The sequence below is a fragment of the Rhizobium sp. BK538 genome, assembly GCF_014197575.1.
Taxonomy (GTDB): Bacteria; Pseudomonadota; Alphaproteobacteria; order Rhizobiales; family Rhizobiaceae; genus Rhizobium.
This window is the reverse complement of the sequence record NZ_JACIFT010000002.1, coordinates 280145-336272: the sequence shown is the minus strand read 5'-3', so window position 1 is coordinate 336272 and position 56128 is coordinate 280145. Positions and strand designations below refer to the sequence as shown.

Genomic DNA, 56128 nt, shown 5'->3' with positions numbered 1-56128 from the left:
TCGAGGACGCCGGCATTATCGAGCGCCACGACTTCCGAGACGGCCGCTCGCGCTACGAGACGGTGCCCGAAGAGCATCACGACCACCTCATCGACCTCAAGTCGGGTGTCGTCATCGAGTTTCACTCGCCCGAGATCGAGGCATTGCAGGAACGCATCGCCCGCGAACACGGCTTCAAGCTGGTCGACCATCGGCTGGAACTTTATGGCATCCCGCTCAAGCCGGACGAGCGCTGAGGCCATGATCGCAGGCGCGGAGTCTTCGTCTTGATCGCCTGGCTGCGCGTCGCCCTTGCCGGCATCGTCATCCTCTTCGCCAGCATCCTGCTCATGCCCTGGCAGCTTTTGGCGCTCCGCTTCGACTGGAAGCTGCGGCGCCGGCTGCCCCGCATCTGGCATAGGATCGTCTGTTTCTGCCTCGGCATCCGCATCCGCGTGCATGGCAAGATGGAAACGCACAGGCCCTTGATGCTTTGCGCCAACCATTCGTCGTGGATGGACATCATGGTGTTGTCGGCTGTCGCCGACGTTGCCTTCATCGCCAAGATCGAGGTACGCGAGTGGCCGATCTTCGGCACGCTGGCGAAGCTGCAGAAGAGCGTCTTCGTGGTGCGCGAGGAAAAGCGCAAAACCGGCCATCAGGCGAACGAGATTGCCACTCGCATGGCGGACGGCGAGATTGTCGTATTGTTTCCGGAGGGCACGACCTCGGATGGGAACCGACTTCTGGAGGTCAAATCCTCGCTGTTCGGCGCTGCTGCCATGGCAGTTCCCGCTTCGCCAACAGGCGCTGTCGTGATCCAGCCAGTCGCGGTCGCCTATACGGGTGTCTATGGTCTGCCAATGGGACGTTATCATCGCCCGCTCGCCTCCTGGCCCGGCGACGTGGAGATGCTCCCGCACCTGAAGGACATGCTGCGATGCGGCGCCTTTGAGGTGGATGTTTGTTTCGGCGAGGCGGTCGAATATCGCGGCGACAGCAACCGCAAGGAAGTCAGCGCGACGATTGCCCGACGCATCCGTACGATGCTTGGCGCCGCATTGCGCGGCCACAAAGTGGCCTGAGGCAAGATTTCCTTTTCTCGCGCATGAAAAACCACTAAATAGCCGGCCATGACCCAGGACAGCGCCCTTCTTCCGGCCCCGGAGACCGATCTCCGTGATGGCACCAACAGCCGCAAGGTATTCATCAAGACCTATGGCTGTCAGATGAACGTCTATGACTCGACGCGCATGAGCGACGCTCTCGCCCGCGACGGATACGAGCCGACGGAGGTTCTGGAAGAGGCCGACCTCGTTCTCTTGAATACCTGTCATATCCGCGAGAAGGCAGCCGAAAAGGTCTACTCGGCGCTCGGGCGCCTGCGCGACATGAAGAAGGAGCGCAACAAGGAAGGCCGGGAGTTCATGATCGGGGTTGCCGGCTGCGTGGCGCAGGCCGAGGGCGAGGAAATCCTTCGCCGCGCGCCTGCTGTCGATGTCGTGATCGGGCCACAGACTTATCATCGCCTGCCGGAAGCGCTACGCAAGGCGAAGGAAGGGCAGCGCATCGTCGATACCGAATATGCGCTCGAAGACAAGTTCGACCATCTGCCGATCGCCGAAAGCAAGAAAATCCGCTCGCGCGGCGTAACCTCCTTCCTCACCGTTCAGGAAGGTTGCGACAAGTTCTGCACCTTCTGTGTCGTGCCCTATACGCGCGGTTCGGAAGTGTCGCGGTCGGTCAGTCAGATCGTCGAGGAAGCGCAGAAGCTCGTCGAAGGCGGCGTGCGCGAGATCACGCTGCTCGGCCAGAACGTCAACGCCTGGCATGGTGTCGGCGCCAATGGTCAGGAATGGACCCTCGGTGATCTGCTCTATCGGCTGGCCGAAATTCCCGGGCTTGCACGTCTGCGCTACACCACCAGCCATCCGCGTGACATGGACGATCGCCTGATCGAGGCGCATCGGGATCTGCGCGCGCTGATGCCGTACCTGCATTTGCCGGTGCAGGCCGGCTCCGACCGCATCCTGAAGGCGATGAACCGGCGCCATACGGCTGCCGAGTATCTGACGCTGGTCGAGCGCATTCGCACTGCCCGCCCTGATATCGCGCTTTCCGGCGACTTCATCGTCGGCTTTCCGGGGGAGACAGACCGGGATTTTGACGATACACTGCGTCTGGTGGAGGAGGTGCGATATGCGCAGGCCTTCTCCTTCAAGTACTCGACACGGCCGGGCACGCCCGGTGCGGAACTGAAGGACCAGGTGCCGGAAGAGATCAAGGCAGAACGGCTGGAACGCCTGCAGGCGCTTCTCCTGAAGCAGCAGCAGGAATTTGCCGAATCCTGTGTCGGGAAAATCATCGAACTGTTGCTTGAGAAGCCCGGTCGCATGTCTCAACAACTTATCGGGCGTTCACCCTGGCTTCAGTCGGTGAATGTTGATGCAAAAGAATTGCAAATCGGTGACATTATTAATGTGCGAATCACCGGAACTGGAACCAACAGCCTGTTTGCCGAGATTGCAGAGGCTGGAGGTCTAACCCAAGGAGCCTGACCGCTTGAACGGACAAGAATTGGTTTCTTCTTCACCGCGCCACCCACGCATTGCGAGCGACGCCAATCACTTTATTCTGACGTTCGAGAACAATCGGTTCGCCAGTGAACTGTTCGGCCAGTTCGACCAGAACCTCAAGCTCCTTGAAGAGCGCCTGCATATCGACGCTCGAGCGCGGGGCAATTCCGTCGTTATTTCTGGAGACATCGTCGCCACCAACCAGGCGCGGCGTACGCTCGACTATCTCTATGAGAAACTCCAGAAAGGCGGCAGCGTCGAACGTTCCGATGTTGAGGGCGCGATCCGTATGGCGGTGGCCGCCGACGATCAGCTTAGCCTGCCGACGATGGAGAAAAAGGCCAAGCTGACGATGGCCCAGGTTTCCACGCGCAAGAAGACCATCATCGCCCGCACGCCGACGCAGGATGCCTATCTCCGGGCACTGGAGCGCGCTGAACTCGTATTCGGCTGCGGTCCGGCCGGCACCGGCAAGACCTATCTCGCCGTCGCCCACGCCGCTCAACTGCTGGAACGCGGCGTCGTTGAGAAGATCATTCTTTCGCGCCCAGCCGTCGAAGCTGGCGAACGTCTCGGCTTCCTGCCAGGCGACATGAAGGAAAAGGTCGATCCTTATCTTCGTCCGCTCTATGACGCGCTCTATGACATGATGCCCGCCGACAAGGTCGATCGTGCCATTACCGCCGGCGTCATCGAAATTGCGCCGCTCGCCTTCATGCGTGGCCGTACGCTCGCCAATGCCGCCGTCATCCTCGACGAAGCGCAGAACACCACGTCGATGCAGATGAAGATGTTCCTGACGCGTCTTGGCGAGAATTCGCGGATGATCATCACCGGCGACCCAAGCCAGATCGACTTGCCGCGGGGCGTCAAATCCGGCCTCGTGGAAGCGCTGCAACTGCTGAATGGCGTCGAAGGCATCTCGATTGTCCGCTTCAAGGATACGGACGTCGTGCGCCATCCGCTCGTGGGGCGCATCGTCAGGGCGTATGATTCAACCTATGCAACGGATACCGAAGAGGATAGTCAGCAGGGCTGATGGCGGAACTCGATATCCAGATCAGCATCGAGGAGGACAATTGGCCCTCCGAAGATGCGTTGCATGCATTGGCGGATCGCGTACTGGAAGTGGCCGCCACCTATCTTCGCGAGAGTGAGAAGCAGCCTTTTCCCAAGATGGTCCCCGAAGTCTCGCTGGTTTTCACCGACGATGCCTCGATCCAGGACATCAATGCGGAATGGCGCGGCAAGGACAATCCGACCAATGTACTTTCGTTTCCCGCCTTCCCGGTGAAGCCGGGCAAAGTGCCAGGCCCGATGCTGGGCGACATCATCATCGCAAGAGAGACCGTGGAGCGGGAGGCAATCGAGCTCGAGAAGAGCTTTGACGACCATCTAACGCATCTGATGGTGCATGGTTTCTTGCATCTCTTCGGCTACGATCATAATAATAACGCTGAAGCCGAGATAATGGAGGGGCTTGAGACTCGCATTTTGGCGGTACTCGGCCTATCTGACCCATACGAGGGTCAAGACCTTAAAATGGAACCATGAGCGACTTTACGACGAGACCGGCCGCCGAGGCCAAGGACGCCGACCAATCATCCTCCTCTGACGAGGGTGGCAGTAGTAGTAGGCAGTCCGGACGATCCCAATCCTTCTGGTCGCGCGCGGCGCGCATCCTGAGACCACAACAGGGCTCGCGCCTTCGCGAGGACATCGCGGATGCGCTGATGACCGACGCAGCTGACGGCGACGTCTTTTCGCCCGACGAACGGGCGATGCTGCACAATATCCTTCGCTTCCGCGAAGTGCGTGTCGCCGACGTCATGGTGCCCCGCGCCGATATCGAGGCCGTCGATCAGAACATCACCATCGGCGAACTGATGATCCTGTTCGAGGAATCCGGCCGTTCGCGCATGCCGGTCTACGCGGATACGCTCGACGACCCGCGCGGCATGGTGCATATCCGTGATCTCCTGTCCTACATCGCCAAGCAGGCGCGCAACAAGCGCCGCGGCAGCACCAAGACGCTCAAGCCGGCAGAGCCTCTGGTCGAGGTTTCCCCCGAACACCTGCAAAAGCCGACGCGCGTCGCCAAGCCGAATTTCGACCTCAGCCGCGTCGACCTGCAGAAGACGCTTTCGGAGGCCGGCATCATCCGCAAGATCCTGTTCGTTCCGCCGTCGATGCTTGCTTCGGATCTCCTTCGCCGCATGCAGGTGAACCGCACGCAGATGGCGCTCGTCATCGACGAATACGGCGGCACTGATGGATTGGCATCGCACGAGGATATCGTCGAGATGGTTGTCGGTGACATCGACGACGAGCACGACGACGACGAAGTCATGTTCAAGCGTGTGTCCGAAGACGTCTTCGTCGCGGACGCCCGTGTCGAACTGGAAGAGATCGCAGAAGCGATCGGACCGGACTTCGACATCACCGAGCAGGTGGATGAAGTGGACACGCTGGGGGGCCTGATCTTCTCCGAACTCGGGCGCATTCCCGTGCGCGGCGAGGTGGTACAGGCGCTGCCCGGCTTCGAATTCCATATTCTGGATGCCGATCCGCGCCGGATCAAGCGCGTGAGGATCACCCGCAAGCGCCAGGCGATCCGCCGCCGCGTCAAGATCGACGGTGACGGCGCACCAGGTTCGGATCATGGCGAAGAGCGGCAAACGGACGCTCCCACAACAAACTGATTGCCGCAAACCACGACAAACGGTGGCTTTTTTGAAAGACTGCGGTCGGGTTGATTCGCAGCGTGATGGGAGTGTGCATGGAGCGGCTTGCAGACAGGGTTATCCTGGCCTGGGGGTTCAAGAGGGTTGCACTGGCCGTCCTCGCAGGCGCCATCGGCGTTCTGGCCCTACCTCCATTCGGCTTCTTTGCCGCCATGTTCGTGTCGTTCACACTGCTCGTCTGGCTGATCGATGGCTCGGCCGCCGCTCCCGAAAGCGGCCTCATCGGCCGACTGTGGCCTTCCTTCGCCGTCGGCTGGCTCTTCGGCTTCGGCTATTTCGTCGCCGGCCTCTGGTGGCTCGGCCATGCTTTGATGATCGATGCCGAGGCCTTCGCCTGGGCGCTGCCGCTGGCAATCTTCGGCCTGCCTGCTGTGCTCGCCATCTTCTACGGCGTTGCTGCCGCGCTGGCGCGAACCATGTGGTCCGATGGCATGGGGCGGATTGCGGCGCTTGCGGCGAGCTTCGGATTGCTCGAGTGGCTGAGGAGCGTACTTTTCACCGGCTTTCCCTGGAACGCTGTCGGCTACGGTATGACGCCCGTGCCGCTCATGATGCAATCGGCGCACGTCATCGGTATCATGGGCATCACCTCGCTCTCGGTCTTCACCTTCGCCGCTCCCGCGCTCCTCGGCACCCGCCAGGGCGCGAAGCTCGGCCTCTCACTGGCAGCCCTGCTTTTTACAGCGCATGTCGGTTACGGCGCCTATATCCTCTATGGCCTGCAACCTGCGCCAGCACCGGATTCCAACAGCCCGGTCATTCGCCTCGTTCAGCCGATGATCGAACAGACGGCGAAGATGGACAATGACGCCGACCGCGCGGCAATCTTCGAGAAACACCTGAAGCTCTCCGTCGAGCCACCGAAGGACGGCGGCCGGAAGCCCGACATCATCGTCTGGCCGGAAACGGCCATTCCCTTCATCCTGACCGACAATCAGGACGCGCTCAGTCGGATCGCCGACACCTTCGACGACAATCAGATCCTGATCGCTGGCGCCGTTCGGGCGGAAGACACCGGTCCCGGCAATCCGCCCCGCTACTACAATTCGATCTACGTCATCGACGGCCGTGGCCAGATCACCGGAGCCGCCGACAAGGTGCATCTCGTGCCGTTCGGTGAATACGTACCATTCGAGAGCGTCCTCGACGATTTCGGCATCCAGAACGTGGTCGAGATGCCGGGCGGCTTCTCGGCCGCCGCCACGCGCCGACTGCTGACCTTGCCGACGGGGATCAACTTCTATCCGCTCGTCTGCTACGAGATCATTTTCCCCGACGAGATGACAGGCGACCTTGGCGCGGCCAATGCCATCCTCAATGTCACCAATGATGCCTGGTTCGGCGCAACCCCCGGCCCGTATCAGCACTTTCAGCAGGCCAGGTTGCGTGCTGTGGAGACCGGTTTGCCGCTGATTCGCAACGGCAACAGCGGTATTTCTGCCATCGTGAACGCCCGCGGCGAGGTTATTGCCGGCCTCGGCCTCAATGAAACGGGCTTCGTCGACGCAACCATTGAGAGCTTCGGCGCGCAACGCGATCCGGGCTACCCACGCCAAACTTACTTCTGGTTGCTGGAAATACTTCTGTTTGCAATTGCGCTGGTTTCGCGTTTTGGTTTTGTTTTCAAGCAGAATTGACCGAAAACCCCTAAAATTGCATAGTGGTTGGGATCGGCGTTCTTAGCGTATGTTTCAAGGTGGTTAATCAAGACTTTGCAACGTGGCGTTTTGGGGTGGGTTTGGGCATGCCGGTTTGAACAAGGTTGAAAATTATTGTTAGGGCAGGACCATGATTGAGAACAAGAAGAGGCCGAACCCCATCGACGTCCATGTTGGCAGTCGCATTCGCCTTCGTCGAACAATGCTAGGAATGAGCCAGGAGAAACTCGGGGAGAGCCTCGGCATCACGTTTCAGCAGATCCAGAAATACGAAAAAGGCACCAACCGCGTCGGTGCCAGCCGCCTCCAGAACATCTCCAGCATCTTGAACGTTCCGGTTTCCTTCTTCTTCGAAGATGCGCCCGGCGACCAATCCTCCGGCCTGTCCGGTATGGCGGAAGCCTCCAGCTCCAACTACGTGGTCGACTTTCTTTCGTCGTCCGAAGGGCTTCAACTCAACCGCGCCTTCGTGAAGATCACCGATCCCAAGGTTCGCCGCAAAGTCGTCGAACTGGTGAAGGCACTCGCCGCCGAAGCCGACAGCGAATAATCGCCACTCAAAATTTGGTGCAAAACAGGAAAGCGGTCGCAACGGCCGCTTTCTGGCGTTTTTTGGGCATAATTTGCCACTTAGCCGTAGATATAAAGATATATTTATGTCCTTCTACGCTTGTTTTTCCCATGCGAACTGAGTACCTACTACGCAGCTTTTGTTCTTTGAGGGGAATCCCGAAATGCGCGCCAATTACCTCTTTACCAGCGAGTCAGTTGCCGAAGGTCACCCGGACAAGGTGTGTGACCGGATCTCCGACGAGATCGTGGATCTGGTGTACCGCGAAGCCGCCAAGACCGGCGTCAACCCCTGGGGCGTGCGCATTGCCTGCGAGACACTGGCAACCACCAACCGCGTCGTGATCGCCGGCGAAGTGCGCCTGCCGCCGAGCCTGATGAAGAAGGACAAGAACGGCAACGACGTCATCAACCCTTCAAAGTTCAAGGCCGCTGCCCGCCGCGCCATCAAGGACATCGGCTACGAGCAGGACGGCTTCCACTGGAAGACGGCGAAGATCGACGTGCTCCTGCACTCGCAGTCCGCCGACATTGCCCAGGGCGTCGACAATGCCGCCGACCAGCAGGGTGACGAAGGTGCCGGCGACCAGGGCATCATGTTCGGCTACGCCTGCAAGGAAACGCCGGACCTCATGCCGGCGCCGATCTACTACTCCCACAAGATCCTGCAGCTGCTTGCCACGGCTCGCAAGAAGGGCGACGGCGACGTCGCAAAGCTTGGTCCCGATGCGAAGAGCCAGGTGACGGTGCGCTACGTCAACGGCAAGCCCGCCGAAGTCACGTCGATCGTTCTCTCCACCCAGCATCTCGACGAAAGCTGGGATTCGAACAAGGTTCGCGCCGTCGTCGAGCCCTATATCCGCGAAGCTCTCGGCGATCTGCCGATTGCCGACGATTGCGTGTGGTATATCAATCCGACCGGCAAGTTTGTGATCGGCGGCCCTGATGGCGACGCTGGCCTCACCGGCCGCAAGATCATCGTCGACACCTACGGCGGCGCTGCTCCGCACGGCGGTGGTGCGTTCTCCGGCAAGGACACGACCAAGGTCGACCGCTCGGCCGCCTATGCCGCCCGCTACCTCGCGAAGAACGTTGTTGCTGCTGGTCTTGCCGACCGCTGCACGATCCAGCTTTCCTATGCGATCGGCGTCGCACAGCCGCTGTCGATCTATGTCGACCTGCACGGCACCGGCAAGGGCGTGACGGAAGACCAGGTCGAAGCCGCGATCCGCAAGAACATGGATCTGTCGCCGACCGGCATCCGCCGTCACCTCGACCTCAACAAGCCGATCTACGCCAAGACCTCGGCCTACGGCCACTTCGGCCGCAAGGCTGGCCGCGACGGCTCGTTCTCCTGGGAGCGCACCGACCTTGTCAAGGCGCTCAAGGAAGCCGTCAAGGTCAAGGAAGCAGCATGACCGACATGGAACGCCGCGGACGCGCGACCGAAGCCTTCTTCGGTCGTCGCAAGGGAAAGGCTCTGCGCGAACATCAGGCAGAGCGACTGAACACCCTGCTTCCGGCGTTCCTCATTGATCTTTCAGCGGCTCCGCCCGGGCCGCTGAAGACCCTCTTTCCGGTGCCGACAGACAGGCTGCGCCTGGAAATCGGCTTCGGCGGCGGCGAGCATCTGATCCATCGCGCCGTGGAAATGCCGTCCACCGGCTTTATCGGTGTCGAGCCTTTCATCAATTCCATGCAGAAGCTGCTGACGAGCGTTGACAAGGCGAGCGCTAAGAACGTCCGCGTCTACGACGACGATGCGACGCAGTTGCTGGACTGGCTGCCCGATGCCTCGATCGACCATATCGATCTGCTTTATCCGGATCCGTGGCCGAAGCGGAAGCACTGGAAGCGCCGCTTCGTCTCGAAGACCAATCTCGACCGCTTCCACCGCGTATTGAAGCCGGGCGGGCTGTTCTGCTTCGCATCCGATATCGACACTTACATCAACTGGACGCTGCTCAAGTGCCGCGACCACGGCGGCTTCGAATGGCTGGCCCAGAATGCTGCGGATTGGCTGACGCCCTACAAGGGTTGGCCGAGCACACGCTACGAGGCCAAGGCACGTCGCGAAGGCAGATCTTCCGCCTATCTGACATTCAAGCGCGTCTGAGCCTGCGTTAGTGCAGGCTCACCGTTTTCAGTTCATCCTCGGCAGCCTTGAAGAAGGTGCTGGAGCGGTTGTCCGTCAACAGGATCGGCGTGCCGTCGGCGCCGAATAGCGCCCACAGGTCAACGCTCGGATCGATGTCCGGCGCTTCCGGAAAGCACTTGGCAACTTCTTCGTTGCGCATTTTGCGGATGTAGGCGACCTCGCCGTTGCCGATGCCGGCAAGTTCGGTTTTGGTCAGGTGCGAATTGGCTTCTTTCATCAACATTCCTGTACCTCCAAGAGAAGGGACCAACGGCTCAACTTGCGCCGTTGTCCTACTGTGAGACCGAAATGTTAATTTTCTTCACCATACGGCTCGGCTCCGGGCGGATGAGATCGACCGAGAGCAATCCGTTCTTGAGGCAAGCGCCCAAAACCTGCATCCCGTCGGCCAGAACGAAAGTCCGCTGGAACTGGCGCGCGGCGATGCCGCGATAAAGGTAATCACGCTCGCCTTGATCGACCTGGCGACCACGGATCGAAAGCTGATTTTCCTCAACCGACACGTCTAGTTCTTCTTCGCTAAACCCGGCCACGGCAAGGGTTATGCGCAACCTTTCGGGATCGCCGGAGGCGCGATCGGCGGCGACGCGCTCGATATTGTAGGGGGGGTATCCATCGCTGGCCTTGGAAAGGCGCTCAAGCGTCTTTTCCATGGCGTCAAAGCCCAAGAGCAAAGGGCTCGCGAAAGGCGTAATCCGGCTCATTGTCTTCAAGTCCTTGATTCAAGCGACCTTGCCGGACCTGAAAGACAGCATCCGGATGCCGTCAATATGGGAATTGCTGGAGGCGAGCGCAAGGCGGATGTCCGCACTCGTTGCCGGAAAGCCCGCACGTCCGACCTTGACAAAGCAAGCGCCGCCTCGCATCAAAATCTGCCCGTGCTGGCTGCGCCGATTTGCGACGGGAATATAAACAAACGGTGCATGCCACGAAGCCGCGCACCACGAGGATGGAACGATCGGAATGGCAGACCCTAGAAAGATCATCATCGATACCGACCCCGGTCAGGACGACGCAGCCGCCATCATGCTGGCCTTTGGCAGCCCGGAAGAGCTCGAAGTACTTGGGATCACCACGGTCGCTGGCAATGTGCCACTATCCTATACGAGCCGCAACGCGCGCATCGTCTGCGAACTCTGTGGCCGCACCGATACGAAGGTCTTTGCCGGCGCCGACAAGCCGATCGCGCGCAAGCTGGTGACGGCAGAACATGTGCACGGCAAGACCGGTCTCGATGGCCCTGTTCTCGACGAGCCTGATATGCCGCTGCAGGCACAGCACGCCGTTGATTTCATCATCCAGACGCTGCGCAGCGAGCCTGAAGGCACGGTGACGCTGTGCACGCTTGGGCCACTGACCAACATCGGCTTGGCCTTCCAGAAGGCGCCCGACATCATCCCGCGCATCCGCGAACTGGTGATGATGGGCGGCGGCTTCTTCGAGGGCGGGAATATTACGCCGGCCGCCGAGTTCAACATCTACGTGGACCCCGAGGCAGCCGACATCGTCTTCCGCTCCGGCGTTCCGATCGTTATGATGCCGCTCGACGTCACGCACAAGCTTCTGACCCGCAAGGACCGCGTCAAGCGCATGGCCGATCTCGGCACGCGCCCGGCCATTGCCATGGTCGAGATGCTGGAATTCTTCGAACGTTTCGATGTCGAGAAGTATGGTTCGGACGGCGGCCCGCTGCACGATCCGACAGTCGTCGCCTACCTCTTGAAGCCTGATCTTTTCAAGGGCCGGACCTGCAATGTCGAGATCGAGGTGAAGTCGCAACTGACGGCCGGCATGACCGTCGTCGACTGGTGGCACGTCACCGACCGCAAGCGCAATGCGCAGGTCATGCGTGATGTCGATGCGGACGGCTTCTTCGATCTGCTGATCGAGCGTTTCGCCCGCATCTGAATTTCGACTGCCTTTCGGGCGCCTGAGAGATCAGGCGTCCTTCTGGTCGAAGACCGAATTGGTTTCGGGTTCGACGAGCTTCGGGCCTCCCTTGGCGACGCCGACCATGGCGGGACGCAGAACGCGCTCACCAATGGTGTAACCGGCCTGAACGACCTGAACAACGGTGTTGTTCGGCACGTCGGGGTTCGGCACTTCGAACATGGCCTGATGGAAGTTCGGATCGAACTTCTGGCCGACTGGCTCCAACTTGCGGACACCGTGGCGCTCGAGCGCCGATAACATCGAGCGTTCCGTCATCTCGACGCCTTCAATCAGCGTTGTCAGGCCGGCGTCGGCGGCAGCCTTGGCTTCCTCGGGGATCGCGTCGATGGCGCGGCGCAGGTTATCCGAAACGGCCAGCATGTCGCGGGCAAAGCCAGCCGCTGAATAGGTCTTGGCGTCCTTGACTTCCCGCTCAGTGCGGCGGCGCAGGTTATCCATCTCTGCAGCAAGGCGCAGATAGCGGTCGCGCAACTCTACATTCTCGACCTTCAGAAGTTCCAGCGGATCGGGCTGTGCTGCGGCTTCAGCGGCGGCTTCGTTCTCGACGTTTGCGGCGGCGTCCGCCGCGGCTTCGGCCGCGGCGGTGTCAGGTCCGTTCTTCGTCGTTTCGTCAGTCATGACGTTCTCCGGTGATTGGTGTCTTTTAGAATGTGCCCGATATCGAGCTTTGACGGGCAAAAATCAAGTCTGCGTGACTGAAAAGCACGCGATGCAAGGCACAACTCATGCAGGGTTGACCGAGAGGGCCGCCTTGACTTGCTCGCGCTAAAGTTCTTTTATTTTAGCCAGATCTAAATCTTTGGTGCTTCGGCCTTATCCAGGGTCAAGGAGCTGCTACCATGAGCGATCAGAAAAGCTATTCCGGGCGCTGCTTCTGCGGCGCCGTGGAGATTGTTGCTACCGGCGAACCGGTGGCTATGGGCTACTGCCACTGTGCCTCCTGTCGGCATTGGTCGGCAGGACCGGTCAACGCCTTTACGCTCTGGCAACGGCACGCTGTCCACGTCACCAAAGGTGGCGAGCACGTGGAAGGCTACCAGAAGTCCGATACGAGCGTGCGGAAATTCTGCGAGCTGTGCGGTGGGCATCTCTACACCGACCACCCCACCTGGGGCGTCACCAACGTTTACGCGGCACTTCTGCCCGATCTCGATTACGCTCCGGCGTTGCACATGAACTATCAGGAAAGCGTGCTGCCTATCCGTGACGGCCTGCCGAAATACAGAGACATGCCTGCTGAGATGGGCGGCTCGGGCGACATGCTGCCGGAGTAGTTGCCCTACTTTGCGCCGCGTGACAATCGCGTCATCAGCTGAGCGGTGTAATCGACCATCGGGACGATGCGCGAGTAGTTGAGCCGCGTGGGCCCAATCACGCCGACGGCGCCAACGATACGGTCGTCATCATCACGATAGGGCGCGACGATCAACGAGGAGCCGGAAAGCGAGAAGAGTTTGTTTTCCGAGCCGATGAAAATGCGCACGCCCGGCCCGCTTTCTGCGAGATTGAGAAGCTCCAGCAGGCTGTCCTTCTTTTCGAGGTCGTCGAAAAGCATGCGCAGGCGGTCGAGATCGTCGGCTCCGGCAAGACCGGCGAGCAGATTGGCGCGGCCGCGGATGATGAGCTGGGCCGGCTTGCCCTCGTCGGCGCTGCCGGACCAGACGGCGATGCCGCGCTCGACGAGATCCTGCGACAGCGTATCGAGCTCGCGGCGAACATCGTCCTTCAGCCGGCTTAATTCATTGCGCAGTTCCGGCAGCGTCTGGCCGGTCATGTGGGCGTTGAGAAAATTGGCGGCCTCGGTCAACTGCGACGACGTGACGCCTGCCGGAAGCTCGATAATGCGGTTTTCCACCTGGTCGTGATCACCGACAAGAACCGCAAGCGCCTTCGTCGGCTCAAGCCGGATGAATTCGACATGCTTGAGAACAGGATCGCTCTTCGAAGTGATAACAAGGCCGGCGCCGCGCGAAATGCCCGAAAGCATGCGGCTAGCCTCATTCATCATCAATTCCATCGGGTTGTCGCGGCTTTCGGCACGCACCTGGCGATCGATGTTGGCGCGATCCTCGGCCGAGAGATCGCCGACCTGCATGAAGGCGTCGACAAAGAAGCGCAAGCCGATCTGTGTCGGCAGGCGGCCGGCACTGACATGCGGCGAGTAGATGAGGCCAAGTTCCTCCAGATCGCTCATCACGTTGCGCACGGAAGCTGGCGACAGCGACATCGGCAGGATGCGCGACAGGTTGCGGGAGCCGAGCGGTTCACCCGTCTCCAGATAGCCCTCTACGATGCGGCGAAAGATTTCCTTGGAGCGTTCATCCAGCGCAGCCACTGCATCTGAAACCGACGTCGATCTGAACTCCATGAAACCTTGCGTACCCGTGCTGACGATGATCCGACAAAATATAGCCAATCTCCCCGCAGCGGCAAAAGGGAAATTGCAAATAGGCGCTGCCAATCGTAGAAGCTCTCAACAACATAAGCACGCACGATCTAACCGAAAACCACTCGCGTCTTCGGCATCATGATTAGGAGAATAGTATGCGGCCCTCAGGCAGAAAAACCGACCAGATGCGCAAGGTCTCTTTCGAGCGCAATTTCTCCAAGCACGCGGAAGGCTCCTGTCTGGTGAAGTTTGGCGATACGCATGTGTTGTGCACGGCGAGCGTCGAGGAGAAGCCGCCGGCATGGCTGCGCAATACCGGCAAGGGTTGGGTCACGGCCGAATACGGCATGCTGCCGCGCGCCACCGGCGAGCGCATGAAGCGCGAGGCCGCATCCGGCAAGCAGGGTGGGCGCACGCAGGAAATCCAGCGCCTGATCGGCCGCTCGCTGCGCGCCGTCGTCGACCTCAAAGAACTCGGTGAGCGTCAGATCACGCTCGACTGTGACGTCATCCAAGCGGACGGCGGAACGCGCACAGCATCCATCACCGGCGCTTGGGTTGCGCTCTATGATTGCCTGAAGTGGATGGAGAGCCGCAACATGCTGAAGGTCGAGCGCGTGCTCAAAGACCACGTCGCGGCCATCTCCTGCGGCATCTTTGCCAACCAGTCGGTGATCGACCTCGACTATCTCGAAGACTCCTCAGCCGAGACCGACGCGAACTTCGTGATGACGGGCGCGGGCGGTATTGTGGAAATCCAGGGCACCGCCGAAGGCACGCCTTTCACCGACGAGGAGTTCGCCTCGCTGATGACACTCGCCAAAACAGGCATTGCCGAGCTCGTCGCGATGCAGAAGCAGGCGATCGCTGGATGAACGACATGCTGGAAGGCATGCTGGAGACGGCGCTCTATGCGGACGATCTCGACGAGGTCGAAGCCTTCTACGAGGGCATTCTCGGCCTTTCGAAGATCTCGCGAGGCGGCAACCGGCATGTCTTCTTTCGCTGCGGCACCGGCGTATTGCTGATCTTCAACGCTAAGGAAACGATCAAGCCCCCCTTACCCACCGCGCTGCAGGTGCCACCGCACGGCACAAGCGGTGCAGGACATGCCTGTTTTCGTGTCTCCGGGGGAAATCTCGATGCGATTGCGGCCCGACTAAAGTCCAAAGGTGTCGCCATCGAATCCGAAGTCACCTGGCCGCAAGGCGGCCGATCGATCTATTTCCGCGATCCGGCGGGCAACAGCCTCGAATGCGCTGAAGCCCGCATCTGGGGCATCGAATAGGACAATCATGCGCAAGCTCGAAACCAAGACCATCGTCGTTGCCAGCCACAATGCCGGGAAGATCCGGGAAATCCAGGACCTGATCGGTCCGTTCGGTTTCACGGCAAAGTCAGCGGCCGAATTGAACTTCGTGGAGCCTGACGAAACCGGCACCACCTTTGAGGAAAACGCGACGATCAAGGCGCTCGCCTCCGCCGAAGCCGCTGGACTGCCGGCGCTATCGGACGATTCCGGCCTTGTCGTCGATGCGCTCGGCGGCGATCCGGGCGTCTACACCGCCAACTGGGCTGAGAAGCCCGACGGCACTCGCGACTTCGCGATGGCGATGGAAAAGGTCGAGACGGCTCTGGAAAAGGCCGGCGCTTCCAGGCCGGAACAGCGCACTGCGCGCTTCGTCAGCGTGCTCTGCCTTGCCTGGCCGGATGGCCATAGGGAGCTCTTCCGCGGAGAAGTGGAAGGCACCGTCGTCTGGCCGCCGCGTGGCAGCCAGGGCTTCGGCTACGATCCGGTCTTTCAACCCGACGGCTATGAGACTACCTTTGGCGAGATGAGCGCGGACGAGAAGCACGGCTGGAAGCACACAGAGGCACTGTCGCACCGCGCCCGCGCCTTCAAGATTTTCGTCGAAACTTGCTTGGAAGCCTAAGGGCAAACGTGGACACTTTGGAACAGCCTGATCTGACGCGCTATGCCGCTCTTCTGCCCGACACCGGCGAGCCCGGCTTCGGCGTCTACGTGCATTGGCCGTTCTGCGCCGCCAAGTGCCCCTATTGCGATTTCAACAGCCATGTCCGCCACCAGCCGGTGGACCAGGAGCGCTTCACCGCAGCCTTCCTGAAGGAAATGGCGACAGTGCGCCAGATGAGCGGACCGAAGACGGTGACCAGCGTGTTCCTCGGCGGCGGCACGCCCTCGCTGATGAACCCTGCGACGGTGTCGGCCATTCTCGACGGTATCGCCAAGCATTGGCATGTACCCGACGGGATCGAGATCACCATGGAAGCGAACCCCTCCAGTGTCGAGGCGGACCGCTTCCGCGGCTATCGCGCCGCCGGCGTCAACCGCGTGTCGCTCGGCGTCCAGGCGTTGAACGACCGCGACCTGAAGTTTCTCGGGCGGCTGCACGATGTTGCCGACGCGCTGAAGGCGATCAAGCTGGCGCGCGACATCTTCCCGCGCATGTCCTTCGACCTGATCTATGCCCGCCCGAACCAGACCGTCGACGAATGGGAACGCGAGCTCAAAGAGGCGATTTCCTACGCGGTCGATCACCTCTCGCTCTATCAGCTGACGATCGAGGAAGGCACACCCTTCTACGGCCTCCACAAGGCGGGCAAGCTTATCGTTCCGGACGGCGATCAATCGGCGCTGCTCTATGAAGCGACGCAGGAGATCACGGCCGGCGAAGGGCTGCCGGCCTACGAGGTGTCCAACCACGCGCGTCCGGGCGCGGAGAGCCGCCATAACCTCACCTACTGGCGCTATGGCGATTATGCCGGGATCGGCCCCGGCGCCCATGGCCGCCTGACACGCGGCGGCATGAAGATCGCGACCGCAACGGAGCGCAAGCCGGAAAGCTGGCTTGACCTCGTCGAGTGCGACGGCCATGGCATCCTCGACCAGGAACAACTCGGCTACGAGGAACAGGCGGACGAACTGCTTTTGATGGGGCTGCGCCTGAAGGAAGGCGTCGATCTCGCCCGCTGGCAACAGCTTTCGGGCCGCGATCCCGACCCGAAGCGGGAGGAGTTCCTCCTGGAGCACGGCTTTATCGAGCGGATCGGCAACTCCCGGCTTCGCTGCACGCCGTCAGGCATGCTGATTCTCGATTCCGTGGTCGCCGATCTCGCCTGCTAAGCTGGCCGTTTTCTACCCAGAGAGAACAACCGTCCGTCGATCGCTGCAAGGCCGATCGCGATCATTGCCATGCCGATCAGGTGCTTGGCCCGCATCGGCTCGCCCAGAATGGCTGCGCCGAGCAGGATGGCGCTGACGGGGATCAGGAAAGTCACGAGCATAAGGTTCGTTGCTCCCGCCGTTGCCAGAATGCGGAAGAACAGCACATAGGCGATCGCCGTCGACAGCAAGGCCAGACCAAACAGCGCCATCCAGGTCTCGAATGACGGGGCGGCCAGTGTCCACGGCCGGTCGACGATGAGCGCGATCGGCAGCATCAGGACGGTCGAGGCGCTGACCTGTCCTGCGGCGGGAATGAGCGGCGCCATGCCCATCTGGCGGAAGCGGCGACCGAAAATCCCGGCAAACGAATAGGAGAGCGCAGCGCCCAGCACGGCAAGTTGGGCCAGCACGTTCGAGCCGAGATCGCGCAGCACGTCGAAGCCGATCATATAGGCAACGCCGGCAAAGCCGACGAGGACGCCGAGCAGGCGGTTGCCGGTCATCTTTTCATCCGCGGTTAGGAAATGCGCGACAACGACGCCGAAGAGCGGTGTCGTGGCATTCAGGATGGAGGCAAGGCCGCTTGCGATATGCGTTTGGCCCCAGACGATGAGGCAGAACGGGATCATGTTGTTGAGGATGCCCATGCCGAAGAACGCCGCCCACGACTTGCCATCACGCGGCATGGCATGGCCGGCCGCGCGTACAATGAGGTTCAGCGCCAGCGCGGCAATCAGCACCCGACCCGTGACGATGGTAAAGGGCGGCAGGGTCTTCACCAGAATACCGTTGAAGAGGAAGGATCCGCCCCACAGCAGGGAAAGCACTAGCAACATTCCCCACTCGGCAAAGCCCATCTGTTTCGGCTGCATCGTTCACTCCTTTGTCGGCCTGTCACTGACCTACATGCCGTCACAGCCTGCCGCCACCCGATTGTTGCGCGCGGGCGCGGACGCCAATATCTTCGATCTAATCTCGCTCCTCACTGAGCTTTAACCAGCTTTTGTGGCGGCCTTCATGCTGATATTATTGCTATGTCGATGAGCCGACAAACGAGTCTTTCTCGACCCATGATATAGCTGAGCTAAACCATGAGCGACTATCTTCCCTCTCTTTCAGCGCTTCGAGCCTTCGAGGCGGCCGCCCGGCATCTCAGCATGACGCTCGCGGCAAAAGAGCTCAACGTCACCCCAGGCGCCGTTAGCCTGCAGATCCGTGATCTGGAATCATCCCTTGGCGTCAAGCTGTTCGAGCGCAAGACCCGCGCGCTGACTCTGACCGTGGAGGGTGCGGACTATTTTTCGACGCTCAGGGCAGCGTTTCGTCTCGTCAGGGAAGCGACGGCGGCGATCACGGCGCGAGGGCACGGCGCCATCCTCAATGTTACCTGCACTGCGGGCTTTGCGACCTATTGGCTGGTGCCTCGTCTGGGACGCTTCGAGGCGATGCACCCCGAAATCGACGTCCGCATCAGCGCATCGCACCGCGTGCTGGATTTTCAGCGCGACGGCATCGACCTCGCAATCCGCCACGGGCTTGGCGGTTATGACCGCCTGATCAGCGAACGTCTCGTCGACGACGAACTCGTGCCGGTCTGCACGCCAACGCTTGCCGCTGAACTGGGGGACAATCCGTCGCCAAGCGCGCTCGCTAGTTTCCAGCTGATCCACGACGTCTATCGCCATGACTGGCGGCTCTGGCTGGAAGCCGCCGGCGCCACGGGAGTTGACCCGTCGCGCGGACCGATCTTCATGCATGGCAACGGCGCCTATGACGCGATGAAGGCCGGGCTGGGCTTTGCCTTGGTGCGACGCTCGTTTCTGGAGCGGGATCTGAAGGAAGGCACGGTGGTCACGCCCTTCCCTCTCGGCATTGCAAGTCGGCTTGCCTTCCACCTCGTCTATCCGGGCCTTGCGCTGGAGCGGCCAGCCGCTGCCGCTTTCCGCCGCTGGCTGCTGTCGGAGGCGCAAGCCTGACCTGACTGTGGCCGATCTGTTATGCTGATTAAAAAGTTGAGTAATTTAATCATAAAAACGACTTTTCACCGGGAATTTTCTTGACTATTACACTCCACATAAAATCCCGCAACAGGCATACCCGGTGTGATAAGCCAATGAATAGTCTTCGATTTTCCTCGCGAATCCTTTCTACATCAGCATTGACAGGCGTGGCGCTCATCCACCTTCTCGCGCCAGCCGCAGCACAGGATGCCACAGGACAGCAGCAGGATGGCGCGACGATTCTCGAAGATATCATCGTCAACGGTGGCAGCGGCGGCGTGATCCAGGCCGACGGCTATGTCGGCAAGAGCAGCGCGACGGGCACGAAGACCGACACGCCTTTCATCGAGGTCCCTCAGTCGATTTCGTCGGTGACCGAACAGCAACTCAAGGATCGCAACCCGCAAAGCCTGTTGGATACGGTTGCCTACACGCCGGGCACGCGCGTCGGCGCCTACGGCTTCGATCCGCGTTTTGATTCTTTCTCGGTGCGCGGCTTCGACGTGACCTATACTGGGATCTTTCGCGACAACCTTCGTCAGCCCGGTGCAGGTTCGTCGCTCTTCAAGACCGAGCCCTACGGCCTCGAAGGAGTCTCGATCCTGCGTGGCCCTTCCTCGGCGCTTTATGGGGCGACGGGCGCCGGCGGTCTCCACAACATCATCACCAAGCGGCCGACGGAAGAGCCTTTTCGCGAAGTTCAGCGGCAGTATGGTACCGAACAGCGCTACCAAACCCAGTTCGACTTCTCGGGTCCGGTTAACAATACGGATCCCTTCTATTATCGCCTGACGGGCCTCTACCGCGATGCCAATACAGAGCAGATCAGCGTTCCCGACGACCGCATCTATATTGCGCCGGCCTTCATGTGGAAACCGGACGAAGATACCAAGCTTACCATTCTCGGCGAGTATTCCCGAACCAAGACCGGCGGCACGGCGGCGTACTACAATGATCCAGCTGGCAACGTCACGGACTATTTCGCAGGCAATCCGGCCTTCAACGATTCAATCCAAAACCAGGCCCGCATCGGCTATGAATTCGAGCATCGACTGAACGACGTCTTCGTCTTCCGTCAGAACGCCCGCGTTTCGACACTCAACATCGACGCCGACTGGGCCTTCGCCTACGCGCCCAGTTCGGTCAATCCGAGTCTGCTTAGCCGCAGTGCCGGAACGTTTGACGAGCGGCTGACGGCCTTGGTCATCGACAATCAGTTGGAAGCCCAGTTCGAGACGGGGGCGGTCGACCATACATTGCTTGCCGGTCTAGACCTGACCAGGCTGCGCTGGCGCTCGCTCGATGGCCGCGGCGTGTCGCCGCCGCTCGACACCAACAATCCAACGGCGGGCGCGTTTGTTGCTCCGATCGACTTCGACACACGCACCGTCCAGGACCAATGGCAAGTCGGCACCTATCTACAGGATCAGATCCGTTATGACGCCTGGATACTGACCGTCGGTGGTCGCTACGACTGGGTCTCCACGGACACCGACAATACCGACCTCAGCACGAATGCCCTGACCACCATTTCGCAAAAGGACAAGGCATTCTCCAGCCGCGTCGGCCTGGGCTACGAGACCGACTTCGGCGTCGTACCCTATGCCAGCTACTCCACCGCCTTCGCGCCGAATGCCGGCGTCAACCAGGAGACGGACCAACCCTTCAAGCCAACGGAAAGCGAGCAGGAAGAGATCGGCGTCAAGTACCTGCTGCCGAATAGCAATACACTCATCACGGCGGCGCTGTTCAATATCGACCAGGAGAACAGCCTCTATTACGAGGTCGTGAACCTGCCGACCGGGCCGGCTAACATCCAGGTACAGCGCGGCAAGATTCGCTCCCGCGGCTTTGAACTCGAAGCGAACACGAGCCTCGACAACGGCCTGTCGTTGGTTGCGTCGTATACCTTCACCGACACCGAGATCCTGGAGGGAACGACCGGGACGGTGGGCAATTCCGTCTCGTCGGTTCCAAGGCACATGGCTTCGCTCTGGGCGCATTACACATTCCAGGAAAGTAGTCCGATCTACGGTCTCGGCGTCGGTTTCGGTTCCCGGTATCTCGGCAAGAGCTACACCAGCGACTACAATACGGCCCAGAACGGCTCGCGCGTACTCTTCGACGCCGCGATCAGCTATGATTTCGCGGCGCTCGACAAGAAATACGAGGGCCTGGGCCTCCAGGTGAACGCCACCAACCTCTTCGATCGCCGCGAGGCCATCTGCTCGGCTGGATTCTGCTACCGCGACCAGGGCCGGGCCGTGATCGGCAGCCTGCGATACACCTGGTGAGTTGATGGCAAGCGCGCAGCACCATGTCGCTGATCCGGGCGACGGCGCCTCGGTCCTCTCGCCGGCCTTCGCCGGCGAACATGCGTGGTGCGGCGAGAAGATGGCGCTCTCTGTCGACCTGCAGGACGGGGTACCACTGCCACTGTTCTTCGGCGGTGATAGCTTCAGAGAGGCAATCGATCGCTACGCCGACGCCTGCGGCGACAGCGACAGGCGCGCCGTCGTGTCGATGTGGTCGCTATATTACTTCTCGTCACTCTCCATTCCCTATGTGCTGGCCCGTCGTCTCGCCGCGCAGGAGCTTCCGGTCGCCTTCGACGGGATGACAATCGCATTGCAGGAGAATGGCCTGCCGCGGGCATTCGGCGTCCCGCACCGGGGCCGAAATGCTGAGGGTGGCGAAGAGGACGGTTTCGAAGCTATTGGTCCGCTGTTGGAAGAGCATCTACCGGAAGCCGTCAGGAAGCTCACCGCCTCCGGCATTTCGGCCAAGCTGTGCTGGAACAATGCCGCAGTTTATCTCGACTACGCGCTGCGGTTGACGCGACCGCCCGAAGGCCCCGATCTAGCGGTCTTCGTCCGCGGCTGCCTGCCCGATGGCGGCGTCAACCCCCTCTGCGGCAGCGTGCGCTATGTCGAGGAAGACGGTGAGCGGATCGCCCGTCGGAAGATTTGCTGCCTGCGCTACATGCTGCCTGGCATCCAGAGCTGCGGCAAGCTTTGCGCTCTTCCCAGCCAAAGGAACGTGCAATGACATCGCCCACGATCACACGGCGCGGCTTTCTCGCTGCGACGTCCGCCACGCTCTGCGCGCCGCCTCTGTTGAAAGCGGAAACGCGCTGGCCGCTGACCGTGACCGATGCCATCGGTCGAATGGTGACGATCACCAAGAAGCCGAAGTCGATCATCCTCGGAACGGGTTTCAATCTCTTCGCGCTGTCGCTGATCCATCCGGATCCGGTGAGCCTGCTGGCGGGTTGGGCGACCGACATGAAGACGGACAACCCGTTCATCTACGATGCCTTCCGCAAAAAATTTCCGGCCCTCGACAAGGTGCCGCTTGTCAGCAATGGGCAGGCGGATGGCATGTCCTTCGAAGCCGCGCTCTCCCTGGAGGCCGACCTTGCCGTCATGGGCAGGTGGCAAGCAGAAGGCGAGCAGGGCAAACGTGCCATCGACTATCTGGCATCGATCGGCGTGCCCGTCATCGTCGTCGATTTCAATCTCGATCCGCTGAAGAGCACTCCGCGGGACATTCGCCTCCTCGGTCGCGTTCTGGAATGCGACCAGCCAGCGGAAAGCTACGCTCAGTTCTTCGAAAGGCGGGTGGAGCGCATCAGGGTGAGGGCGGTCGGGAAAGGCGGAGATGGGCCGCTCGTGCTGATGGATGCCTTCCCAAGCGCGACACGTGGCAGTTGGGCTGTGGGTCGGACGGGCCTCGGCGAATTGATCACGCTTGCCGGCGGCCGCAACATCGCGGACAAAAACCTGCCGCCACAGGGCGGGCCGGTGACGGCAGAATACATCATCGCGGCGGAGCCTGACGTCTATATCGCCACCGGCTCGCCGGGCGGCACCTACACCGTCTTCTCGATCGGTCCCGGGGTCGATCCTGCAGAAGCCCTGCAGTCGCTGCAGGAAACCGTCAAGGCACCGAGCCTTGCGCCGCTGAAGGCAGTGCGCGAAGGGAACGTGCACGGCATGTGGAACTTCTTCAACGCCGTGCCACTGAACGTGCTGGCCGCGGAGGCTGTCGCATCCTGGGTAAGGCCCGACCTGTTCGGCGATGTCGATCCGGCAAGTAGCCTCGCCGAGATCAACGAGCGTTTCGCCGCTGTCCCCTTCGAGGGGGCATACTGGACCAGCCTGACAAGCTAACGGCCTGGCGCGCCGGTCTTGAATAGGCTGCCGGTCGGCGTGTTCAGGAACATGTCCAATGGAATGTATTCCTGATGCAGGAAACCAGTGGACGGCAGCAGGTCGTCGCGCACCATCTCGATCACGGCAACCACTGAGGCCGACGTCGTCCAGGCGATCGCCGTGCGGCGGGCGCCGGCGATCTCGATTGGATAGTAGGCGCGGACAAATTCCTTGCGGCGCAGGTTGCCGTTCTCCGTGCCCTCCGCTGCCACGTGGACATACACGACATCGTCCTCGACCGGCGGTTTGGCGTTGGTCAGGATTTCACCGGCGAGCTTGCGCTTGTCGCGCATCAAGAGTTCATGGAAGAAGAAGTTCATCAGATCCATGTGTCCGGGATAGCGCATCGTCTTGTAGTCGAGGTTTTCGACCTTGCCGAGCAGCGTATCGCACATGGTTCCGAGGCCCCCTGACGTCGTGAAGGCCTCGAGCTTCACGCCCTCGACATAGATCGTCTCGTGCCATTCCATCGGCGAGACGAACTTGCGAACGCCGCCCTCGATCACTTCGCAGTCGTTCAGATATTCGTTGACCACGCCTTCCGGCGACCAATTGAAGGCGTAGCCGAGGAGACCAGTCGGATGCTGCGGCAGCGCGCCGACCCGCATGCGGATGGAGCGGCACTTGTCAAATCCGTCCGCAAGGCTCGATCCGACAATGCCGACGAAGCCGGGCGCCAGGCCACATTGCGGCGCCATCAGACCGCGCGCCGTGCTGGACAGTTCGATGATGAAGTTTGTGGTCGGCACGTCTTCGGTCAGATCGAAGTAGTGGATCCCTGCGAGATGGGCGGCGCGCGACAGACCGATATTGAGGTGATAGGGCAGACAGGAAAGTACGGCCTCAACGCTGGACAACAGGTCACCGATGACGGCGGGGTCGGAGATGTCGCCACTCCTGCATTCGAACGGCAGGCCTTCCGTCGGCGCCTGAATATCGACGCCTAAAACGTCGAAGCCCCCCTCATGCAGAAGCGTTGCGGCCAAGCGCCCGATCTTGCCCAGTCCGAGAACAGCGATCCTGTCGAAACTCATCGGCTCCCCCTGCGGCCAAACGGTACATTTCCGCCACTCCAGCGTACAGAAGATTGTGCGCAAAAGAAAACGGCCGGGGCAATGCCCGGCCGTCAAGCTTGCACAGAAGATTGCCCGACTATTCGTTGATCAAGCGCTTCAGCAATTCGATTTCATGCGAAAGCTTGGTGTCTCCCGCAATCAGCTCCTCGATCTTACGCACGGCATGCAGCACGGTCGTATGGTCGCGACCGCCAAAGCGGCGGCCGATTTCCGGGAAGGACCGCGGCGTCAGCGTCTTTGACAGATACATGGCGATCTGGCGCGGTTTGACGATGACGCGGGTGCGGCGGTTCGAGACCAGCTCCTGACGCGACACGTTGTAGTGCCGTGCGACGATCCGCTGGATGTCCTCGATGCGGACACGGCGCGGCTCGCCCGAGCCAACGAGATGAGCAAGAAGCTCATCGACGCGCTCGACCGTCAGGTTCGGCTCGAAGGAGCGGCGGAAAAGCAGCTGGTTGAAGGCGCCTTCCAGCTCGCGGCCGCTTGCCGTGATATTGCGGGCAACATGGTTGATCAATTCCGCCGGGATTTCCAGAGACGGATCCTCAACGCGGGCAGCAGCGAGGCGGCGCTTCAGGATCTCAAGGCGCATTTCGTAGTCCGGCGCATCGAGCTCGATGGCCACACCGCCCTGAAGACGCGAGCGGACGCGTGGATCAAGCGATTCCAGCTCCCAGGGAGCGCGGTCAGCAGCGACCACAACCTGCTTGGCACTGTCGAGCAGCATGTTCAGCAGGTGGCAGAACTCGTGCTGGATCATCTTGCCCTGCAGGAACTGCATGTCATCGATGATCAGAAGGTCGATGTTGCGCAGCGAGTCCTTCAGGGTCAAAGCATCATTGTCGCGGATCGCCGTTGCGAAACGCCACATGAAATACTCCGCCGTTAGATAGACGACGCGCAGTGCGCGCGGGTTCTGAACCGCGGCATTGGCGATCGCCTGCAAAAGATGCGACTTGCCGAGACCAACGCTGGAATGGACGAAGAGCGGATTGAAACGGACAGCGCCCTGCCCGGCTTCCGCAATCGTCTTGGCAGCAGCAAGTGCTACGCGGTTCGAGCTGCCTTCAACGAAGGTGTCGAAGGTGAAGCGCGAGTCGAGCGGCGAACCAAAGAGCGGCTGGCCAGCACTGGCCGGACGCGCAGCGGCTGCGGACGATACCGCCTGCTGCACAATCTGGCCGGCATGCTGCGCCGCTGGGCGGCGCGTCTGCGTAGTGGCAACAGGCTCAGCGGAAACCGGCTCTTCGGCCGGCTTGCCAACGCCACGCGTTGCCGTGCGAACAAGAATTTCGACTTTCAGGATTTCGGAGTCTTCGGCCTGGAACAGGCTGGTGATCAGCTCAAGATACCGGTTGTTGATCCAGGACTTCAGAAAAGTTGTCGGCACCGTTAGGCGCACGACGCTCTTGGAAACCGAATGCAATTTCAGCCGCGCAAACCAGCTTGCATAGACATCCGGACCGACTTGCGCCTTCAGGCGGGCGCTGACACGCTCGAAAAGTACACCATGCTTCATGTCTCCCTTTTCCCCTGCCGCTCCAGCACAAATAGAGCCAAACGCCTGCGGTTCATTGTCCCCACTCTCCAGGGCATCCGCCGTCATTGTATTCATCTGCATCATGCCGCCTTCCATTCGTCGGCCGACTTTGTTCGTCGCCCGACTATTTCCCCGCTATGACCAGAAAGTGGCACCCTCATGAGCCACTCGCCTGCCGGTTCACTCAAATACTGCCCCACTCACAAGACTTTCCAAGAAAGCGCGAGCCCGCCTCATGCGGCTTCGACCACCTTCTGTGGGACTGGAAGCCGCTCCTCGTCAGCTGGCGTCCGGTCGTCTTGCCACGACTTCTCTTCCCCATTCCGGTTTCACGCAACGCGTGCAAACCAACACACAAAACATCACTATTCCGCGACAGCCACGTCGCAGTCAAAAATGCTCAAGTGCGTGAAAAACCGGAGGCTTTAGACTCTCCGTAACAAGTGGCACAGCTTCATCGTCCTGCCGACGTGGCAGTTTCAGACCAAGCCTTCACAGGTGATGTCTGGACCCCTTGTTGATCGGCATTTAGGCAGGATCGAATGCGGGAATCAACGATGAATTTTACGCAAAATTAAGAGCGGGCCGTTGACTCCGGGGGCAGTCTTTGGGCGTCACATCCGTGTCAAAAAAGAATCGCTTTTGAATCAAGGAGATTCGTCCCGCCGGCATTTTTGACACGCATAAAAAGAAAAAAATAAAAAAGCTTCTTGACTCAGCTCAGACCGCAGATTGTAGGCCCCGAGTCGAGCCCACCTGAAGTATCCTACAGCAAGCACTTGTTTTTATTGCATTTTTCGTGTCACACGCTCGACATGAAATCGTCGCCGAATTAACCATACGGAAGCCAGTCGGCGGAATCGAAAAAGCCCGACAAAGTTGCCGGGCTAATCATAACGACGCGTTTGTTAATGAAAGATTATGCGGTCGCAGAAACCGACAGAGCCTTCACACGAGCTGCCAGGCGCGAGACCTTGCGGGAAGCCGTGTTGGCGTGCAGCACGCCCTTACCTGCGGCGCGCGCCAGTTCCGGCTGCGCGGCGAGGAATGCTTCCTTTGCCTTGGCAGCATCCCCGGATGCGATTGCCTCTTCGACCTTGCGAACGAAAGTACGAACGCGCGAGCGACGAGCCTTATTGACGTCGGTACGGCGGGCGATCTTGCGGGTCGCTTTTTTCGCCGAAGTTGTATTGGCCATGGATGCCTCTCTAAGAATTCGAACAAACTCCGTCATCACCGCGGGCCTTGCGGCCACTACATACAGCAATACGGGAGCATAATCGGAAAACCGGAGTGGCTTCCCGAACCGTGGGCGGGCATATAACCCTAAAGCCGACCCACGTCAACGCGCATTTTCGAGGAAACGCCGCCTTTCTCCAAGGCTCAGCGGTTCTTGAAGGCGGGCTTACGCTTTTCGATGAAGGCCGTCATCCCTTCTTTCTGGTCTTCGGTGGAAAAGAGGCTGTGGAAAAGGCGACGCTCGAAGCGCAGACCTTCCTCCAAGGTGGTCTCCAGTGCGCGGTTTACGGCCTCCTTCGCCATCAGCACGGAAGGACGCGATAGCGAGGCGATCTTGGCGGCTGCCTCCAATGCCTCATCCAGCAGCCGCTCGGGCGCCACCACACGCGAAACGAGTCCTGCGCGCTCGGCTTCGGCAGCGTCCATCATGCGGCCGGTGAGGATCAGATCCATGGCCTTGTACCTGCCGACAGCGCGCGTAAGTCGCTGCGAGCCGCCCATGCCAGGAATGACGCCGAGGGTGATCTCCGGCTGGCCGAACTTGGCAGTCTCCGAGGCGATGATGACGTCGCACATCATTGCCAGCTCGCAGCCGCCGCCAAGCGCAAAGCCGCTGACGGCCGCGATCACGGGCTTGCGCACCTTCGCGACGTCGTCCCATCCGCTCATCAGATCGCGGCTGTAGACATCGACATAGTCCAGCGGCTGCATTTCCTTGATGTCGGCACCGGCGGCGAATGCGCGCTCGGAACCGGTCAGGACCATCGCGCCAACGGCATCATCGGCCTGGAAGGCTTCGTAGGCCTGAAGAAGCTCCTTCAGCACGGTCGAGTTCAGCGCGTTCAGCGCCTGTGGACGGTTCAGCGTGATCAGGCCGACCGCGCCGCGGGTTTCGACGATCAGCGTTTCATAGGCCATGGACAATCCTCCCGTTACTTTTGACAGGCAGGGCAATAGAAGGTCGAGCGCCCCGCCTGGACAATGCGGGCGACCGTACCGCCACAGCCCGGGGTGCGGCAAGGTAGACTTTCGCGGTCATAGACAGAGAAGGAGTGCTGGAAATAACCGAGCGAGCCATCCGCCTGGATATGGTCGCGCAGTGACGAGCCGCCAGCCTTGATGGCGTCGGCGATGACGTCGCGAATGGAGGCGACCAGAAGGTCCAACTGCTTGTTCGGCTTGCCTGTCTTGGTGATAAGCGTCGCTGCAGCACGGGTGGGACGCAGGTGCGAACGCCACAGCGCCTCGCAGACATATATATTGCCGAGCCCGGCAATGGTCTTTTGATCCAGCAGCGCGCTCTTTAGCGGCTGCGCCTTGCCGGCGAAACGTTCTGCCAGATAGGCGGCGCTGAGTTCGTTGCCCGTCGGCTCCGGCCCGAGGCCGAAGAGGAACGGATTGAGCTCCAGTTCGGAACGCTGCGCCATGTCCATGAAGCCGAAGCGACGCGGGTCATTATAGATGACGCGGCTGACACCGTTCGGCCCTTCCAGATGGAAGATCGCATGATCATGCTTTTCGTCCTTCGAGCGCGGATGATTAAATTCGCCCGGGGCATCGGAAAGCGGTCCCGCCTCGATGCGGAACGAGCCGGACATGCCGAGATGCGAGATGATCGTCGTGCCGTCGTCGAGGTCGATCAGCAGATATTTAGCGCGGCGACCGAGCGCGACGATCCTGCGGCCTGTCACGCGCGCTTCCAAACCGTCGGGAAAGGGAAACCGAAGGTCCTTGCGACGTAGCTCCAGGCGGGCGATCCGCGCGCCTTCCATGGTCGGGGCAAGCCCGCGTCTGACGGTTTCGACTTCTGGCAATTCCGGCATCTTAACCCATCTATATCTAACATGTTTCAACCACGAGCGTTGTGCGCTATAGCGCCAAGGTGCCGCGGCTTTGAGCGTGGCCCACAGATAGCGCCGCGCGCGTCCGTTCGCTATGGTCGCCGCGCCGATTTCAGAGAGATGGAGTATTTCGATGTCACAAAGCCGTACCTCCGCCGAAGGCGGCATGGAAACATCCTACGGCTTCCGCGAAGTGGCGGATGGTGAAAAGCAGGGCCTGGTCAACGAGGTCTTCCACAAGGTCGCCAAACGCTACGACATCATGAACGACGTCATGTCGGTCGGCATGCACCGCGTCTGGAAGGACGCGATGATTGCAGCGCTCAATCCGCGCAAGGAGCCCGGCTACAAGGTTCTCGACGTTGCCGGCGGCACCGGCGACATCGCATTTCGCATCGTTGAGGCGTCCAACCGGCAGGCCCATGCGACCGTGCTCGACATCAACGGCTCCATGCTGGCGGTCGGCGCCGAGCGCGCCGCCAAGAAGAAGCTTTCGGACAACCTGACTTTCGTCGAGGCAAACGCTGAGGATCTGCCATTCGATCCGAACAGCTTCGACGCCTATACGATCGCCTTCGGTATCCGCAATGTGCCGCGCATCGACGTGGCGCTGAGCGAAGCCTATCGTGTGCTGAAGCGCGGCGGCCGGCTGCTCGTACTCGAGTTTTCAGAAGTGGATATGCCGTTTCTCGATCGCGTCTATGACAGCTGGTCCTTCAATGCCATTCCAAAGTTCGGCAAGGCGATCACAGGCGAGGCCGAGCCCTATCAGTATCTCGTCGAATCCATCCGCAAGTTCCCCAACCAGGAGAATTTTGCGGACATGATCCGCAACGCCGGCTTCTCGCGCGTGAACTTCACGAACTATACCGGCGGAATCGCAGCTCTCCACTCCGGCTGGAAGCTCTGAGGGATGGTTCGAGAACAGTCGTTCACCCGCTTGCTTTCGCAGGCAGGCAATCCGGCATGAGCACCTTGGGAGCATATTTCCGGCTCTGGCGTGTCGGCTGGATTCTCGTGCGCGAAGGCGTGATTTCGGCCCTTCCGTCGGAAGATCTTCCGCCCTCGGTCGGCCTTGCCAAGTCGTTTGTCGGCCTCTTCGCGCGCAATCGTTCGAAATCGAAGAAGCGCAGCGATCGGCTGGCGCAGGCCGTTGAGCGGCTCGGCCCCTCCTATGTGAAGATCGGCCAGTTCCTGGCAACGCGCCCGGATGTCGTTGGCGTCGAGTTCGCCGACGATCTGTCGCAGCTCCAGGACCGTATGGCGTTCTTTCCGCTCGCCGCCGCCAAGGCGAGCATCTCCGGGTCTCTCGGCCGCCCGATCGAGGAGCTATATGCAAGCTTCGGCGACCCGATTGCGGCCGCTTCGATCGCCCAGGTCCACCCCGCCGAGGTCGATACGGCTGCCGGACGCAAGAAGGTTGCGGTCAAGGTTGTACGCCCAGGCGTGCGTCAGCGTTTCTCCCATGACATTGAGGCGATGTATCTCGTCGCTCACATGCAGGAGCGCTTCATGCCTTCAAGCCGGCGGTTGAGGCCGGTCGAAGTGACGAAGACCCTGGAGCAGACGACCAAAGTGGAAATGGACCTGCGCCTGGAGGCTGCGGCCCTTTCCGAGATCGCCGAAAACACCGAGAAAGACCCGGGCTTCCGTGTGCCGAAGGTCGATTGGGAGCGCACCGGCCGCGACGTGATCACCATGGAGTGGATCGACGGCGTCAAGATGTCCGACGTCGATGGCTTGCGCGCAGCCGGTCATGATCTCAATATGCTTGCGGATGCGCTGATCCAGTCCTTCCTGCGTCATACGCTGCGCGACGGCTTCTTCCACGCCGACATGCATCCCGGCAATCTCTTTGTCGACGAGCACGGCGATATCGTTGCTGTCGACATGGGGATCGTGGGAAGGCTGGGGAAGAAGGAGCGCCGCTTCCTTGCCGAAATTCTGTTCGGTTTCATCACCCGTGACTATATCCGGGTGGCGGAGGTCCACTTCGAGGCGGGCTACGTGCCGGGCCACCACAATGTCGAGAGCTTCGCGCAAGCGATCCGCGCGATCGGCGAGCCGATCCATGGCCAGCCCGCCGAAACCATCTCGATGGGCAAGCTGCTGACGCTGCTGTTCGAGGTGACCGAACTCTTCGACATGGCGACGCGGCCAGAACTGGTCATGCTGCAGAAGACGATGGTCGTGGTCGAAGGTGTATCACGCATGCTCAATCCACGCTTCAACATGTGGAAAGCGTCCGAACCCGTCGTCGGCGACTGGATTCGCAACAATCTCGGCCCGAAGCGCGTCGTCACCGATCTCAAGGACGGGTTGAAGGCGGCGGTCAAGCTTGCCGAAGCTGCACCCGAGATTGCCGCCAAGACGGAGAAGTTCCACCATCAACTGCTGCACATGAGCGAGCATGGATTGCGGTTCGATGCGGAAACGGCCGAGGCCATCGGCAAATCCGAAGCGCGCCACAATCGCTCCGGTCGGTTCGCCCTCTGGATTATCGCGCTCGCCCTTCTCTATATAGCCTGGGTGGTGACCTGATCCATCGCAGCAATGCATGTTGTGTTCGATATTTGGGATATCCCATCGAGTAGCGCCGTCGCATAGTCTCACTTTTCAAGGAGATATGGCAGATGAAGCATGAACGCCCCCGCATCGAACTTTCCGGGCAGCCGCTCAGCTTTGCTGAGATGGTGAGGATCGGATCGGGCAAGGTGGCGCTTTCGGCTTCGGCAACGGGCATGGCCCGTGTCGAGATCGCGCGCGGAATTGTCGAGGATGCGATCAACGCCGGGATGCCCGTCTACGGTGCGACGACCGGCGTCGGCGCCATGAAGGATGTCGAGTGGTCCCCGGAGGATCTGGACGCTTTCAATCTCGGGCTCGTGCGTGCGCATCACTTCGGCACAGGGACGCCGTTTTCGAGTTCCGTTGTGCGCAATGCGATGGCCATCCGTATCAATACCGCTCTGACCGGGCAGGTCGGCTGCACGCCCGGACTCGTCGATGCCTATATGCGGATGCTGGAAGCTGACATCATTCCGATCGTCCGCCGTACCGGCTCCATTGGCTGCGCCGACATCGGCCTCATGGGGCAGATCGGCGCCGTGCTGACCGGCGTCGGGGAAGCCGTCCATCGTGGCAAGCGCATGCAGGCGGCCGATGCCTTCGCGGCAGCCGGCATGAAGCCCTTCACCATGGCTCCGCGGGACAGCCTCGCCTCGCTCAGCGTCAACGCCGTGAGCTTCGCGGCAGCGGCGGATGCGACACGCAATGCCGCAGCCTCCATTCGCGTGCTGCTGGCCTCCGGCATGATGGCATCAGGCGCGCTTGGCGCGTCCCGCGATCCGTGGCTTTCCGTCCGCCATGTCGGCACCTCCCGGGAGGCTTTGATCGGCTCCTGGCTCTGCAACGCTTCGGACGCTTGGGATTGGCCGGTCAAAACCCACGTCCAGGACCCGTTGAGCCTGCGCATGATCGCGCAGGTTTTCGGCGCGGTGATCGAGAACCTGCTGACAACAGGACACAAGATCCTGGCCGCCACCGGACGCTCCGACGACAACCCTGTCGTCGTCGAGGGTCGGGTCATGACCTCGGGCGGGTCGCTGCCGCTCGATGTGACGATCCTGCTGGAGTCAGCGGCTCTCTGCATGGCGCACGCCGCCCGCAACGCTTTCAACCGATGCGTCCTGCTCGGCAACGGCCAGCGCCGCGACCTGCCCGTCAATCTCGTGCCGCCCGGCCGTATCGCCACAGGTTTCGGCCCAATCATCAAGCTGGCCGGCGAGATTTTCTCGCGCGTGCTGTCGATGTCGAACCCGGTGTCGGCGCAGTCTCTGGTCGTTGCGGCGGGCCTTGAGGATGAGGCTGCCTTCCTGCCGCTGGTGATCGAGCGTTTCGAGCGCCAGATGCGAGCTCTGATGCGACTTGCCGCTCTCGAAGCGCTGCTTTCGGCACAGGCCGTGGACATCCTCGGCGACAAGCCGAAGGGCGTCGGCGGTATGCTTTATGACGTCGTTCGCAAGCATGCGGACTTTTATACGGTCGACCGGCCGCTCTCTGCCGAGGTGGAAGCGATCGAGGAAGAGCTTGGTTCCGGCGCCTTCATGTCCAAACTCATCGAAGAGGTGCCGATCGCTTCGTTCGACGATTTCTTTGCGCTCGGCTCGCTGGAGCGCATCGAACAGCGCCTGACCCAGGAACCGGTCGCTATCTGATCCCTTCAATATTCGCCACGGAGAAAGCGGCATGGCTGATTTCGATCTCGTTCTGCAAGGCACGGTCGTTTTGCCGGAGCGCATCCTGGAAGCCGGCTACGTCGCCGTCCGCGATGGCAAGATTGCGGAAATCGGTCTCGGCGTGCCGCCTGCCGCGCGCGAGCGCCACCTCCTCGGCAAGGCATTGATCCTGCCAGGAGCAATCGACGCCCAGGTTCACTCGCTGTCGCAAAAGGACCAGGAGGATTTCATCTGGTCGACCCGCTCGGCTGCTGCCGGCGGCGTGACGACGATCGTCGATATGCCGTACGATGAAGGCAACCTTGTCTGCTCGGCGGAAGCCGTGAAGAAGAAGATCGCCCATGCCGGTCCGCAGGCGCGGGTCGATTTTGCGCTGTACGGAACCGTGGATCCTGAGGAAGGCGCCAAGCGGGTAGCCGAAATGGTGGATGCCGGCGTTGCAGCCTTCAAGTTCTCGACGTTCGGTACGGACCCGAAACGTTTCCCGCGCATCCCCCCTGCCCTTCTGGACGAGTGCTTTGCCGCGATCACGCCGACGGGGCTGACCGCCGGCGTTCACAACGAGGATGACGAAGCTGTTCGCACCTATATGGAGCGCGTGAAGGCAAGCGGAATCACCGATTGGCGGGCGCATGGCCTGTCCCGGCCGCCGATCACCGAGCTGCTGGCGATGCACACCATCTTCGAAACCGGCGCCAATACTGGATGCCCGTCGCATGTGGTGCATTGCTCCCTCGGACGCGGCTACGACATCGCACGCGCCTACCGCCGCGATGGCTTCGAGGCGACGGTGGAATGCTGCATTCATTATCTGACGCTGGACGAGGAAAACGACGTCAAACGCCTCGGCGGCAAGGCGAAGATCAATCCGCCGATCCGGCCGCGCGCCGAGGTCGAGGCGCTGTGGCGCAGGGTCGCCGAGGGCAATGTCTGGCTGGTCTCGACGGATCACGTCAGCTGGTCTGAAAATCGCAAGACCAACCCTGACATGCTCGCAAACGCGTCAGGCGTGCCCGGGCTCGAAGTGATGGTGCCGCTCTTCATCAAGGGCGCCTCCGAGCGCGGCATCCCGCTGACATGGGCGGCAAAGCTGATGGCGGAAAACCCGGCGAAGCATTTCCGCCTCGATCACGTGAAGGGCGCGCTCACATCAGGCAAGGACGCCGATATCGTCGTGCTCGAGCCGCGCGAAACGGTCTATGACGCGGCAGCGAGTGGCAACAACGTGGTCGGCTGGAGCCCTTACAACGGCATCCGCCTTCCCTGGACGGTCTCCGCGACCTATCTGCGCGGTAGCAAGATCACCGATGGCGCGACCGTGTTGGCTGAGCCGGGGACCGGCCAATTTGTGCGTCCGCTGCCAAGGCAGGTGATTGCCGGAGCCGCAGAATGAGCCGAAACCTGCCGGTCAATGCCGGCCGTATCGCGGAGGATATCGACGCTCTGGCCGGGATTACCGAGCCGTCCCGTCCGTGGACGCGCCGCGCCTTCTCCCCGCTCTTTCTCGAGGGGCGCTCCCATATCGAAGCGCGCATGCGGGCGGCTGGCCTTGAGACAAGGATCGATGCCGCCGGCAACCTGATCGGCAAGCGACGGGGCGTCGTAGACGGGCTCGGCACGATCATGCTCGGATCGCACTCGGACACCGTGCCGGATGGTGGGCGCTTCGACGGCACTGCCGGCGTGGTGGCGGCGCTGGAAGTCGCCCGTGCGCTGAGCGATCAGGACATTGAACTCGATCACGACCTGGAGATCGTCGACTTCCTTGCGGAGGAGGTCAGCATTTTCGGCGTCTCCTGTATCGGCAGCCGAGGCATGACCGGGCAACTGCCGGAAGCCTGGCTTTCCCGCGTGACGGACGGGCGTGATCTGGCCGAGGCGATTGCCGAGGTCGGCGGGCGCCCGGGCGTGCTGCCGCAGCAGAACAGGCCCGATATTGCCGGCTTTCTCGAACTGCATATCGAGCAGGGACCGGTCCTTGAGAACGAGAAGAAGGATATCGGCATCGTCACGGCGATCGCCGGGATCACCCGGATTGAGATCATCGTCGAGGGGCGCGCGGACCATGCCGGCACGACGCCGATGGATAGCCGCTCGGATGCGCTGGTCGCCGCCGCGCAACTGGTTCTCGATATCCGCAATGCCGCGGCCGCCCGGGCAAAGACGCCTGGACATTTTGCGGCGACGGTCGGCGAGTTCCGGATCGAGCCGAATGCGGCCAACGTCGTTCCCTCGAAAGTCGTCTTGCTGATCGATGGGCGCGCCGAGGTCCGAAATGACATGGAGGCCTTCTGTGAGTGGCTGGACGAGCATGTCATTAAGTTAGCCATTGCTTACGGAGTGTCGATCAAGAGCCCTATGCGCGTCTCTGACAATTATCCGACGCCGAGCGATGCCGGACTGTTGAAGACACTCGAAAAGGCGTGCGAAACCGTCGGCGCCAAGCACCGGCGCATGGCATCGGGCGCCGGCCACGACATGGCATGGATTGCCAAGGTGGCGGCCGCGGCCATGATCTTCGTGCCGTGCAAGGAGGGGCGCAGTCACTCCGCTGACGAATGGGCGGAAAACGATGACATCGCGCTTGGGGCGGCCGTGCTTTTCGAAGCCGTCTTAGACATGGACAAGAGCTTGAAGCAGGAGAATGCCTGATGGGACGCATACTCGTTGAGAAGGATGTCGAAGCAGCCGTCAAGGGAGGGTCGGTCTATGCCGCCGGTGGCGGCGGCTGGGCGGATCATGGCCGCATGCTCGGCTATGCCGCCGTCAACGTCGGCAAGCCGGAACTCGTATCGATCGATGAGCTGAAGGACGACGACTGGATCGCTACTGCCGCCGCGATCGGCGCGCCCGCCTCAACGACCCCCTGGGAAATGCAGGGCATCGACTATGTGAAGGCCGTGCAGTTGCTGCAGGACGAACTCGGGGAGAAGCTGTCCGGGCTGATCATCGGCCAGAACGGCAAGTCATCGACGCTGAACGGCTGGCTCCCGTGCGCTATTCTCGGAACCAAGGTCGTCGATGCCGTCGGCGATATCCGCGCGCATCCGACCGGCGACATGGGCTCGATCGGCATGGCGGGCTCGCCTGAACAGATGATCCAGACGGCGGTCGGCGGGAACCGCGCCGAAAACCGATACATCGAGCTTGTCGTGAAGGGCGCGACGGCGAAGATCTCGCCGATCCTGCGGGCGGCTTCCGATCAGTCCGGTGGCTTTATCGCAAGTTGCCGCAATCCGCTGCGCGCCTCTTATGTGCGTACCCACGCAGCGCTTGGGGGCATCTCAATGGCATTGGCGCTTGGCGAGGCGATCATCGCCGCGGAGAAGATCGGTGGCTCGGCCGTGATCGATGCCATCTGCAAGACAACCGGCGGGCACATCCTGGCGGAAGGCATCATCACCAAGAAGGACGTCGTCTATACCAATGAGGCCTTCGACATCGGCACGATCGTCGTCGGCTCCGGCGACAAGGCAGTGACCATGCATGTGATGAACGAATACATGGCCGTCGACGACATCGAGGGCAAACGGGTCGCGACCTTCCCCTCTGTTATCACGACGCTCTCGCCTGACGGAGAGCCGCTGAGCGTCGGCCAGTTGAAGGGCGGCATGCATGTCTTCATCCTGCATGTGCCGATGAGCATCATTCCGCTGTCGGCCAGCGTTCTTGACCCGACCGTATATCCCCCGGTGGAGAAAGCGATGGGCATCGAGCTTGCCCGCTACGCGCTCGCGGCAGAGGCCTGATCTCATGGCGCGGGACGTCGGCCTCGAGGAATTGCTGCGGGAGGAGCTAGGCACTATTTCCGGTCTCAGCGAGAAGCCGATGTTCGGCGGCTTGGCCTTCCTGCTCGACGGAAATCTCCTTTGCGGCGCCCGAGCAGACGGCATGCTGATCCGTCTCGGCAAAGGCAATGACGGCTGGGCGCTCAATTTGCCCGGCGCCGCGCAGATGCTTTCCGGCGGTCGTGCGATGCACGGATGGGTCAGGGTCGGCGCGGAGATTTACGGCGATGACGATATGCGGCGCCGTCTCCTGGAGGCCGCCATAACCTTTGTGCGCTCACTGCCCGCCAAGTGAGCGGGACATGGGGCCAAGAGGCCAAAAAGACAGAGATAGAGGAACGACCAAGATGCCGAAGCCCAATCCACGTCATCCGAAATTTCCGATTCCGGGCGGACCGGAATTGCGCGCCAAGGGTTGGCGGCAGGAGGCGCTGCTGCGGCTTCTGGAAAACGTTCTCTCGGTCGGCGAGGATCCGGACAATCTCGTCGTCTACGCCGCACTCGGCAAAGCCGCCCGCAACTGGGCGGCGCACAAGGGCATCGTCAAGGCACTGACCGAAATGGACGAGGACCAGACGCTGCTGATCCAGTCCGGCAAGCCGATCGGCCTTGTGAAGACGCACGCGAAGGCGCCGCTGGTGATCATGGCGAACTGCAATATCGTCGGGCAATGGGCGAAGGCCGAGGTCTTCTACGAGCTGCAGCGCAAAGGATTGATCTGCTGGGGCGGGCTGACAGCCGGCGCCTGGCAGTATATTGGCAGCCAAGGCGTCATTCAGGGCACCTATGAAATCTTCATGCGCATCGCCGAGCGCCGGTTCGGCGGCGACCTCCTCGGACGCTTTGTGCTGACGGCGGGGCTCGGCGGCATGGGCGGCGCACAGCCGCTCGCCGGCCGCATGGCGGGCGCGGCGATCCTCTGCGTCGACATCGACCCCGAGCGCGCGAAAAAGCGGCAGGAGATCGGCTACCTGCAGGAAATCGCACCGGATCTCGACACCGCGCTCGCCGTGATCGACGCCGCTGTGAAGGATAAGCGAGCGCTTTCCGTCGGTCTCGTCGGCAATGCGGCGGAGATCTATCCCGAAATCGCGCGGCGCGGCATCGTTCCCGATATCGTCACCGACCAAACCTCCGCCCACGACCTCGTCTACGGCTACGTGCCGAAGGGCATGAGTCTTGCACAGGTTCGCGAGCTGCGCGACGACGGCCAGGGACAGTTGATGGCGGCAAGCCGCGCCTCGATCGTCCAGCATGTGACAGCAATGCTGGACTTCCAGAAGAAGGGCTCGGAAGTCTTCGACAACGGCAACCTGATCCGCACCCAGGCGAAAGAAGGCGGCGTAGCCAACGCCTTCGACATTCCGATCTTCACCGAAGCCTATCTTCGGCCGCTCTTTGCGCGGGCAATCGGTCCCTTCCGCTGGATGGCACTGTCCGGCGAGGAAAGCGACATCGCGCGGATCGACGATCTGCTCTTGGAGATGTTCCCCAAGAACAAGATCATCACAAACTGGATCCGGCTGGCGAGCGAGCACGTGCCCTTCGAGGGCTTGCCGGCGCGCATTGCCTGGCTCGGCCACGGCGAACGCACGATGCTGGCCCGCCGGGTCAACGAGCTGGTCGCAAGCGGTGAGTTGAGGGGACCTATTGCCTTCTCGCGCGATCATCTCGACGCCGGTGCGATGGCGCATCCGAACATCATGACCGAGCGGATGAAGGACGGCTCCGACGCGATCGCCGACTGGCCGTTGATCGATGCGATGATGCTCTGCTCGTCGATGGCCGATCTCGTGGTCGTCCATTCAGGCGGCGGAGGCTATGCCGGCTACATGACGAGCTGCGGCGTAACCGTGGTGGCCGATGGCACCCACGCCGCCGACGAGCGGCTCGACCATGCGCTCACCAACGACACGGCGCTTGGCGTCATGCGCTATGCCGATGCCGGCTATGACGAGGCGCTGGACGAGGTGGCAAAGAAGGACGTTCCTTACATCCGTCTTGGATAGGATCGCACCGAGGTCCGTCATCCAAAATTTTCCGTCGGATTGCGCTATGGCGTGGCGCAACGGATCGATCGCGAGTCGCGCGTGTCTGATAGAGATCGGATGTCGATTCGCCGCTGCCCTTCCAACGAACGGACCTCGCCATGCAGCCCCGCACTTACGGTATGCTCCTCGTCGGCATCGCTACGATCATGTGGAGCACCGCGGGGCTCTTCGTGCGGGCGCTCGATCTCGACGTCTGGACCGTACTCGGCTGGCGCTCGCTGTTCGGCGGGTTGGCGCTGACGATCATCATTCTGGCAAAGCAGCGGATCAGCGCGGAGCCCGGCAAGGTGCCGTTCTATTTCTATCCGCTGTTTGGGCTGATGGCCGCAACGTCGATGTATGGCTATATCGGCGCGCTGAAGCTGACGACTGTCGCCAACGTCCTTGCGATTTACGCAACTGTTCCCTTTGTCGCAGCGGGTATCGCTTATGTCTGGCTGAAGGAGACCATCAGCAGACGGGTGCTTACCGCCAGCCTGATCGCGTTCGTCGGCGTCCTGATCGTCGCCGGTTTCGGCGCGAAGCCCGACGATATCGCAGGCAACGCGCTTGCCTTTCTGATGACCGTGACCTTCAGTATCCTGCTTGTTGCGGCGCGGCGCTATCCCGCCCTGCGGCTGGCGCCGGTCAATGCGCTTGGATCCGGCTTCTGCATGCTGCTCTGCCTGCCCTTGATGTCTCATGCGATGCCGAGCCTGCAGGAAATCCTCGTGCTTGCCGTTTTTGGGTCGACGACATCGGGAATCGCTTATCTGCTGTTCATGACCGGCGGTCGCTACATTCCCTCGAGCGAGGCCGGGTTAATCGGGCTGCTGGACGTGGTGCTCGGCCCACTCTGGGTCTGGCTTGCCTTCGCCGAGACACCCGCTGTTTCCACGATCATCGGCGGCGTGATCGTTCTGATCTCCGTTTTCTGGTATTTGTGGAGCGGCATGAGAGGGGTTCAGCCGCGACGTACGCTGAAAAACGTATAGCCGGCTTATTATTTTCAGGCTTCAGGTTTCGGATTCGACACTTCGATTAGATTGCCATCCGGATCCCTGATATAGACGGAGCGGATTGGCCCGGCTGCACCTGTACGATCGACAGGTCCCTCGACGATTGTCACTCCCTGCGATTGAAGATGCGCGATGACATCTGCCAGCGGCGTGCTGGCGATGAAGCAGAGGTCAGCCGAGCCCGGGGTCGGCTGCTTCGTCTTGGGCTCGAATTCGCGGCCATGCTGGTGAAGGTTGATTTTCTGGTCGCCAAACCTCAGGGCTCTGCGCCCCTCCCCGAAGGTTTCGGCGGTCATGCCGAGCGTCCGCGCGTAAAAGCCGCAGGTCGCGTCGATATCGGTGACCGTCAGAACAAGGTGATCGAGGTGGTCAATACGGATCATGAGCGATTCTACCGACTTGCCAGCCGTGCGGCAACGAGGGCTGCTATCATACCCAAGGCGAGCAACGCCAGTGTGAAGAGCACGACAGCATTCCAGCCATCGGCGCCCCAGAAATAACCGCCGGCCGAACCGGCGACGCTGGAGCCTACGTAGTAGGACAGCAGGTAGAGCGAGGAGGCATGCCCCTTGGTGCCGCGCGCAAGACGACCGACGAGGGCGCTTGCGACGGAGTGAGCGACGAAGAAGCCTGATGTCAGCAGCACAATGCCGAGCACGATCAGCGGCAAGGAGGGGGAAAGGGTCATCGCGACACCGGCGGCCGCAACGGCAATGCCAGCCGGCAGGACGATGAAATGGCCAATCCGATCTCCCAGCAGTCCGGCGATCCAGGATGCAGCGATACCAAAGAGATAGACCGTGAAGATCAGGCCGAGCTCGGTCTGGTTGAGATTATAGGGTGCCTGAACGAGGCGGAAGCCGATGTAATTATAGACGGTGACGAAGGTGCCCATGGCGAGAAAGCCGACGGCAAAGAGCAACGGCAGTGCTGGATTGCTGATGTGGCCGACCCAGGCCTTCACATGAAAGCGGGCGTCAAAACCCCTGCGCGGCTTAAAATTGCGCGATGCGGGCAGCAGCAGGAAGAAGCCTATCGCTGCGGCAAGGCCCAGCATGCCGAGCGTGCCCAACGCGATGCGCCACGAGAAGAATTCAGCCAGCGTACCGGTGACGACACGGCCAGCCATGCCGCCGAAAGCGTTCCCAGCAATATAAAGGCCCATCGAAGCGCCAAGCCCGCGAGGATCGATTTCCTCGGAGAGGTAGGCCATGGCAACGGCAGGCACGCCGCCGAGCAACAACCCTTCGAGCGCGCGGATAACAAGGAGCGCGTGCCAGCTTGGCACGAGGGCGCAGGCGATCGTGCAAAGGGCAGCGCCGAGCAGCGAGGCGAACATCAGGCTACGGCGGCCGAAGCTTTCGGAGACGGCCGCGGCACAGAAGATCGCAAAGGCGAGGAAGCCGGTCGACAAGGACAATGATAGCGAGCTCGCGGCCGGGCTCACTCCGAAGTCCACAGCAAAGATCGGCATCAGTGGCTGCACGCAATAGAGCAGCGAGAATGTCGCAAAACCGGAGAGGAAGAGTGCCAGGCTGGCGCGACGATAGGACGAGGCGCCGCGCAGCAGAAACTGCTTGTCGTGCGGTTCCGCCGTCGTTCGCACGACGTGGAGATTTGGACGCGAATGGATTTCGGAGACGTCTGGCGAGTTGTCTGCGCGGCGTTGCATGAGGTAACCAACCTTTCACGCCTTTTGATCTAGCCAGCAGCACGCCATTTGTCCAATATATGACAATAACATTCTTCATAGCTTTTGGAGATACCGATGGAGTTGCGCCATATCCGCTATTTCCTGGCCGTGGCCGAAGAGGGAAATTTCACTCGCGCCGCAGCGAAGCTCGGCATCGGCCAGCCGCCGCTCAGCCAGCAAATCCGCGATCTCGAAAACGAAGTCGGGGCCGCGCTGTTTCATCGCGTTCCGCATGGCGCGGAGTTGACAGAGGCCGGCAACGCCTTCGTGCCGGAAGGACGCGCTGCCGTCGCGGCTGCCGAGAAGGCGAAGCTCGCCGCCCAGCGCGCGACACGCGGCGAGACCGGCAGGCTGGCGCTCGGCTTCACGGCGTCCTCAGCCTTCAACACAGCAGTCAGCGGCACAATCCGTCGTTTTCGTGGACAATGGCCGGATGTCAGCCTGTCGCTGACCGAGATGAACAGCAATTGGCTCATGGAGAAATTGCTGCGCCAGGAAATCGACGTCGCCTTCATCAGGCCCGGGCTGGAGGATCCGAAAGACGTCACGCTGAAACGGCTGGCCGATGAGCCGATGCTGATCGCCCTGCCGGCGCACCACCCGCTCGCAAAATACGACAAGGTGCCGCTCTCAGCGCTTGCCGGCGAGCCCTTCATCTTGTTTCCGCGCACGGTTGGTCTCAGTCTCTACGATGATATCGTACGCGGGTGCCGCGATGCTGGCTTCGAGCTTGTCGTGACACAGGAGGCGCCCCAGATTCCCTCTGTCGTCAATCTTGTCGCCGCCGATCTTGGCGTGTCGATCGTCCCGGCTTCGATTGCGCATCTGGCACTCGATGGCGTGGCCTACCGGCCGATTGAGGGACCACCTCTGGTCGCGCGTCTCGGCCTCGCCGTGCTGAAGGCACAGCGGTCGCGGGTGGCCGCCAATATGATGAGCCTCATTTGATCAGCCGGCAGTATCCCAATAGGGCGGATCGCCGAAGGTCTTGCGCAAGTGGTCGGCGACGGCGCGCAGCTTAGCGGAGGGATTGCGACCCTCGGGATGGGCCATGTAGATGAACTCGGCTTCCGGTTTGTAGCCGACATCGATCTCCTGCAGCTGCCCTGCGCTGATCGCGCGTCCGGCAATGAATGCGGGAAGAAGCGCGATGCCGAGACCGGCGGCCGCAGCATCGCGGATCATATCGCCGTTGTTCATCCCGAGCGCCTGACTGGCGCGGACGACAATCGCGCCATCTGGCGTCTGGAAGCGCCAGTCCGCAACGCCACGATTGGTGTAGAAAATGCCCTTGTGGCCATTGAGATCGGCTAGGGTTTTCGGCATGCCATGGCGATCCAGATAAGCCGGAGAAGCGACGAGAATCCGGCGGCTGCGGCTGAGCTTCCAAACAACCAGGCGGGAATCGACGATTGGGCCATGGCGGATCACCGCATCATAACCTTCGGACGAGACATCGACGCGCCGGTCGTCGATGTCGAGCACCAGTTGGATTTCCGGATGCTCGGCCAGGAAGGGGTAGAGCGCAGGGCCAAGGTGCATGCGCCCGAAGGTGACGGGGGCGGCTATCCGCAGCGGGCCGGACAGCGTGCCGCGGCGCACCGCCATCTCCGCGGTGGCTTCCTCAATTTCCTGAACGATCCGCGTCGCGCGCTCCAGAAAAGCCGTACCGTCTTCTGTCAGGGTAAGCTTCCGGGTGGTGCGATGCAGGAGCACGCCACCAAGCGACCTTTCGAGTTCCGCGAGCCTTTCGCTGACGACCGACTTTGAAAGTCGCAAGCGCCTAGCGGCCTCGCTGAGCGAGCCGGATTCCACGATCGCCACGAAGGCCGTTATTCCCTCAATCCTGATCATCGTTCGGTAAATCCGAATTCGAGTTCCACCATTTGGAGACTAATCCGAACGAAAAGAAAATGCCATCTTCTGCCCATCGAAAGGGACGGCAATCGCCGTCCCAAAACCCACACTGGAGATGGAACAATGAACCGCTTGAATGGAAAAGTCGCCATCATCACTGGCGCAAGCTCGGGCATCGGCCGTGCAACCGCCAAACTCTTTGCTGCCGAAGGCGCAAAGGTCGTGGTCGGCGCCCGCCGCCGGGCAGAACTCGACAGTCTGGTCGAAGAGATCAAGGCAGCCGGGGGAGAGGCCGTGGCCGTGGCCGGCGACGTTCGCTCGGAAGATTATCACAAGGCGCTGGTCGCCACCGCCGTCGACCGCTACGGCAAGCTCGACGTTGCCTTCAACAACGCCGGCATCCTTGGCGAAGCTGGACCCAGCACCGGCGTTTCGGAAGCCGGTTTCGCCGAGGCTCTGACGATCAACCTGACGGCCTCTTTTCTTGCCGCCAAGCATCAGATCGGACAGATGGAAAAGAACGGTGGCGGCTCGGTGATCTTCACCTCGACCTTCGTCGGCTACAGCTTCGCCTTCCCTGGCGTCGCCGCCTATGCCGCCAGCAAGTCCGGCCTGATTGGTCTGACGCAGGCGCTCGCCGCCGAATTCGGGCAAAAGAAGGTCCGCGTCAACGCCGTCCTGCCGGGTGCGGTCGATACCGATATGTATCGCGAGATGAACGACACGTCGGACAAGCAGAGCTTCATCACCAACCTGCATGCGTTGAAGCGCGTCGCAGCGCCGGATGAGCTTGCGCGCTCGGTTCTCTACCTCGCATCCGACGATTCAAGCTTCGTCACCGGCACGTCCTCACTCGTAGACGGCGGCGCATCGATCACCCGCACCTGAGGCCGCGGATTATCCGCTCTGACTGGAGAGATTTTCCGGGGATGAGCGGTTCGTCGCGACAGGCAATTGCATCGCATCCTCCCAGCATCAACCGGATCATAAGGACCCACGACAATGGCACGCTTACAGAACAAAACGGCCCTCATCACCGGCGGCACCAGCGGCATCGGCCTCGAAACCGCCCGTCAATTCATTGCCGAAGGCGCTCGTGTAGCCATCACCGGCAGCAGCGAGAAGAGCGTCGAGGCCGCCCGCGCCGAGTTCGGCGACAAGGCGTTGGTCATACAGGCGGATGCCGGCAACGCTGCCGGCCAGAAAGTCGTCGCCGGCGCGATCAAGGATGCCTTCGGGGATCTCGACATTCTTTTCGTCAATGCCGGCGTGGCCGAATTCGGCCCGCTCGAACAATGGAGCGAGGAAGCCTTCGACAAGTCGATCGCGATCAACGTCAAGGGCCCATTCTTCCTCATCCAGGCGCTTTTGCCGGTCTTTTCGAAGCAGGCTTCGATTGTGCTAAACACCTCGATCAATGCCCATATCGGCATGCCGAATTCGAGCGTTTATGCTCTGACCAAGGGGGCGCTTTTGACGCTTGCCAAGACGCTCTCCGGAGAACTGATCGGTCGCGGCATCCGCGTCAACGCCGTCAGCCCCGGCCCGATCGCAACACCGCTTTACGGCAAACTTGGCATGTCGGAAGCCGATTCCAAGGCGATGGCGGCACAGATCCAGTCGCAGATCCCAGTTGGCCGTTTCGGCGATGCCGGCGAAGTCGCGAAGACCGTCATCTTTCTTGCCTCCGATGAGGCTGCCTACATCGTTGGCAGCGAGCTCGTCATCGATGGCGGGATGAGCAACCTCTGAGGACCGAGACCCTATCAGAGGCGCATGAATAAGGCCGCGGCTCCTCTCCTCCGCGGCCTTTCTGCCGCTTATCGGCCAGTTTCAACGAGCGTCTCAGCCCGATCGCGGCCTTCTGGCTCTGAGATGCAGCCAGTCCGCCACCAGCATGACGATCAACGACAGGCCGACCAGCGGGAAAACGATCCCACCAACGGCAAGCATCGCAATCAAGCCACGAAACACGCGCTTGTCAGCAGGCATCGGCGGTACGCCAAATGAACCTGCCGGGCGTCGCTTCCACCACATGACGACAGCCGAAACCGCAAGCAGGATGATCGCCAGGCAGGCGGCGAGCAGCACGAGTTGGTTCGCAAGCCCGAATTGTTGGCCGAGATGGGTATTGATGCCCCACTCCAGCGATTTCCCCAGCGGACCGTAGTCGGCATAACTCATATCGATCAGCGACTTCCCCGAGTACTGGTCGAGATGCACGACCCGCTGCTTGGAAAGATCGTCCGGATAGACCGAGCCGGAAAACACGCCATCCGCTGTCATTGGTATGTTGACGCCGTAGCCCCGATGCAGGCCAAGACGGTCGAAGGCGGCGACCGCATTATCGAGACCGATCGGCTGTGCATGATGCGCGTGCCCGGCAGACTGCGGCACCTGCGCCTGTTCCAGAGACCAGGAAGTCTTGGCGACGTGATCGAGATGTTCGTCGGACATCGGTATGGCAACCCGCACGCCTGCGGGATAGCCGAAGTTGATACCGTTTGCCCATTCGTTGACCTTGCCGCCCCAGACCCCAGACCAGGGCATTCCCGTAATGGCCAGGAAGACGATGAAGAAGCCGACGAAGATCCCGGTCACAGCATGCATGTCCCGCCAGAAGACTCGCCGCTTTGGCGTACCGCGAACGGAGACAACACCACCTGTCTGCCGGCGCGGCCACCAGAGATAGATGCCGGTGGCGACGAGGAGGATCGACCAGCCGGCGGCGATCTCGATCAGCATGCGCGCGTAGTTGCCGAAATACTTGAGGCTGTGAAGGTAGCGGATCGTACACATGACGGTGCCGCGATCAGGCAGCGCGCCCAGCACCTCGGCGGTGTAGGGATTTACGTAGACCGCAAGTTTGCCTTCCGCCTCGGTGCCGATGGTGATTTCAGCCGACGCATCCGACGCGGCCGGGTCGGTGAACCTGATGGCAATTCCCGGGTGGGCGGTGAGGGCGGCGGTCACCATTGCGGAAGGTGCTACCCGGCTTGCGCCTTGCTGCACTTCAATGCGCTTGAGATCAGAATGGATCACCGCATCGATCTCATCCTTGAAAAGATAGAGGGCGCCAGTAATTGCCAGCGTGATCATGAAAGGCAGGACGAGAAGGCCGGCGTAAAAATGCCAACGCCAGACGGCGCGATAGAGGTCGGAGGCGGAGCGCACCGAAGCGCCGACGCTCTCGCGACCGATGGTAAGGTCGGACATGAATGTCTCCCAACGTAAGAAAATCGGGCCTCTGCCCAATAGGCGCGGAGGCGGAACGATGACGTCAGGCAGTGATGGGGGGCGCACGCGGTTCGGCGATCCGCCCGCGTAAGGCCGGAGAAATGACTGCATCGGTTCGGATCGCGGTGTCGATCGCAGTCTCGACCGCGACATAAAGAGGACCCGTCTGCCCGTCGAGAATTGCCGGCATGGCGGCCGATGCCAGGCGGCAGAGCGTGCCACACGGGCACTCCGGCGCTTTCTTGGCCGGCAAATTACCGTGGCCGGCATCATCGACGGAACCGTGTCCGCTCGAAGAGCAAGTGATCGTGAAGGGATCGACGGCGGATGCCGCCACGGCGCCCTGAGCATTGCCGCCCAGCAGCCCTTGGATCAACAGCAGACAGGCGACCAGCAGCGCGACAGCGCTGGCCGATACCCGATCCCGCAAGATGCTGCGCATGGTCCCCATGCTTCGTTCCATGCCACAGCAGCAAGGTGCTGTCACTGCGACCGATCGGCCTTCGCTGCCGATTGCTTATTATTCCCCAAAGGCTTAGGGTTTCACACAATCAGATACTCGATGGACGAACGTCATGGTTCTCAGCGGCAAACGCATCCTCCTCATCATTTCCGGCGGGATCGCGGCCTATAAAAGCCTGGACCTCATCCGACGGCTCAAGGAGCGGGGCGCATCGGTGCGGCCACTGATGACCAAGGGCGCGGAGGAATTCGTGACGCCGCTTGCGGTCGGCGCCCTCGCCGCCGACCATGTGTTCACCGATCTGTTTTCACGGCAGGACGAGCAGGATGTCGGCCATATCCGGCTGGCGCGCGATTGCGACCTCGTCCTGATTGCTCCGGCAACAGCAGACCTGCTGGCCAAGATGGCGAACGGGCTCGCAGACGACCTTGCTTCGACCGTCCTGCTTGCGACCGACCGGCCGGTGCTCGCCGCCCCGGCCATGAACCCGCATATGTGGGCGCATCCGGCGACGAAGCGCAATGTCGAGACTCTGCGCGGCGACCGCATCCGCTTCATCGGGCCTATGTCCGGCGAGATGGCCGAGAGCCGCGAAGCGGGCATCGGGCGCATGGCCGAACCGCTCGAGATCGTCGCCGCGGCGGAAGCCTTGCTCCATGATCGGCCGAAGCCGCTTACCGGCCGCAAGGCGATCGTCACCTCCGGCCCGACGCATGAGCCGATTGACCCTGTGCGTTACATCGCCAATCGCTCCTCTGGCCGCCAGGGACATGCAATTGCCGCGGCGCTTGCGGCGCTTGGCGCAGATGTGACCCTCGTTTCCGGACCGGTTTCCATTCCCGATCCTTTTGGCGTCAAGGTCGTCCATGTCGAGCGCGCAGATCAGATGCGGGACGCCGTGCTTGCCGCGCTTCCTGCGGATGTCGCCGTAATGGTTGCGGCGGTCGCCGACTGGCGTGTTGCGTCGGCCACCGACCAGAAGATCAAGAAACATCCGGGCGAATCCATTCCGACGCTCGCGCTGACGGAGAATCCCGATATTTTAAAGACGGTCGGCCATCACACGATGCGGCCGAAGCTGGTGATCGGCTTCGCGGCAGAGACGCAGGATGTGGAAAGCAACGCCAGGGCGAAGCTTGACCGCAAGGGTGCCGATATCATCGTCGCCAACGATGTTTCGCCGGCAACCGGCATCATGGGCGGCGTCCGCAACAGGGTGAAAATCGTCAGCCACAGCGGCATCGAGCAATGGCCGGATCTGGCGAAGGAAGAGGTTGCAACGAGGCTTGCGGCGATGATTGCCGAACGACTCAAGCCGTGATCGCGACCGGGGTGGCTTTTGCAACTGCCTGCACCGGACGAAACGGCGCGATAGCAAGGCCATTTTCGCCGAGCGTGACGGCGCTTCCGTCCGGGATCTCCGCCCAGGCATCGACATCATCGTTCAGCGGCTCGGACACCAAGCAGTAGCCCTTGCCGAGCGGAGAGGCATAGAGCGTCGGCGCTTTGCGGTCGGTCGCATAGCGGATCGCGTAGAGCGCCTTGCCATCCGAGAAGGCAGCCGTGTAGCGCAGCAGCACCGATCCGAGAAGTTTCTCGGCAAGGCTTTCGACGAAGCGGATCATCTCCGCCATCGCAGCCATCGGCGTCTGCTGCAGGCCGAACTGCAGGGCGAGCAAGAACATCAGTTCGGAATCGGTCGTCCCTCCGCGGGCGTTGAAGAGTTCGTCATCAAGCATCGCTTCCATAGGGCGACGCAGCCGTTCGAAACCTGCGATCTGGCCATTGTGCATGAAGGACCAATTGCCGAAGGTGAAGGGGTGACAGTTGTCACGGCGGGTGCCGCCGCCGGTCGCTGCCCGTACGTGCGCCAGGAACAACGGAGAGCGGATTTGCCGCGCCAAACTCTTGAGATTGCAGTCGGACCAAGCCGGCAAGGTATCACGATAGCGGCCAGGTTCCGGGCGGTCGCCATACCAGGCGATGCCGAAACCGTCGCCATTGGTGGGGGTCTTGGCGCGTGTCGCGCAATGCGATTGCTCGATCAGCGAGTGCGCGGGCGAGGACACCAGTTCCTCCAGATAGAGGGGGTCTCCGCGATAGGCTGCCCAGCGACACATGCTCTTTCCACTCCGGAGCCCGCGTTGTTGGAGGCGGGAGAAATGCTGAAACGCGACAACGATTGTCGAATCTGATGGTTAATAAGACCTGAACGGCTTCCTGACTTGCAAGCGGAAGATGACAAATTTCTGACGGTCGATGCGATCGAATTGCGCAATGCGACATCTTCTTTTGTGAACAGTGCGTTCCCGCGGCGGCCAATTTCGCCGAGGCTGGTCCGGCGGCTATAGTCCCGGGCAAGTTGAAACCTTCGAGAGGATGCCATGTCGATACGTCCCGTAAAGCATACGAGCACCGCAATGCCAACCATGGAAGGCGCCGGTGTGAAGCTGCACCGCGTCTTCGGCTTCGGGGATCCGTCGATGACAGACCCCTTCCTGATGATGGACGATTTCCGCAATGACAATCCGGCCGAATATATCCGCGGCTTTCCCTGGCATCCGCACCGCGGCATCGAGACGATCACCTACGTGCTTGCAGGCACGGTCGAGCACGGCGACAGCCTCGGCAATCGCGGTCTGCTCGGCGCCGGCGACATCCAGTGGATGACGGCAGGAAGCGGCATCATGCACCAGGAAATGCCGAAGGGCGATTTTGCCGGACGCATGCATGGCTTCCAGCTCTGGGCCAACCTGCCCTCGTCGCTGAAGATGACGGCGCCGCGCTATCAGGACGTCAAATCCGCCGACATTCCCGTCGTTGTCGATGACGACGGTACGGCCGTGCGCGTTATCTGTGGCGACTTCTGGGGCAAAGCGGGGCCAGTTGACGGCGTCGCAGCCGAACCGATCTATCTCGATGTCTCGGTCCCTCCGGGGAAGAAGAAGCGCCTGCCTGTCGAGACCTATCGCAACGCATTTGCCTATATCTTCGCAGGCTCCGGCACATTCCGCGACGCCTCCAAGCCGTTCGGCGTCCGTGTCGAGAAGGAGGTCAACGGCGAGGAACTCAACATTCGCGACATGTCCGGCAACCGGACGCTCGTCGTCTTCGACAGCGGTGACGAAGTGACGGTGCAGGCCGGCGACGAAGGCATCCGGTTCCTGCTCGTTTCAGGCAAGCCGATCGAGGAGCCGGTTGCCTGGCATGGGCCGATCGTCATGAACTCGCGAGAGGAGATCATGCAGGCGATGCGAGAGTTACAGAACGGCACCTTCATCAAGGCCGCACACTGAGCCGGCTTAATCCACAGCCCTCTGCCGCAATGTTTGCTCACTACGGCAGCATACAGGACATCATTGCAAACATTGGTGTATTGTCGGCGACCGTAAAGTGAAACACCGCTGCCAGGGAAGCTGCGCAGCACCTGACACCTCGTTTTTTCTTGCATCTCCGGCGAATCATCCTACCTTTTATCTATCTTCAACAGAACGAAAGGAAGGTGATCCAATGTCTAATGAGATTTCGGACCTCGTAAAAGGCATGGAAGTGGTGATGAAAGCGAGGCAGCCCTCGCTCTAAGCCCACCTTCCTAGGATCGCTTTGACGGTCCGGCCATTTACAGGCCAGAACTCATGGAAAGGGTCGCCTCGAGCGGCCCTTTTCATTTTTCAGCATAGGATTGACGAGGACAACGGCCTCAAGGTATTCATAAAGTCATCTGATGACTTTATGAATACGGGCGATGCAACCAATTGCAAGAACGAAACTTGCGGACACGGCCATTGAGGCGATCCGCACGGAGATACTGGGTAAGCGATGGGCCGTGGGCGAGAAATTGCCCAACGAGGCGACGCTGTCTTCCACGCTCTCCGTCAGCCGCGGCACGATCCGAGAGGCGGTGCGGGTGTTGGTGTCGCAAGGCCTGCTCGAAACCCGGCAGGGCTCGGGAACCTACGTGCTCTCGACCACCGACACCCGGCTGCCGCTCACCATGGCGCGTCGCGCCGGTCTGCGCGACCTCTTCGAAGCCCGGTGCGCACTCGATGTCGAGGCCGCACGGCTGGCCGCGATACGACAAACGCCTGAGATCATTGCGGAGTTGCGGGCGCTTCTCGCCAAGCGGGGCAATTTCGAAGGCGGCGACAGAAGCGTCTTCGTCGAACGCGATCTTGCTTTCCACAAGGCGATCATTGCCGCTTCCGCCAACCGCGCGATGATCGAAATCTATCAGTTTTTTTCCGCCTCGATTGCCGAAACGATCGCGGCGACATTGGACGACGAGATTCCCGAGCCTGATATGCGGGCGCATGCCGACATCATCGACGCGCTCGCCACCGGCGATCCACAACAGGCCGATGCGGCCGTTCGCCGCTTCATGGCCCCCATCATCGGCGCTCTCGACCGGATGCTCCATTCATGACCACGCCCCTTCAGGATGCCGCACAGGTCTACGACCTGGCGGACGAACAGCTCATCGATGCCGAAGCCGATAGCGTACCGCAGCCGCAGCCCCCCGTTGGCAGCAGCGCAGCGGTGCGCTTTCTCCTTGGCGCCAGCCTCGTCCTGATCGCCTTCAATCTGCGTCCCGTCTTCTCCAGCGCCTCCGCGCTGCTGCCCGAAATCAAGACGGAACTCGGCCTTTCATCCCTCGGTGCCAGCCTGCTGACCACCCTGCCCGTCGTCTGCCTCGGCGCCTTTTCGCCGTTGGCGCCGCGGCTTGCCCAGCGGATCGGATCGGAGCGCACGCTTCTGGCGGTCCTCGTCCTGCTGGCGCTCGGGACGGGTCTGCGTGGCTTATCATCCGTTCCGCTGCTCTTCGTCGGCACTGCGCTTGCCGGCGCCTGCATCGCGGTCGGGAACGTGCTGCTGCCAGGGCTGGTCAAGCGCGACTTTGCCGATCGCGCAGCGCTGATGACCGGCCTTTACACGATGGCACTATGCGCGGGCGCGGCGAGCGCCGCAGGCTTCACGCTGCCGCTCGAGCGCATCCTCGGCGGCTCGCTCTCCGGAGCGCTGGCCGCCTGGGGTCTGCCTGCATTGGTCGTCGGGATGATCTGGTTGCCGCAGGTGCTGTCCACCAAGAATCAAGTCAAGCGCAGCGGCTTTTCCGTCCAAGGGCTGTGGCGGGATCGCCTGGCCTGGCAGGTCACTCTCTTCATGGGCCTGCAGTCGGCTCTGGCTTATTGCGTGTTTGGTTGGCTCGTCCCGATCCTGCGCGAGCGCGGTCTTGACGGCGTCACCGCTGGAGCGATCGTTTCGGTATCGGTGATGGTTCAGGCTGCGGCATGCCTGGTTGCCCCGCAGATCGCCGTCAGGGGCAAGGATCAGCGCGTGATCAATGCGTCGCTCTGCGTCGTTGCCGTCGTCGCGTTGTTCGGCCTGCTGTTTGCGCCGCTCTTCACCATCTGGGTCTGGGCGGTGCTGCAGGGCATTGGCCAGGGCGGCCTGATCGCTGTCGCGATGACGACGATCGTGCTGCGGTCGCGCGATCCGCATGTCGCGGCCCATCTTTCGGGCATGGCCCAATGCGTGGGCTACCTTCTTGCCGCGATCGGCCCGCTCTTGGTCGGGCTCATCCGCGGCTGGACCGGCAGCTTCGCATGGTCGGCAGTGCTTTTCGTGGTGCTTGGTGCCGGCGCCGCTATCAACGGCTGGAACGCCGGTCGCGCGCAGTATGTGAATGCGCAGACGATCGAGAAGGCGGACTGACGTCGGCCTCACCATCTGTTGATTTCTCCCCCAACGGGGCGATGCTACGCTGACGCCTCCCATGCCGCTTCCGTCGGAGGAGAAGTCTTGCGTTTCCTATCCGCCATTCTGCTTGCAACCGCCTTGCTTGCTCCGCTGCCCCCCGCCTTATCGCAGGAGGGTCGAGGCGAGGCTGCCGCACAGGGTTCATCGAGCGAGGGCGTATTGAAGCTGCTGCCGAGCGACTCGGTCACCCAGCACACAATGACGATCGGCGGCCGGACCCTCGACTTCGTGGCGACGGCCGGCACGTTGGATCTCTTTGCGCAAGACGGCTCCAAGGCCGGCGCCGTATTCTATACGGCCTATGTCGCCAAGAACGGGAGGTCCGACCGGCCGCTGACCTTTGCCTTCAACGGCGGCCCCGGCGCCGCATCGGCGTTCCTGCATCTCGGCCTCGTAGGGCCGCGCATCCTGGATTTCGGCCCGGATGGGGCCGATGGGGCCGATGCAAAATTGACCGACAATCCGCAGAGCTGGCTCGACTTTACCGACATTGTCCTCATCGATCCGATCGGAACCGGATGGAGCCGAACCGCCAAGGCCGACGACGCCCCCAATTACTACAACGTCAATTCCGACGCGCAGAGCGTTGCGAAGGCGATCGCTCTCTATGTCGCCCACAACAACCGGTCCGGTTCGCCCAAATATCTTCTCGGAGAGAGCTATGGCGGCTTCCGCGCCGCCAAGGTGGTCGGCGCGCTGAAGGATAGCCAAGGCATCATCGTCTCGGGCGCGATCATGCTTTCGCCATTGCTCGAAGGGCAACTGATGTTCAATGCCGATCAGTTTGCACTGGGCGCGGCACTCGAGTTTCCGTCGCTTGCGGCAGCGAACATGGACAGACGCAATGCCTTCGATGAAGCGCAGCAGCGCGATGCGGAGAAATTTGCACTTGGCGACTATCTGACGACACTCGCTGGCCCGCTGCCGACTGGCCAGGCGGCCAAAGCCTTCTACGGGAAGGTTGCCGGCATGACCGGCATTCCCGAAGATATCGTGGCAAAGAACCGCGGCTTCCTCGGAAACGCCTATGCGAAGCAATCAAGCGGGCAGGATGGTCGAATTGTCAGCCCTTACGACGCGGCGTTCTCGACGCCCGATCCTTATCCGGAGTCGGACTCTGACCGTGGCGACGATGCCATCCTCGACGGCTTCACCCGCGCCTATGGCGGGGCCTTCGCCGACTATGCGCGCAATGAACTCGGCTTCAAGACCGAGATGACCTATTCGCTGCTGGACGGCGACATCAGCCGCAGATGGGAATGGGGCGGACGCGGCGGTGGTTCTAGGCTGCAGGCGAGCGTCACCGACGATATTCGCCAGTTCCTCGCCTCCAATCCGAAATTCCGCCTGTTGATCGCCCACGGCTACAGCGATCTCGTCACTCCTTATGGCGTGAGCCGTTATGTTGTTGACCACTTGCCGCCTTCGCTTGCCGGCGAGCGGGTGGCGCTGAAGGTCTATCCCGGCGGTCACATGTTTTACACGCGGAGCGTTCAGCGCGCAGCCTTTACCGCCGATGCCAAGGCCTTCTTCACCGAGCATTCCGGCACAATGCCGGCTGAATGAACGATTGATCAGTGCACGGATTCCACGGCAAAATCTGAGATTTCCTCGCATTATTGAGCCAAAACGGGTTGCCTTCGGCAGATGCCGACATAGGTATGTCAGCATGTCATACCCCAGTGAGCCATTTCCTGCCGTGATGCCGCAACCGGCCTCAGGGCAGACGGAATTGCTAAGCGCCGTTTTATCCTCCCCTCAAGACTGCGCTCTTTTTCTCGATATCGATGGCACATTGCTTGACCTGGCCGCGGTGCCGGATGCGATCGTCATGCCACCGTCGCTGCCGGCAGCGCTTTATGCCGCGTCGCGAAGGCTCGGTGGCGCGCTAGCCTTGGTCACAGGACGGGCACTCGCTTATGCCGACGAGCTGTTCGCACCATTCCGATTTCCGATCGCCGGCTTGCACGGCGCCGAATTGCGTTGGCCGGACGGCAGCATCATGAAAGCTGAGACCACTGCCGCATTCGAGGCATTGAAGGCGGAGCTCCGCGCCGCAACCGAAAATCTGCAAGGCGTACTCGTGGAAGACAAGGGAGCTGCGGTCGCCGCTCACTATCGCCTCGCGCCGCAAAGGCAGGCGGATGTGGAGCTGATCATGGAGAGGCTGCAGTCCAAGGTCGGGCCGAACTGGACCTTGCAGCGCGGCAAGATGGTTCTCGAAATCCGACCCGCGAGCGCCGACAAAGGTCACGCTGTGGAGACGTTTCTGTCGATGCCGCCCTTTGCCGGCAGGCGTCCGATTGCCATCGGTGACGACGTTACGGACGAGGCGATGTTCCGTGTCGCCAATCGCTTTGGCGGCCATTCCGTTCGTGTCGGGCCGTCTTCGGACACTGCCGCCATTCTGGCGCTGCCTTCCTCATCGGCGGTGCGGGAACTGATTGGGCAGCTCGCCGTTTGATCCATGCACGATGTGCCGCCCTCCCGATGAAAGGAACCTCCGTGACCCGTCTTGTCATCGTCTCCAATCGCGTGCCAGCTCCCGCGAAGGAGGGCGCGGCCTCCGCCGGCGGACTGGCGGTGGCGCTCAAAGCGGCACTCGAAGAACGGGGCGGCATCTGGATGGGCTGGTCCGGCAAATCGAGCGAAAACGACGAGCCCGGCCCGCTCTCGCTGACGGAAGAGGGCAAGATCACCTATGCACTGACGGATCTCACCGGCAAGGATGTCGAGGAATACTATCACGGCTTCGCCAATCGCGTGCTCTGGCCGATTTGTCACTACCGCCTGGACCTCGCGGAGTATGGCCGCAAGGAAATGGCGGGGTATTTCCGCGTCAATCGTTTCTTCGCGCATCGGCTTGCGCCGCTGCTGCGGCCGGACGACATCATCTGGGTCCATGACTACCATTTGATC

Annotated in this window: 55 protein-coding genes (2 of these 55 cut by a window edge); 39 read left to right on the top strand and 16 right to left on the bottom strand. The window is 61.3% G+C overall.

Annotation, left to right across the window (positions count from 1 at the left end):
* The 10 genes from FHX09_RS03995 to FHX09_RS03950 all read left to right on the top strand — a co-directional run.
* Positions 1-236, top strand: the 3' portion of a protein-coding gene (locus FHX09_RS03995; RefSeq protein ID WP_007789354.1) for a Fur family transcriptional regulator. Its footprint begins 193 nt before the window's first position; 236 of the gene's 429 nt are visible here — the last part of the coding sequence; its start codon lies beyond the left edge, outside the window; the stop codon is at positions 234-236.
* Positions 237-266: 30 nt separating this feature from the next.
* Entirely contained in the window at positions 267-1064 is a 798-nt protein-coding gene (locus FHX09_RS03990; RefSeq protein ID WP_132591975.1) for a 1-acyl-sn-glycerol-3-phosphate acyltransferase, read from the top strand.
* Between the two features lie 48 nt (positions 1065-1112).
* On the top strand, positions 1113-2537 hold the full coding sequence (miaB, locus tag FHX09_RS03985) for a tRNA (N6-isopentenyl adenosine(37)-C2)-methylthiotransferase MiaB (protein ID WP_132591973.1): 1425 nt from the start codon (positions 1113-1115) through the stop codon (positions 2535-2537).
* 4 nt (positions 2538-2541) lie between these two features.
* Positions 2542-3594, top strand: coding sequence for a PhoH family protein (locus FHX09_RS03980; RefSeq protein WP_132591971.1), 1053 nt, complete (start codon positions 2542-2544; stop codon positions 3592-3594).
* Entirely contained in the window at positions 3594-4109 is a 516-nt protein-coding gene (ybeY, locus tag FHX09_RS03975) for an rRNA maturation RNase YbeY (protein WP_007789362.1), read from the top strand. The genes FHX09_RS03980 and ybeY overlap by 1 nt, the downstream gene beginning before the upstream one ends.
* Positions 4106-5257 carry a hemolysin family protein gene (locus FHX09_RS03970; protein WP_007789364.1) on the top strand — a complete coding sequence of 384 codons (1152 nt, stop codon included), beginning with the start codon at positions 4106-4108 and terminating at the stop codon, positions 5255-5257. Before ybeY ends, FHX09_RS03970 begins: the two co-directional genes overlap by 4 nt.
* A 77-nt stretch (positions 5258-5334) precedes the next feature.
* The gene (lnt, locus tag FHX09_RS03965) at positions 5335-6936 is read left to right on the top strand and encodes an apolipoprotein N-acyltransferase (RefSeq protein WP_132591969.1); all 1602 of its coding nucleotides are present in this window, start codon (positions 5335-5337) and stop codon (positions 6934-6936) included.
* A gap of 151 nt (positions 6937-7087) precedes the next feature.
* Positions 7088-7507 (top strand): helix-turn-helix domain-containing protein, encoded by a 420-nt coding sequence (locus FHX09_RS03960; protein WP_132591967.1) that lies wholly within the window; start codon positions 7088-7090, stop codon positions 7505-7507.
* 184 nt (positions 7508-7691) lie between these two features.
* Entirely contained in the window at positions 7692-8945 is a 1254-nt protein-coding gene (metK, locus tag FHX09_RS03955; protein ID WP_007789370.1) for a methionine adenosyltransferase, read from the top strand.
* Entirely contained in the window at positions 8942-9643 is a 702-nt protein-coding gene (locus FHX09_RS03950; protein ID WP_007789372.1) for a tRNA (guanosine(46)-N(7))-methyltransferase TrmB, read from the top strand. The genes metK and FHX09_RS03950 overlap by 4 nt, the downstream gene beginning before the upstream one ends.
* 7 nt (positions 9644-9650) lie before the next feature.
* On the opposite strand, the gene FHX09_RS03945 is transcribed toward FHX09_RS03950, so the two are convergent.
* Together FHX09_RS03945 and FHX09_RS03940 are read right to left on the bottom strand one after the other, a co-directional pair.
* Positions 9651-9908, bottom strand: coding sequence for a DUF1150 family protein (locus FHX09_RS03945; protein ID WP_007799651.1), 258 nt, complete (start codon positions 9906-9908; stop codon positions 9651-9653).
* Between the two features lie 49 nt (positions 9909-9957).
* The gene (locus FHX09_RS03940) at positions 9958-10389 is read right to left on the bottom strand and encodes an Hsp20 family protein (protein WP_007799649.1); all 432 of its coding nucleotides are present in this window, start codon (positions 10387-10389) and stop codon (positions 9958-9960) included.
* Between the two features lie 259 nt (positions 10390-10648).
* Between FHX09_RS03940 and FHX09_RS03935 the strand changes: the two genes are divergently transcribed.
* Positions 10649-11593: a nucleoside hydrolase gene (locus tag FHX09_RS03935; RefSeq protein ID WP_132591965.1), complete on the top strand. Its 945-nt coding sequence runs from the start codon at positions 10649-10651 to the stop codon at positions 11591-11593.
* A gap of 30 nt (positions 11594-11623) precedes the next feature.
* Here FHX09_RS03935 and grpE read toward each other — a convergent pair whose 3' ends face one another.
* On the bottom strand, positions 11624-12256 hold the full coding sequence (gene grpE, locus FHX09_RS03930; RefSeq protein ID WP_132591963.1) for a nucleotide exchange factor GrpE: 633 nt from the start codon (positions 12254-12256) through the stop codon (positions 11624-11626).
* 221 nt (positions 12257-12477) lie between these two features.
* Here grpE and FHX09_RS03925 point away from each other — a divergent pair, with 221 nt between their 5' ends.
* Positions 12478-12912: a GFA family protein gene (locus FHX09_RS03925; protein ID WP_007799644.1), complete on the top strand. Its 435-nt coding sequence runs from the start codon at positions 12478-12480 to the stop codon at positions 12910-12912.
* Positions 12913-12917: 5 nt separating this feature from the next.
* Here the strand turns inward: FHX09_RS03925 and hrcA are convergent, their stop codons facing one another.
* On the bottom strand, positions 12918-14006 hold the full coding sequence (gene hrcA / locus FHX09_RS03920; protein WP_007799642.1) for a heat-inducible transcriptional repressor HrcA: 1089 nt from the start codon (positions 14004-14006) through the stop codon (positions 12918-12920).
* 176 nt (positions 14007-14182) lie between these two features.
* Here hrcA and rph point away from each other — a divergent pair, with 176 nt between their 5' ends.
* The 4 genes from rph to hemW are packed head-to-tail and all read left to right on the top strand — an operon-like array spanning position 14183 to position 17172.
* Positions 14183-14902, top strand: a complete 720-nt coding sequence (gene rph, locus FHX09_RS03915) for a ribonuclease PH (protein WP_132591961.1) — start codon at positions 14183-14185, stop codon at positions 14900-14902.
* Positions 14899-15315 carry a VOC family protein gene (locus FHX09_RS03910; protein ID WP_007799638.1) on the top strand — a complete coding sequence of 139 codons (417 nt, stop codon included), beginning with the start codon at positions 14899-14901 and terminating at the stop codon, positions 15313-15315. The genes rph and FHX09_RS03910 overlap by 4 nt, the downstream gene beginning before the upstream one ends.
* A gap of 7 nt (positions 15316-15322) precedes the next feature.
* Positions 15323-15961, top strand: a complete 639-nt coding sequence (rdgB, locus tag FHX09_RS03905) for an RdgB/HAM1 family non-canonical purine NTP pyrophosphatase (protein WP_132591959.1) — start codon at positions 15323-15325, stop codon at positions 15959-15961.
* An 8-nt stretch (positions 15962-15969) separates the two neighbouring features.
* Positions 15970-17172 carry a radical SAM family heme chaperone HemW gene (gene hemW, locus FHX09_RS03900; RefSeq protein WP_132591957.1) on the top strand — a complete coding sequence of 401 codons (1203 nt, stop codon included), beginning with the start codon at positions 15970-15972 and terminating at the stop codon, positions 17170-17172.
* On the opposite strand, the gene FHX09_RS03895 is transcribed toward hemW, so the two are convergent.
* Entirely contained in the window at positions 17169-18086 is a 918-nt protein-coding gene (locus tag FHX09_RS03895; protein WP_132591955.1) for a DMT family transporter, read from the bottom strand. The genes hemW and FHX09_RS03895 overlap by 4 nt on opposite strands.
* Positions 18087-18305: 219 nt before the next feature.
* Between FHX09_RS03895 and gcvA the strand changes: the two genes are divergently transcribed.
* The 4 genes from gcvA (at position 18306) to FHX09_RS03875 (ending at position 23386) form a co-directional block, all read left to right on the top strand.
* Entirely contained in the window at positions 18306-19190 is an 885-nt protein-coding gene (gene gcvA, locus FHX09_RS03890) for a transcriptional regulator GcvA (RefSeq protein WP_132591953.1), read from the top strand.
* A gap of 137 nt (positions 19191-19327) precedes the next feature.
* Complete coding sequence (locus FHX09_RS03885; RefSeq protein ID WP_132591951.1) at positions 19328-21508, top strand: TonB-dependent siderophore receptor; 2181 nt, start codon at positions 19328-19330, stop codon at positions 21506-21508.
* 4 nt (positions 21509-21512) lie between these two features.
* Positions 21513-22262, top strand: a complete 750-nt coding sequence (fhuF, locus tag FHX09_RS03880) for a siderophore-iron reductase FhuF (protein WP_132591949.1) — start codon at positions 21513-21515, stop codon at positions 22260-22262.
* On the top strand, positions 22259-23386 hold the full coding sequence (locus FHX09_RS03875; RefSeq protein WP_132591947.1) for an ABC transporter substrate-binding protein: 1128 nt from the start codon (positions 22259-22261) through the stop codon (positions 23384-23386). The genes fhuF and FHX09_RS03875 overlap by 4 nt, the downstream gene beginning before the upstream one ends.
* Here FHX09_RS03875 and FHX09_RS03870 read toward each other — a convergent pair.
* From FHX09_RS03870 to mutM, 5 genes are all read right to left on the bottom strand, one after another.
* Positions 23383-24462: a saccharopine dehydrogenase C-terminal domain-containing protein gene (locus FHX09_RS03870; RefSeq protein ID WP_183721694.1), complete on the bottom strand. Its 1080-nt coding sequence runs from the start codon at positions 24460-24462 to the stop codon at positions 23383-23385. The two genes, FHX09_RS03875 and FHX09_RS03870, sit on opposite strands and share 4 nt — an antisense overlap.
* A gap of 118 nt (positions 24463-24580) precedes the next feature.
* Positions 24581-26128, bottom strand: coding sequence for a chromosomal replication initiator protein DnaA (gene dnaA / locus FHX09_RS03865; protein ID WP_007799619.1), 1548 nt, complete (start codon positions 26126-26128; stop codon positions 24581-24583).
* 838 nt (positions 26129-26966) lie between these two features.
* Positions 26967-27245, bottom strand: coding sequence for a 30S ribosomal protein S20 (gene rpsT, locus FHX09_RS03860; RefSeq protein WP_007799616.1), 279 nt, complete (start codon positions 27243-27245; stop codon positions 26967-26969).
* 185 nt (positions 27246-27430) lie between these two features.
* On the bottom strand, positions 27431-28204 hold the full coding sequence (locus tag FHX09_RS03855; protein WP_007799614.1) for an enoyl-CoA hydratase: 774 nt from the start codon (positions 28202-28204) through the stop codon (positions 27431-27433).
* 14 nt (positions 28205-28218) lie between these two features.
* Positions 28219-29109: a bifunctional DNA-formamidopyrimidine glycosylase/DNA-(apurinic or apyrimidinic site) lyase gene (gene mutM / locus FHX09_RS03850; protein ID WP_184449305.1), complete on the bottom strand. Its 891-nt coding sequence runs from the start codon at positions 29107-29109 to the stop codon at positions 28219-28221.
* A 151-nt stretch (positions 29110-29260) separates the two neighbouring features.
* Between mutM and ubiE the strand changes: the two genes are divergently transcribed.
* The 9 genes from ubiE to FHX09_RS03805 all read left to right on the top strand — a co-directional run bounded on the left by ubiE (position 29261) and on the right by FHX09_RS03805 (position 40178).
* Positions 29261-30037 (top strand): bifunctional demethylmenaquinone methyltransferase/2-methoxy-6-polyprenyl-1,4-benzoquinol methylase UbiE, encoded by a 777-nt coding sequence (ubiE, locus tag FHX09_RS03845; protein ID WP_132591941.1) that lies wholly within the window; start codon positions 29261-29263, stop codon positions 30035-30037.
* Between the two features lie 56 nt (positions 30038-30093).
* Complete coding sequence (gene ubiB / locus FHX09_RS03840; RefSeq protein WP_007799608.1) at positions 30094-31668, top strand: 2-polyprenylphenol 6-hydroxylase; 1575 nt, start codon at positions 30094-30096, stop codon at positions 31666-31668.
* A 92-nt stretch (positions 31669-31760) separates the two neighbouring features.
* A complete protein-coding gene (locus FHX09_RS03835) occupies positions 31761-33344 on the top strand; it encodes an aromatic amino acid lyase (protein WP_007799606.1) in 1584 nt (527 codons plus the stop codon).
* Positions 33345-33375: 31 nt separating this feature from the next.
* Positions 33376-34758, top strand: coding sequence for an amidohydrolase family protein (locus FHX09_RS03830; RefSeq protein ID WP_007799605.1), 1383 nt, complete (start codon positions 33376-33378; stop codon positions 34756-34758).
* Positions 34755-36017, top strand: coding sequence for a Zn-dependent hydrolase (locus FHX09_RS03825; protein ID WP_132591939.1), 1263 nt, complete (start codon positions 34755-34757; stop codon positions 36015-36017). The genes FHX09_RS03830 and FHX09_RS03825 overlap by 4 nt, the downstream gene beginning before the upstream one ends.
* Positions 36017-37114 (top strand): DUF917 family protein, encoded by a 1098-nt coding sequence (locus FHX09_RS03820; protein ID WP_132591937.1) that lies wholly within the window; start codon positions 36017-36019, stop codon positions 37112-37114. The genes FHX09_RS03825 and FHX09_RS03820 overlap by 1 nt, the downstream gene beginning before the upstream one ends.
* 4 nt (positions 37115-37118) lie before the next feature.
* On the top strand, positions 37119-37448 hold the full coding sequence (locus FHX09_RS03815; protein ID WP_007799599.1) for a TfoX/Sxy family protein: 330 nt from the start codon (positions 37119-37121) through the stop codon (positions 37446-37448).
* Positions 37449-37500: 52 nt separating this feature from the next.
* Entirely contained in the window at positions 37501-39162 is a 1662-nt protein-coding gene (locus tag FHX09_RS03810; protein WP_132591935.1) for a urocanate hydratase, read from the top strand.
* Between the two features lie 140 nt (positions 39163-39302).
* Positions 39303-40178 (top strand): DMT family transporter, encoded by an 876-nt coding sequence (locus FHX09_RS03805; RefSeq protein ID WP_007799594.1) that lies wholly within the window; start codon positions 39303-39305, stop codon positions 40176-40178.
* Between the two features lie 14 nt (positions 40179-40192).
* Here the strand turns inward: FHX09_RS03805 and FHX09_RS03800 are convergent, their stop codons facing one another.
* On the bottom strand, positions 40193-40585 hold the full coding sequence (locus tag FHX09_RS03800; RefSeq protein ID WP_132591933.1) for a VOC family protein: 393 nt from the start codon (positions 40583-40585) through the stop codon (positions 40193-40195).
* A gap of 8 nt (positions 40586-40593) precedes the next feature.
* Positions 40594-41874, bottom strand: a complete 1281-nt coding sequence (locus tag FHX09_RS03795) for an MFS transporter (RefSeq protein ID WP_132591931.1) — start codon at positions 41872-41874, stop codon at positions 40594-40596.
* Positions 41875-41970: 96 nt separating this feature from the next.
* Here FHX09_RS03795 and FHX09_RS03790 point away from each other — a divergent pair, with 96 nt between their 5' ends.
* Positions 41971-42843 carry a LysR family transcriptional regulator gene (locus FHX09_RS03790; protein ID WP_184449303.1) on the top strand — a complete coding sequence of 291 codons (873 nt, stop codon included), beginning with the start codon at positions 41971-41973 and terminating at the stop codon, positions 42841-42843.
* On the opposite strand, the gene FHX09_RS03785 is transcribed toward FHX09_RS03790, so the two are convergent.
* On the bottom strand, positions 42844-43749 hold the full coding sequence (locus FHX09_RS03785) for a LysR family transcriptional regulator (RefSeq protein WP_132591929.1): 906 nt from the start codon (positions 43747-43749) through the stop codon (positions 42844-42846).
* 126 nt (positions 43750-43875) lie between these two features.
* Here FHX09_RS03785 and FHX09_RS03780 point away from each other — a divergent pair, with 126 nt between their 5' ends.
* Together FHX09_RS03780 and FHX09_RS03775 are read left to right on the top strand one after the other, a co-directional pair.
* Positions 43876-44640 (top strand): SDR family oxidoreductase, encoded by a 765-nt coding sequence (locus tag FHX09_RS03780; RefSeq protein ID WP_007799585.1) that lies wholly within the window; start codon positions 43876-43878, stop codon positions 44638-44640.
* A 114-nt stretch (positions 44641-44754) separates the two neighbouring features.
* Entirely contained in the window at positions 44755-45504 is a 750-nt protein-coding gene (locus FHX09_RS03775) for an SDR family oxidoreductase (RefSeq protein ID WP_007799583.1), read from the top strand.
* 93 nt (positions 45505-45597) lie between these two features.
* On the opposite strand, the gene FHX09_RS03770 is transcribed toward FHX09_RS03775, so the two are convergent.
* Both FHX09_RS03770 and FHX09_RS03765 read right to left on the bottom strand, forming a co-directional pair.
* Positions 45598-46968: a PepSY domain-containing protein gene (locus tag FHX09_RS03770; protein ID WP_184449301.1), complete on the bottom strand. Its 1371-nt coding sequence runs from the start codon at positions 46966-46968 to the stop codon at positions 45598-45600.
* Between the two features lie 64 nt (positions 46969-47032).
* A complete protein-coding gene (locus FHX09_RS03765; protein WP_132591925.1) occupies positions 47033-47440 on the bottom strand; it encodes a DUF2946 domain-containing protein in 408 nt (135 codons plus the stop codon).
* A 124-nt stretch (positions 47441-47564) separates the two neighbouring features.
* On the opposite strand from FHX09_RS03765, the gene coaBC reads away from it, so the two are divergent.
* Positions 47565-48773 (top strand): bifunctional phosphopantothenoylcysteine decarboxylase/phosphopantothenate--cysteine ligase CoaBC, encoded by a 1209-nt coding sequence (coaBC, locus tag FHX09_RS03760; protein ID WP_132591923.1) that lies wholly within the window; start codon positions 47565-47567, stop codon positions 48771-48773.
* On the opposite strand, the gene FHX09_RS03755 is transcribed toward coaBC, so the two are convergent.
* The gene (locus tag FHX09_RS03755) at positions 48763-49572 is read right to left on the bottom strand and encodes a class II glutamine amidotransferase (protein WP_184449299.1); all 810 of its coding nucleotides are present in this window, start codon (positions 49570-49572) and stop codon (positions 48763-48765) included. The genes coaBC and FHX09_RS03755 overlap by 11 nt on opposite strands.
* Before the next feature lie 264 nt (positions 49573-49836).
* On the opposite strand from FHX09_RS03755, the gene FHX09_RS03750 reads away from it, so the two are divergent.
* From FHX09_RS03750 to otsA, 6 genes are all read left to right on the top strand, one after another.
* Positions 49837-50748, top strand: a complete 912-nt coding sequence (locus FHX09_RS03750; RefSeq protein ID WP_184449297.1) for a pirin family protein — start codon at positions 49837-49839, stop codon at positions 50746-50748.
* Positions 50749-51197: 449 nt separating this feature from the next.
* Positions 51198-51875 carry a FadR/GntR family transcriptional regulator gene (locus FHX09_RS03745; protein WP_132591917.1) on the top strand — a complete coding sequence of 226 codons (678 nt, stop codon included), beginning with the start codon at positions 51198-51200 and terminating at the stop codon, positions 51873-51875.
* Entirely contained in the window at positions 51872-53164 is a 1293-nt protein-coding gene (locus FHX09_RS03740) for an MFS transporter (protein WP_132591915.1), read from the top strand. Before FHX09_RS03745 ends, FHX09_RS03740 begins: the two co-directional genes overlap by 4 nt.
* Before the next feature lie 87 nt (positions 53165-53251).
* Entirely contained in the window at positions 53252-54775 is a 1524-nt protein-coding gene (locus FHX09_RS03735; RefSeq protein ID WP_132591913.1) for a carboxypeptidase, read from the top strand.
* 103 nt (positions 54776-54878) lie between these two features.
* Entirely contained in the window at positions 54879-55673 is a 795-nt protein-coding gene (otsB, locus tag FHX09_RS03730) for a trehalose-phosphatase (RefSeq protein ID WP_132591911.1), read from the top strand.
* Positions 55674-55714: 41 nt separating this feature from the next.
* Positions 55715-56128, top strand: partial view of an alpha,alpha-trehalose-phosphate synthase (UDP-forming) gene (otsA, locus tag FHX09_RS03725; RefSeq protein WP_184449295.1) — the start only. It continues 963 nt past the right edge of the window; 414 of the gene's 1377 nt are visible here — the first part of the coding sequence; its start codon is at positions 55715-55717; the stop codon falls past the right edge of the window.

Bases quoted from the DNA above. Each gene is read 5' to 3' on its own strand.
- miaB (WP_132591973.1), top strand. From the start codon at position 1,113: ATGACCCAGGACAGCGCCCTTCTTCCGGCCCCGGAGACCGATCTCCGT.
- ybeY (WP_007789362.1), top strand. From the start codon at position 3,594: ATGGCGGAACTCGATATCCAGATCAGCATCGAGGAGGACAATTGGCCC.
- FHX09_RS03970 (WP_007789364.1), top strand. From the start codon at position 4,106: ATGAGCGACTTTACGACGAGACCGGCCGCCGAGGCCAAGGACGCCGAC.
- lnt (WP_132591969.1), top strand. From the start codon at position 5,335: ATGGAGCGGCTTGCAGACAGGGTTATCCTGGCCTGGGGGTTCAAGAGG.
- FHX09_RS03960 (WP_132591967.1), top strand. From the start codon at position 7,088: ATGATTGAGAACAAGAAGAGGCCGAACCCCATCGACGTCCATGTTGGC.
- metK (WP_007789370.1), top strand. From the start codon at position 7,692: ATGCGCGCCAATTACCTCTTTACCAGCGAGTCAGTTGCCGAAGGTCAC.
- FHX09_RS03950 (WP_007789372.1), top strand. From the start codon at position 8,942: ATGACCGACATGGAACGCCGCGGACGCGCGACCGAAGCCTTCTTCGGT.
- FHX09_RS03945 (WP_007799651.1), bottom strand. From the start codon at position 9,908: ATGTTGATGAAAGAAGCCAATTCGCACCTGACCAAAACCGAACTTGCC.
- FHX09_RS03940 (WP_007799649.1), bottom strand. From the start codon at position 10,389: ATGAGCCGGATTACGCCTTTCGCGAGCCCTTTGCTCTTGGGCTTTGAC.
- FHX09_RS03935 (WP_132591965.1), top strand. From the start codon at position 10,649: ATGGCAGACCCTAGAAAGATCATCATCGATACCGACCCCGGTCAGGAC.
- grpE (WP_132591963.1), bottom strand. From the start codon at position 12,256: ATGACTGACGAAACGACGAAGAACGGACCTGACACCGCCGCGGCCGAA.
- FHX09_RS03925 (WP_007799644.1), top strand. From the start codon at position 12,478: ATGAGCGATCAGAAAAGCTATTCCGGGCGCTGCTTCTGCGGCGCCGTG.
- hrcA (WP_007799642.1), bottom strand. From the start codon at position 14,006: ATGGAGTTCAGATCGACGTCGGTTTCAGATGCAGTGGCTGCGCTGGAT.
- rph (WP_132591961.1), top strand. From the start codon at position 14,183: ATGCGGCCCTCAGGCAGAAAAACCGACCAGATGCGCAAGGTCTCTTTC.
- FHX09_RS03910 (WP_007799638.1), top strand. From the start codon at position 14,899: ATGAACGACATGCTGGAAGGCATGCTGGAGACGGCGCTCTATGCGGAC.
- rdgB (WP_132591959.1), top strand. From the start codon at position 15,323: ATGCGCAAGCTCGAAACCAAGACCATCGTCGTTGCCAGCCACAATGCC.
- FHX09_RS03895 (WP_132591955.1), bottom strand. From the start codon at position 18,086: ATGCAGCCGAAACAGATGGGCTTTGCCGAGTGGGGAATGTTGCTAGTG.
- gcvA (WP_132591953.1), top strand. From the start codon at position 18,306: ATGAGCGACTATCTTCCCTCTCTTTCAGCGCTTCGAGCCTTCGAGGCG.
- FHX09_RS03885 (WP_132591951.1), top strand. From the start codon at position 19,328: ATGAATAGTCTTCGATTTTCCTCGCGAATCCTTTCTACATCAGCATTG.
- fhuF (WP_132591949.1), top strand. From the start codon at position 21,513: ATGGCAAGCGCGCAGCACCATGTCGCTGATCCGGGCGACGGCGCCTCG.
- FHX09_RS03875 (WP_132591947.1), top strand. From the start codon at position 22,259: ATGACATCGCCCACGATCACACGGCGCGGCTTTCTCGCTGCGACGTCC.
- FHX09_RS03870 (WP_183721694.1), bottom strand. From the start codon at position 24,462: ATGAGTTTCGACAGGATCGCTGTTCTCGGACTGGGCAAGATCGGGCGC.
- dnaA (WP_007799619.1), bottom strand. From the start codon at position 26,128: ATGCAGATGAATACAATGACGGCGGATGCCCTGGAGAGTGGGGACAAT.
- rpsT (WP_007799616.1), bottom strand. From the start codon at position 27,245: ATGGCCAATACAACTTCGGCGAAAAAAGCGACCCGCAAGATCGCCCGC.
- FHX09_RS03855 (WP_007799614.1), bottom strand. From the start codon at position 28,204: ATGGCCTATGAAACGCTGATCGTCGAAACCCGCGGCGCGGTCGGCCTG.
- mutM (WP_184449305.1), bottom strand. From the start codon at position 29,109: ATGCCGGAATTGCCAGAAGTCGAAACCGTCAGACGCGGGCTTGCCCCG.
- ubiE (WP_132591941.1), top strand. From the start codon at position 29,261: ATGTCACAAAGCCGTACCTCCGCCGAAGGCGGCATGGAAACATCCTAC.
- ubiB (WP_007799608.1), top strand. From the start codon at position 30,094: ATGAGCACCTTGGGAGCATATTTCCGGCTCTGGCGTGTCGGCTGGATT.
- FHX09_RS03835 (WP_007799606.1), top strand. From the start codon at position 31,761: ATGAAGCATGAACGCCCCCGCATCGAACTTTCCGGGCAGCCGCTCAGC.
- FHX09_RS03830 (WP_007799605.1), top strand. From the start codon at position 33,376: ATGGCTGATTTCGATCTCGTTCTGCAAGGCACGGTCGTTTTGCCGGAG.
- FHX09_RS03825 (WP_132591939.1), top strand. From the start codon at position 34,755: ATGAGCCGAAACCTGCCGGTCAATGCCGGCCGTATCGCGGAGGATATC.
- FHX09_RS03820 (WP_132591937.1), top strand. From the start codon at position 36,017: ATGGGACGCATACTCGTTGAGAAGGATGTCGAAGCAGCCGTCAAGGGA.
- FHX09_RS03815 (WP_007799599.1), top strand. From the start codon at position 37,119: ATGGCGCGGGACGTCGGCCTCGAGGAATTGCTGCGGGAGGAGCTAGGC.
- FHX09_RS03810 (WP_132591935.1), top strand. From the start codon at position 37,501: ATGCCGAAGCCCAATCCACGTCATCCGAAATTTCCGATTCCGGGCGGA.
- FHX09_RS03805 (WP_007799594.1), top strand. From the start codon at position 39,303: ATGCAGCCCCGCACTTACGGTATGCTCCTCGTCGGCATCGCTACGATC.
- FHX09_RS03800 (WP_132591933.1), bottom strand. From the start codon at position 40,585: ATGATCCGTATTGACCACCTCGATCACCTTGTTCTGACGGTCACCGAT.
- FHX09_RS03795 (WP_132591931.1), bottom strand. From the start codon at position 41,874: ATGCAACGCCGCGCAGACAACTCGCCAGACGTCTCCGAAATCCATTCG.
- FHX09_RS03790 (WP_184449303.1), top strand. From the start codon at position 41,971: ATGGAGTTGCGCCATATCCGCTATTTCCTGGCCGTGGCCGAAGAGGGA.
- FHX09_RS03785 (WP_132591929.1), bottom strand. From the start codon at position 43,749: ATGATCAGGATTGAGGGAATAACGGCCTTCGTGGCGATCGTGGAATCC.
- FHX09_RS03780 (WP_007799585.1), top strand. From the start codon at position 43,876: ATGAACCGCTTGAATGGAAAAGTCGCCATCATCACTGGCGCAAGCTCG.
- FHX09_RS03775 (WP_007799583.1), top strand. From the start codon at position 44,755: ATGGCACGCTTACAGAACAAAACGGCCCTCATCACCGGCGGCACCAGC.
- FHX09_RS03770 (WP_184449301.1), bottom strand. From the start codon at position 46,968: ATGTCCGACCTTACCATCGGTCGCGAGAGCGTCGGCGCTTCGGTGCGC.
- FHX09_RS03765 (WP_132591925.1), bottom strand. From the start codon at position 47,440: ATGGGGACCATGCGCAGCATCTTGCGGGATCGGGTATCGGCCAGCGCT.
- coaBC (WP_132591923.1), top strand. From the start codon at position 47,565: ATGGTTCTCAGCGGCAAACGCATCCTCCTCATCATTTCCGGCGGGATC.
- FHX09_RS03755 (WP_184449299.1), bottom strand. From the start codon at position 49,572: ATGTGTCGCTGGGCAGCCTATCGCGGAGACCCCCTCTATCTGGAGGAA.
- FHX09_RS03750 (WP_184449297.1), top strand. From the start codon at position 49,837: ATGTCGATACGTCCCGTAAAGCATACGAGCACCGCAATGCCAACCATG.
- FHX09_RS03745 (WP_132591917.1), top strand. From the start codon at position 51,198: ATGCAACCAATTGCAAGAACGAAACTTGCGGACACGGCCATTGAGGCG.
- FHX09_RS03740 (WP_132591915.1), top strand. From the start codon at position 51,872: ATGACCACGCCCCTTCAGGATGCCGCACAGGTCTACGACCTGGCGGAC.
- otsB (WP_132591911.1), top strand. From the start codon at position 54,879: ATGTCATACCCCAGTGAGCCATTTCCTGCCGTGATGCCGCAACCGGCC.